Origin of the sequence: Nocardia uniformis NBRC 13702 (genome assembly GCF_001613345.1) — a bacterium.
GTDB lineage: Bacteria > Actinomycetota > Actinomycetes > Mycobacteriales > Mycobacteriaceae > Nocardia > Nocardia uniformis.
In genome coordinates, this window is sequence record NZ_BDCE01000102.1 from 1 (window position 1) to 57,671 (window position 57,671).

General features: G+C 66.8%; 42 protein-coding genes and 2 pseudogenes (1 of these 44 running past the window's edge). 22 read left to right on the plus strand and 22 right to left on the minus strand.

Going from position 1 to position 57,671, the window contains the following annotated elements; all coding sequences use genetic code 11:
• Window positions 1-508: 508 nt before the first annotated feature.
• The 3 genes and pseudogenes from NU1_RS35575 to NU1_RS35585 all read right to left on the minus strand — a co-directional run.
• Window positions 509-1,762 (minus strand): annotated as a pseudogene (locus NU1_RS35575) (YibE/F family protein); the annotation flags it as partial.
• 822 nt (window positions 1,763-2,584) lie between these two features.
• The gene (locus tag NU1_RS35580) at window positions 2,585-3,835 is read right to left on the minus strand and encodes a pyridoxal phosphate-dependent aminotransferase (protein ID WP_067528611.1); all 1,251 of its coding nucleotides are present in this window, start codon (window positions 3,833-3,835) and stop codon (window positions 2,585-2,587) included.
• A gap of 50 nt (window positions 3,836-3,885) precedes the next feature.
• Window positions 3,886-5,286, minus strand: a complete 1,401-nt coding sequence (locus tag NU1_RS35585; protein WP_503826557.1) for a helix-turn-helix domain-containing protein — start codon at window positions 5,284-5,286, stop codon at window positions 3,886-3,888.
• 191 nt (window positions 5,287-5,477) lie between these two features.
• On the opposite strand from NU1_RS35585, the gene NU1_RS35590 reads away from it, so the two are divergent.
• Entirely contained in the window at window positions 5,478-5,924 is a 447-nt protein-coding gene (locus NU1_RS35590; protein WP_067528515.1) for a hypothetical protein, read from the plus strand.
• 112 nt (window positions 5,925-6,036) lie between these two features.
• Here the strand turns inward: NU1_RS35590 and NU1_RS35595 are convergent, their stop codons facing one another.
• From NU1_RS35595 to NU1_RS35605, 3 genes are all read right to left on the minus strand, one after another.
• Window positions 6,037-6,801 (minus strand): copper homeostasis protein CutC, encoded by a 765-nt coding sequence (locus NU1_RS35595; RefSeq protein WP_067528518.1) that lies wholly within the window; start codon window positions 6,799-6,801, stop codon window positions 6,037-6,039.
• Between the two features lie 167 nt (window positions 6,802-6,968).
• Window positions 6,969-7,772, minus strand: a complete 804-nt coding sequence (locus tag NU1_RS35600; RefSeq protein WP_245720464.1) for a lytic polysaccharide monooxygenase — start codon at window positions 7,770-7,772, stop codon at window positions 6,969-6,971.
• Between the two features lie 387 nt (window positions 7,773-8,159).
• Window positions 8,160-11,276, minus strand: coding sequence for a (Fe-S)-binding protein (locus NU1_RS35605; RefSeq protein ID WP_067528521.1), 3,117 nt, complete (start codon window positions 11,274-11,276; stop codon window positions 8,160-8,162).
• 384 nt (window positions 11,277-11,660) lie between these two features.
• Between NU1_RS35605 and NU1_RS35610 the strand changes: the two genes are divergently transcribed.
• Window positions 11,661-12,398 carry a DUF8020 domain-containing protein gene (locus NU1_RS35610; protein ID WP_067528522.1) on the plus strand — a complete coding sequence of 246 codons (738 nt, stop codon included), beginning with the start codon at window positions 11,661-11,663 and terminating at the stop codon, window positions 12,396-12,398.
• A gap of 63 nt (window positions 12,399-12,461) precedes the next feature.
• Here NU1_RS35610 and NU1_RS35615 read toward each other — a convergent pair whose 3' ends face one another.
• The 6 genes from NU1_RS35615 to NU1_RS35640 all read right to left on the minus strand — a co-directional run bounded on the left by NU1_RS35615 (window position 12,462) and on the right by NU1_RS35640 (window position 22,515).
• Complete coding sequence (locus NU1_RS35615) at window positions 12,462-13,301, minus strand: NRDE family protein (protein WP_067528526.1); 840 nt, start codon at window positions 13,299-13,301, stop codon at window positions 12,462-12,464.
• 195 nt (window positions 13,302-13,496) lie between these two features.
• Window positions 13,497-14,822, minus strand: a complete 1,326-nt coding sequence (locus tag NU1_RS35620) for a S1 family peptidase (protein WP_245720465.1) — start codon at window positions 14,820-14,822, stop codon at window positions 13,497-13,499.
• 111 nt (window positions 14,823-14,933) lie between these two features.
• On the minus strand, window positions 14,934-16,298 hold the full coding sequence (locus NU1_RS35625) for a S1 family peptidase (RefSeq protein ID WP_067528532.1): 1,365 nt from the start codon (window positions 16,296-16,298) through the stop codon (window positions 14,934-14,936).
• A 119-nt stretch (window positions 16,299-16,417) separates the two neighbouring features.
• Window positions 16,418-17,545 (minus strand): hypothetical protein, encoded by a 1,128-nt coding sequence (locus NU1_RS35630; RefSeq protein WP_067528533.1) that lies wholly within the window; start codon window positions 17,543-17,545, stop codon window positions 16,418-16,420.
• Between the two features lie 50 nt (window positions 17,546-17,595).
• Window positions 17,596-20,712, minus strand: coding sequence for a LuxR C-terminal-related transcriptional regulator (locus tag NU1_RS35635; RefSeq protein WP_245720466.1), 3,117 nt, complete (start codon window positions 20,710-20,712; stop codon window positions 17,596-17,598).
• A gap of 12 nt (window positions 20,713-20,724) precedes the next feature.
• Window positions 20,725-22,515, minus strand: coding sequence for an Hsp70 family protein (locus NU1_RS35640; RefSeq protein WP_067528537.1), 1,791 nt, complete (start codon window positions 22,513-22,515; stop codon window positions 20,725-20,727).
• Window positions 22,516-22,823: 308 nt separating this feature from the next.
• Between NU1_RS35640 and NU1_RS43900 the strand changes: the two genes are divergently transcribed.
• From NU1_RS43900 to NU1_RS35655, 3 genes are all read left to right on the plus strand, one after another.
• Window positions 22,824-24,785: an IniB N-terminal domain-containing protein gene (locus NU1_RS43900; RefSeq protein ID WP_067528539.1), complete on the plus strand. Its 1,962-nt coding sequence runs from the start codon at window positions 22,824-22,826 to the stop codon at window positions 24,783-24,785.
• A 51-nt stretch (window positions 24,786-24,836) separates the two neighbouring features.
• Complete coding sequence (locus NU1_RS35650; protein ID WP_067528615.1) at window positions 24,837-26,693, plus strand: dynamin family protein; 1,857 nt, start codon at window positions 24,837-24,839, stop codon at window positions 26,691-26,693.
• A 603-nt stretch (window positions 26,694-27,296) separates the two neighbouring features.
• A complete protein-coding gene (locus NU1_RS35655) occupies window positions 27,297-28,892 on the plus strand; it encodes a dynamin family protein (protein WP_067528542.1) in 1,596 nt (531 codons plus the stop codon).
• On the opposite strand, the gene NU1_RS35660 is transcribed toward NU1_RS35655, so the two are convergent.
• A complete protein-coding gene (locus NU1_RS35660; protein ID WP_067528544.1) occupies window positions 28,889-30,049 on the minus strand; it encodes a zinc-binding dehydrogenase in 1,161 nt (386 codons plus the stop codon). The two genes, NU1_RS35655 and NU1_RS35660, sit on opposite strands and share 4 nt — an antisense overlap.
• A gap of 147 nt (window positions 30,050-30,196) precedes the next feature.
• Here NU1_RS35660 and NU1_RS35665 point away from each other — a divergent pair, with 147 nt between their 5' ends.
• The 9 genes and pseudogenes from NU1_RS35665 (at window position 30,197) to NU1_RS35700 (ending at window position 39,129) form a co-directional block, all read left to right on the plus strand.
• The gene (locus NU1_RS35665) at window positions 30,197-30,838 is read left to right on the plus strand and encodes an HhH-GDP family DNA glycosylase (RefSeq protein ID WP_067528546.1); all 642 of its coding nucleotides are present in this window, start codon (window positions 30,197-30,199) and stop codon (window positions 30,836-30,838) included.
• Between the two features lie 142 nt (window positions 30,839-30,980).
• Window positions 30,981-31,178 (plus strand): annotated as a pseudogene (locus NU1_RS43905) (DUF1707 SHOCT-like domain-containing protein); the annotation flags it as partial.
• A 94-nt stretch (window positions 31,179-31,272) separates the two neighbouring features.
• Window positions 31,273-32,073: a DUF1707 domain-containing protein gene (locus NU1_RS35670; RefSeq protein WP_157553463.1), complete on the plus strand. Its 801-nt coding sequence runs from the start codon at window positions 31,273-31,275 to the stop codon at window positions 32,071-32,073.
• A 12-nt stretch (window positions 32,074-32,085) separates the two neighbouring features.
• Window positions 32,086-32,850 carry a DUF1707 SHOCT-like domain-containing protein gene (locus tag NU1_RS35675; protein ID WP_067528548.1) on the plus strand — a complete coding sequence of 255 codons (765 nt, stop codon included), beginning with the start codon at window positions 32,086-32,088 and terminating at the stop codon, window positions 32,848-32,850.
• A 319-nt stretch (window positions 32,851-33,169) separates the two neighbouring features.
• The gene (gene dnaK, locus NU1_RS35680) at window positions 33,170-35,008 is read left to right on the plus strand and encodes a molecular chaperone DnaK (RefSeq protein ID WP_067528549.1); all 1,839 of its coding nucleotides are present in this window, start codon (window positions 33,170-33,172) and stop codon (window positions 35,006-35,008) included.
• Window positions 35,005-35,655 (plus strand): nucleotide exchange factor GrpE, encoded by a 651-nt coding sequence (grpE, locus tag NU1_RS35685; RefSeq protein ID WP_067528551.1) that lies wholly within the window; start codon window positions 35,005-35,007, stop codon window positions 35,653-35,655. The genes dnaK and grpE overlap by 4 nt, the downstream gene beginning before the upstream one ends.
• A gap of 51 nt (window positions 35,656-35,706) precedes the next feature.
• Window positions 35,707-36,891 carry a molecular chaperone DnaJ gene (gene dnaJ, locus NU1_RS35690; protein ID WP_067528553.1) on the plus strand — a complete coding sequence of 395 codons (1,185 nt, stop codon included), beginning with the start codon at window positions 35,707-35,709 and terminating at the stop codon, window positions 36,889-36,891.
• The gene (locus tag NU1_RS35695) at window positions 36,891-37,289 is read left to right on the plus strand and encodes a heat shock protein transcriptional repressor HspR (protein WP_067528554.1); all 399 of its coding nucleotides are present in this window, start codon (window positions 36,891-36,893) and stop codon (window positions 37,287-37,289) included. Before dnaJ ends, NU1_RS35695 begins: the two co-directional genes overlap by 1 nt.
• A 667-nt stretch (window positions 37,290-37,956) precedes the next feature.
• Window positions 37,957-39,129 carry a globin domain-containing protein gene (locus NU1_RS35700; protein WP_067528556.1) on the plus strand — a complete coding sequence of 391 codons (1,173 nt, stop codon included), beginning with the start codon at window positions 37,957-37,959 and terminating at the stop codon, window positions 39,127-39,129.
• A gap of 215 nt (window positions 39,130-39,344) precedes the next feature.
• Here NU1_RS35700 and NU1_RS35705 read toward each other — a convergent pair whose 3' ends face one another.
• The 3 genes from NU1_RS35705 to NU1_RS35715 form a co-directional block, all read right to left on the minus strand.
• Complete coding sequence (locus NU1_RS35705) at window positions 39,345-40,127, minus strand: FAD-binding oxidoreductase (RefSeq protein WP_170264362.1); 783 nt, start codon at window positions 40,125-40,127, stop codon at window positions 39,345-39,347.
• Between the two features lie 236 nt (window positions 40,128-40,363).
• Window positions 40,364-41,524, minus strand: coding sequence for a globin domain-containing protein (locus tag NU1_RS35710; protein WP_067528558.1), 1,161 nt, complete (start codon window positions 41,522-41,524; stop codon window positions 40,364-40,366).
• 145 nt (window positions 41,525-41,669) lie between these two features.
• The gene (locus tag NU1_RS35715) at window positions 41,670-42,647 is read right to left on the minus strand and encodes an NADP-dependent oxidoreductase (protein WP_067528560.1); all 978 of its coding nucleotides are present in this window, start codon (window positions 42,645-42,647) and stop codon (window positions 41,670-41,672) included.
• Window positions 42,648-42,903: 256 nt separating this feature from the next.
• Here NU1_RS35715 and clpB point away from each other — a divergent pair, with 256 nt between their 5' ends.
• The 7 genes from clpB (at window position 42,904) to NU1_RS35750 (ending at window position 51,280) form a co-directional block, all read left to right on the plus strand.
• Window positions 42,904-45,459 (plus strand): ATP-dependent chaperone ClpB, encoded by a 2,556-nt coding sequence (clpB, locus tag NU1_RS35720; protein WP_067528562.1) that lies wholly within the window; start codon window positions 42,904-42,906, stop codon window positions 45,457-45,459.
• Between the two features lie 158 nt (window positions 45,460-45,617).
• Window positions 45,618-46,541 (plus strand): DUF5666 domain-containing protein, encoded by a 924-nt coding sequence (locus NU1_RS35725; RefSeq protein WP_067528563.1) that lies wholly within the window; start codon window positions 45,618-45,620, stop codon window positions 46,539-46,541.
• 95 nt (window positions 46,542-46,636) lie between these two features.
• The gene (locus tag NU1_RS35730; RefSeq protein WP_084522121.1) at window positions 46,637-47,836 is read left to right on the plus strand and encodes a TtfA family protein; all 1,200 of its coding nucleotides are present in this window, start codon (window positions 46,637-46,639) and stop codon (window positions 47,834-47,836) included.
• Window positions 47,837-48,086: 250 nt separating this feature from the next.
• Complete coding sequence (locus tag NU1_RS35735; protein ID WP_067528567.1) at window positions 48,087-48,899, plus strand: SDR family NAD(P)-dependent oxidoreductase; 813 nt, start codon at window positions 48,087-48,089, stop codon at window positions 48,897-48,899.
• An 8-nt stretch (window positions 48,900-48,907) separates the two neighbouring features.
• On the plus strand, window positions 48,908-49,453 hold the full coding sequence (pyrE, locus tag NU1_RS35740; protein ID WP_067528569.1) for an orotate phosphoribosyltransferase: 546 nt from the start codon (window positions 48,908-48,910) through the stop codon (window positions 49,451-49,453).
• A gap of 68 nt (window positions 49,454-49,521) precedes the next feature.
• Entirely contained in the window at window positions 49,522-50,580 is a 1,059-nt protein-coding gene (locus NU1_RS35745; protein ID WP_067528571.1) for a beta-ketoacyl-ACP synthase 3, read from the plus strand.
• Window positions 50,581-50,593: 13 nt separating this feature from the next.
• The gene (locus tag NU1_RS35750) at window positions 50,594-51,280 is read left to right on the plus strand and encodes a lysoplasmalogenase family protein (protein WP_067528573.1); all 687 of its coding nucleotides are present in this window, start codon (window positions 50,594-50,596) and stop codon (window positions 51,278-51,280) included.
• A 134-nt stretch (window positions 51,281-51,414) separates the two neighbouring features.
• Here the strand turns inward: NU1_RS35750 and NU1_RS35755 are convergent, their stop codons facing one another.
• The 4 genes from NU1_RS35755 to NU1_RS35775 form a co-directional block, all read right to left on the minus strand.
• On the minus strand, window positions 51,415-52,512 hold the full coding sequence (locus NU1_RS35755; protein ID WP_067528575.1) for a phosphotransferase enzyme family protein: 1,098 nt from the start codon (window positions 52,510-52,512) through the stop codon (window positions 51,415-51,417).
• Window positions 52,509-53,885, minus strand: a complete 1,377-nt coding sequence (locus tag NU1_RS35760) for a purine-cytosine permease family protein (RefSeq protein ID WP_245720467.1) — start codon at window positions 53,883-53,885, stop codon at window positions 52,509-52,511. Before NU1_RS35760 ends, NU1_RS35755 begins: the two co-directional genes overlap by 4 nt.
• Window positions 53,886-54,165: 280 nt before the next feature.
• Window positions 54,166-54,612, minus strand: a complete 447-nt coding sequence (locus NU1_RS35765; RefSeq protein ID WP_067528623.1) for a hypothetical protein — start codon at window positions 54,610-54,612, stop codon at window positions 54,166-54,168.
• A gap of 335 nt (window positions 54,613-54,947) precedes the next feature.
• The gene (locus NU1_RS35775; protein WP_169815189.1) at window positions 54,948-55,478 is read right to left on the minus strand and encodes a Uma2 family endonuclease; all 531 of its coding nucleotides are present in this window, start codon (window positions 55,476-55,478) and stop codon (window positions 54,948-54,950) included.
• Between the two features lie 132 nt (window positions 55,479-55,610).
• On the opposite strand from NU1_RS35775, the gene NU1_RS35780 reads away from it, so the two are divergent.
• Window positions 55,611-55,952 (plus strand): class I SAM-dependent methyltransferase, encoded by a 342-nt coding sequence (locus NU1_RS35780; RefSeq protein ID WP_067528582.1) that lies wholly within the window; start codon window positions 55,611-55,613, stop codon window positions 55,950-55,952.
• Between the two features lie 107 nt (window positions 55,953-56,059).
• Here NU1_RS35780 and NU1_RS35785 read toward each other — a convergent pair whose 3' ends face one another.
• Together NU1_RS35785 and NU1_RS35790 are read right to left on the minus strand one after the other, a co-directional pair.
• Window positions 56,060-56,713 carry a response regulator gene (locus NU1_RS35785; protein ID WP_170264363.1) on the minus strand — a complete coding sequence of 218 codons (654 nt, stop codon included), beginning with the start codon at window positions 56,711-56,713 and terminating at the stop codon, window positions 56,060-56,062.
• Window positions 56,710-57,671, minus strand: partial view of a sensor histidine kinase gene (locus NU1_RS35790; RefSeq protein ID WP_067528587.1) — the 3' portion only. The gene runs 418 nt beyond the window's last position; the window shows 962 of its 1,380 coding nt (coding positions 419-1,380); the start codon falls outside the window, past its right edge — the gene reads right to left on this strand; its stop codon occupies window positions 56,710-56,712. The genes NU1_RS35785 and NU1_RS35790 overlap by 4 nt, the downstream gene beginning before the upstream one ends.

Here is a 57,671-nt window from a genome sequence, read left to right on the forward strand (position 1 = left end):
AGGGCCGAGCATGCCGCCGATGACTAGAGCCGAGCGCGCCGGAATGACGACGGGCTGAGCGTGCCGCGATGACGAGAGCCGAAGCACCCCGGAATGACGGGAGCCGCCGCGTTCCTCAGTCCTTGGAGTGACGTGAACGCCGCGGCGGTTCTTCGCCGTGTTGTTCGCCGCTGTCCGGATGGCTGGGCCACTGCACCGCCGATTGCTCCCCGGTCTGCGGCCACAACTTCAACTGTGGGTCCGTGGGGTAGTCGTCACCGGGAACCGAATCATCTCGTGGCGCAACAGCGGATTGTTCGCCGCTCGGCGTATCGAAGGCTCTCCATGGGGTGACGGTTTGTGTACCGGTCGGTGTCGCGGCGGTCGGTCGCGGGGATTGCTCCGTCGCGGTCTGCGCTGCGGCTTTCTCCGCGGCGGCCCGGCGAGCGATGGCGGCCTGTTCATTGATTCCAGGCTTACGCGTCCGCGTGGCTGCGGCAATTTGCTTGTCGGTGCGCACCGGACGCTTCCGCCCGGGCTGCGGTGCCGTCCGGGCCGCACCGAACGGCCGCGCCAGCATGACCGCGATGGCCGTGGTCAATGGCACCGATAGCGCCAGGCAGATACCGCCCACGGCCGACCGGGTGATTTCGATGGCCACGGCGTCGCCGGTCAGCACATCGCGAATCGACCGCCCCGCCACACTGAACAGCAGCAGCAGCGGCAGCGCCCCACCCGCGTAGGCGAGCACCAGGGTGTAGACGGTACTGGCGATATGGTCGCGTCCCACCCGCATGGTGGCCGCGAAAATATCGCGCCGAGAGGCCTTTTCATCCAGCGCGGCCAATTCGAACGCCGCCGACGCCTGGGTGATGGTCACATCGTTGAGCACACCGAGCGAGCCGATAATGAACCCGGCCAACAGCAGTCCGGTAATGCTGACGTGCTGCAGGTAGACCGCGACATTGGTGTTCTGCTCCTCCGATAGTCCGGTCAGATGCGTGGCCTCGATGACCAGCCAGGACAATCCCGCCGCCACCAGCATGGAGGTCAGTGTTCCCAGCAGCGCCGAACTGGTCCGCAGATTCACCCCGTGCGCCAGATACAGCACCGCGTAGAGAATCAGCGAGCCCGCCACCAGCGCCACCGGAATGGCGGGTTTACCGTCCAGCAGTGCGGGCAGCAGGAATATCACCAGCACCCCGAACGCGAAGCCGAGCCCGATGATCGCCCGCAATCCGCGCCAGTGCGCCACCACCACGATCACAATGACGAAGGCCGCGAAGATGAGCGCGAGCGGCAATCCACGCGAGTAGTCCTCGAACGAATACATCGGTGCGCCACTGGGGTCGGCCTGCCGCACCAGCCGAATCTCATCCCCCGCCCGCAAATCGGGCTGCCCCGGTCCGGGCGCGATCTCGAACAGTGTCTTGTTCCCCGCATGCGGCCCGGAGTCGATAGTGATGATGCTGCGCTGGCAGTCGTAGGCATTGGTCCGCGGCGGCGCGGGCGCATCCTGGAACACCCGCCCCAGCGAGGGACTCCCACACGGCCCCACATCCTGCGCCACCACAGTCCCGGCCTCGGTCGTCACCGACCCACCCGCCGCGTTCTGCATGGGCAGCGGAATCTCGACACTCTCCCGGCTGGGCCACAGCCACACCAACCCGACCAGAACGGCGACGCCGATAACAGTCAACAGCCCGACAACCACCCGCGCAGCCGCAGCGCCAATGGCGATAGGCCCGGAGTGATCGTGGTGATGATGATGGTGGTCGCTCACCCGAGCGACTCTAAACGAAAAGCTCCAACGCTCCCCCGCCTCTCCGCGTCTTCAGCGCCCGGCAGAGAGCCGTCGACACTCGTGCACGCGTGCCGACGGTCGGTAGCCGAGCCGATTCTGGGGCGTACCCGGGGAGTTACCCCGACCGTTGCGAAACCAGTAGTCACTGTGACAATCGATCGATCAGGGCAACTCACTCCGGTACCTCCAAAATAGATTCGGCTCCCGACCGCCGAGACGACACCCGATTACCGAGCCTCTCCGCCGAATCGCTCCTGCCGCCCAGCCACTCCGGTGCGCACCGCCCAGTCACTCCGGTGTGCTTCGCCCCCGTCATCCCGGCGTGGTTTTGGCCGGGATCCACTACCGCCCACAGGTGGATTCCGGCCAAAACCACGCCGGAATGACGAGAGGGTGGCGAATGACGAGAGGGTGGGCGACGCTTGTTCGTTCGATTACCAAGCTAGACAACTGATTTCGCAACGTTCGGGGTAACTCATCGGGTACGCCCAAAATGAATTTGGCCCCCAACCGCCGGCACGCGTGCACAACAGTCAACGGCTCTGAGCTGCGCGCTGAAGACGCGGAGAGGCGGGGGAGCGGGGGAGGGCGGCGGAGAGCAGGGGGATGTCTCCGCCGCCCGGGACTCGGCGGCCCAGGGGGGTAGGCCTGCCGAATCAGGGCCGGACGACCCAGGGGGGGTAGGTGGTCCGGCCGGGCACCTGAGTGCCAAGAACTACTGTACACAAAAGGGGGATCTTTGCGCTAGCTAAGTCTCTAAAAACCCAACTTTTTCGTACTCACAGTCTGTTTTATCTGGAACTACTGACGGTAGCCAGCGAGGAAATTACCGAATCTTTCGATGGCCACGGCCAGGTCCCGAGCCCATGGCAGCGTCACGATCCGCAGATGATCGTGGTGCGGCCAGTTGAAGCCGGTGCCCTGCACCATCAGGATCTTCTCCTGCAGCAGCAGATCCAGCACCAACTTCGAATCATCGTGTATCTCATGGACTTCCGGGTCCAGTCTCGGGAACGCGTACAGCGCGCCCTTCGGCTTCACGCACGACACACCGGGGATCTCATTGAGCTTCTCCCACGCCACATCGCGCTGCTCCAGCAGTCGCCCACCCGGCAGAATCAGATCCTCGATGCTCTGATGTCCGCCCAGCGCCACCTGAATGGCATGCTGCGCGGGCACATTCGGGCACAGTCGGGTCGACGCCAGCAGATCGATACCCTCCAGGAATCCGCCCGCATGCTCCTTCGGCCCGGTGATCACCAGCCACCCTGCCCGGTATCCGGCCACCCGGTAGGTCTTGGACAGGCCATTGAAGGTCAGACACAGCAGATCCGGCGCGAGCGAGGCGAGCGAAATGTGCTTGGCGTCGTCATAGAGGATCCGGTCGTAGATCTCATCGGCCAGCAGTAGCAGTTGATGCTTGCGAGCCAGATCCACGATCTGCTGCAACACCTCCGTCGAGTACACCGCACCCGTCGGATTGTTCGGGTTGATGACCACCAGCGCCTTGGTCTTATCGGTGATCTTCGATTCGATATCGGCGATATCGGGCTGCCAGCCGTTGGCTTCGTCACACAGGTAGTGCACCGGGGTGCCGCCCGCGAGCGAGGTCATGGCGGTCCACAGCGGATAGTCCGGCGCGGGGATGAGCACCTCGTCGCCATTGTTGAGCAACGCCTGCATGGTCATGGTGATCAGCTCGGACACACCATTGCCCAGGTAAACGTCGTCGACATCGAATTCCGGGAAGCCCGGCACCAACTCGTAGCGGGTCGCGATGGCGCGGCGCGCGGGCATGATGCCCTTGGACTCCGAATAGCCCTGCGCGTACGGCAGCGCCGCGATCATGTCGCGCATGATCACGTCCGGCGCGTCGAAGCCGAACGGCGCGGGGTTGCCGATATTGAGCTTGAGGATGCGATGACCCTCGGCTTCCAGCCGTGCCGCATGCTCGTGTACAGGTCCCCGGATCTCATAGAGGACGTTCTGGAGCTTGGTGGACTGCTCCAGCGTGCGCGGCGGGCGATACGGTAGATGGCTCACCTGTCCAATGGTGCCATTTGCCCGCAACGGGGTTTTCTTGCTGTGCCGGATTGTGCCCCTTACCGGGCCTGGTCACCCGGTGGGACGTTCTTGGCGGCCGTCGCGCCGCAGAATTCCTCGATTCGTTCGTCCAGCATCCGGGCCTCGGCGGCGTCCCGGAACGGCGGGCCCGCGAGGCGTTGCCGTAGGGCGGTCAACCGTTCCTCCAACTGGGCGATGCGTTTGTCCTCGTCCAGTTGCAGCACCGGTCGCAGCGCTTCGGCGGCGCCGTCGAGGCTGCCATTGATCAGATGTGCGGCGGCGCTGTCCACCCTGGCCAGGGCCTCCGCCCCGTAAGAGCGTTGTTCGTTCGGGCCGTTGGCGTACAGCTCGATGGCGCGGCGTGTCGCCTCCAGGGCGGCTTCGGCCTGACCGAGATGGATGTAGGTCGCACCCGCGTAGTACTGGCTCTTGGGCTCGTTGAAGCCGAAGACGCCGCCCACCTCGTCGTGCAGAGTGTCGCTGGACGTGCCGTCGCGGGCGGCGTCGGCCGAGCGGATACAGCGTTCGGTATCGGCGGTGCTGCCCAGCCGGGACCAGATGCGTGCCTCGATATTGTGCAGCCGCACCTTGGAGGTGGCCGATTCCGCGTACTCCTGCCCGCTCTGGGCCAGCAGTACCGCGCGCCGCGGCCGCTCCGATTTGTATTCGATGAGCGCCTGCATTCCTCGGGTCCAGGCGCGTAATCCGTTGTGCGCGCAGAGTTCCGAATAGGCCCAGCCGGCTCTGGCCTGTTCGGCGGCGGAATCGTAGTAGCCGAGATCGGTGCTGGCATTGGCCAGCAACCCGGACAGCGTGCCCGCCAGCAGATACAGGTGCGAGGTGTCGGCCGGTCTCTGATGTCCCTCGAGCAGCCGGTATACCCGGCGGCGCACCCGCAGCATCTCCACCATCATGGGAACGGGGGGTACGTGTACGTAATCGTTCGCGATGCGCGTGACATCGGCGTCGAGCTGTTCCAGGGTGGTCGCACCCACATTGGTGCTCTCGGCCCGCCCGGCGTGCTCACTTGCTTCATGGGCAGCCGCCATGATCAGATCCCTCTCCGAAATCGCCGCTAACGCATCGCCCCTCAATGCACCCGTATCCACGAGTGACAGTAGTTCCGCGTTGCTGGAATAAAAGGACTGCGCCGAATTGCCTTGGCGCGCATCGAAACCGGGTACGGGACGATCGATCAGAGGTTGATCGATCATTACCGCGAACCGTGCCCGCACAACGTCGTCGGACCTGGCCAGGGAGGTATCGAGGGCGGCCTGATTCACGGGGCGGGGATGAACCCGATTCCCCCCGGCCTCCCACTTCGAAACCAAGCGTTCATGGACACCGAGATGCGCCGCGAACTCTCGGATACTCATCCGCTTGGCATCACGAAGGGCGCGGCACTCTTTTCCTGACCACTGCCGGACCACGTTGTCCATCCCTTCCGAACGAACTCCATTGTCCAGGGTACGAGTACGGGCAGGCCACGGCCACAAGCGAAACCGAGCTGGTACCGGACTTATTACGCATCGGTAGCAGTGGCGGCGGAAGGGCAGCGTAAGGAGGGCGTGCGGGCATATTCACACTGCCTTCGCAGGGGCGACCCTGGACGGGGAGGCAAGGAGTTCGGGTGAACGCGGACAAGCTGACGACCGTCGAGGACTGGGTGGCCTTCTACCGCCACGAGTTCGGGCTCCCGGTGAGCGAACGCGGCGGCTTCGTCATGCTTCCCATTACCGGCAGGGTCGCCATCATTCATCTACCCGTCGCGCGAGCCGAAAGGGTGCGGGCGGCGCTGGAACCGCAGCAGCAGGGACCAATGCTGGCCCGGCAGATTCGCTGGAGCTTTCTCGCCGAACACGATTCACGACCGGGAGCGCAAATCCTCGAAGTACTCAATCGTCTCGATATCGGCATTCCGGCCATAGGTTCCGCCGTCATGCTGCCCACCGGTCTCGGGCAATGGACGCGCGAGGGTTGCCACTGGGTTGTGCCGCCCAGTCGCGATATCAAACTCCCACCCCTGTCGATGCTCATCACGACAGCTCTGGCGGTGGGATCCGGGAGCGAGGACTAGACGCAGCCGGTCTTCGCACCCCACTGGGTTCCGCCCCTATTTCTGGCAGTCGACGGGGCGGAACCTGGTGGGACCCATATGAATGCCGGGTACGGCCCAGCGGTGCGGGCTGTCAGCAACCCGGTGGGAAGACGGCGTCACACAGCGCGGCGACCGCGGCCGCGTCGGTTTCGAAGTGGTCGAAGCCCTGCGGGGCACCGGGTTCGGCGAAGGTGACCGCGGCGCCCTCCACCGTCGAGCCCGGAACCGGACTCCGGACGGCGGCGTGCAGGTCGCGGACGCCGGTGCGCTCCAGGATCTCGGCGGCATTGTCGGCGCGTAGGCCGCCGCACGCCATAACGTCGATTTCGCCGCCGGCGCGGGTCACCAGTTTTCCGATCAGGGACGCACCGTCGATGACCGAGGGCTGTCGGCCCGAGGTGAGTAGGCGCGTGCAGCCCAGTTCCAGGAGTTGTTCGAAATCGCGGTAGGGGTCGGCGCAAACGTCGAAGGCGCGGTGGAAGGTGATGTCCATATCGGCGGCGGCTTCGATGAGGGCGGTATTGGCGGGTACGTCCACGTGGTTGTTCTCGTCGAGTACGCCGAAGACCACACCTGCCGCACCCAGTCGGCGGGCCTGTTCGATATCGGCGCGCATGAGCGCGACTTCCGTGGCGGAGTAGCGGAAATCGCCGGGGCGGGGGCGGATGAGCACCTGGACCCGAGTGTGCGAGGTGCGTTCCAATGCCTGCTCGATGAGGGCGGCGCTCGGCGTCAGGCCGCCCGCGCACAGGGCGGTGCACAATTCGATGCGGTCGGCACCGGCTGCTTCCGCGATCTCGACGCCGCCGAGCGTCTCCACACCGATCTCGAGCCGTACCGATCGCACCTCCGCCATGTCTATCAGTATTGACCAGGGCGGACCGGTTCGCTTGCTGCCGATTAGCTCACCGCGTGTTAGCTGGTAGAACGGTTTTCGCCGCGGTGGTGCCGCTGCAGGTACGGCACCACCTCTCTCGGCGCTAGCTACGCCCACATGGGCGTCGGCACCGCCTCTCGCGGCGGTTACAGGCGCTGCCAGAGCGCCGGAGTATTGGGGGGAGCCCAGTTCGGGTCGTGCACGGTATGCCCTTGCAGGCAGCGGTATCGAACACCGTTGTGGGACACCACGTCACCGATCGCGTAGGTCGCGCCCTGTCGCCAGTTCCGATCGCCGGGCGGCTCGGTGGTGGTCGGCGGCGTGGTCGCGGGTGGACGGGTCGTGGTCGCCGGGGGATTCGTGGTCGACGGCCGAGTGGTGGTCGGCGGCTTCGTCGTTGTGGAAGGCTTTGTGGTGGTGGGAGCTCCGCCGCCGCTGATATCCAGATCGACGCAGGAGTAGAAGGCGGCCGCGGTATCGCCGATATTCCAGATGGCCAACAACTTCTGCCGGCCGGTGAAACCTCCCAGGTCTACCGAATGCGAGAACGACTGCGGCGGAATCGCATTGTTCCCCTCGACCACACCGACCCGGGTATTGCCGATGTAGTACTCCCAATTCGCGGTCCGATGCTGTGCGGTGAGCTGCCAGCTGAAACTCACTGTCCGCCCGACGGGGTGCACCTTCCAGCCCTTACCGTCGTCGTCCAACTCCGAGAATCGCCCGACGCCCCCGCTGCAACTACGTAGCCCCTTGGCCCCCTCCACACTCTGTGGCTCGTATTTGATTTCCCCACAGGCGACTACGGCCTGTGCGCACTGCGCCTGCCGACTGGCCGGGGATGAGACATATCCGTGCGCATTGGCTACTCCCGCGGGCATTGTCGCAACGAATATCGGTGAGATCCCGAGCGCGATCCCGACCGTGGACAGCATTCTTCTACCTACCACCTGAAACTCCTTGTGGGACAAGGGGGCAGCGGCAGCCGGCATGCTGTCCCAGGGATTGATCCGTTACGTAATCCAGATCGTTTTGAAGCAGAACTGTGATTTAAAAAGATATGACTCGGCAACCTCTCAGTCAAGTGTCTAGTCGCCAAAGGTATTGCGGCCGAACGGTCGGTTTCCTGTCACTACCAGCGGAGATGATTCGCCGGGCTGGTCGGGGTGGCACTCTCGCGTCCCAGCCATCGGTCTCGAAAAGTTTGCTGGCCAGCAAACATTATGCGGGCCACGGTATTGCTCCGAGATTTGGCTGAGATCTGCCTCGAAAAGCGAAGAGCCCGAATCCTCGCGGGATTCGGGCTCTTCGGCTGTGTTCGGTCGGTTCTCGCGAAACTAGTTCTTACGGCCCGGTGTCTTCGCGCCGGATTTGAAGCCGAGGCCGCCGGGCTTGGCGGGCGGCGGAGGCGGCGTATCGCCATTGGTCTCCGGCACCGAATCCGCCTGAGTCGCAGGCTCTTCAGCCGGGGCCGACTCGGGCGCGGCAGCCGGGACGGGAGCCGTCGGCGCTGCCGGAGCCGCGGCGCCGGGAGCCTTCGGGCCGGGGCGCTTGAGACCCGACTTCATGGCCAGACCCTTGGCGGCCTTGGTCGGCTTGGCCTCGGTGGTAGCCGCGGGGGCCGGAGCTTCCGGAGCCGAAGCGGGCGTTGCCGCGGCGGGTTCCGCGGCAGCGGCCGGAGCGGCGGACTTGGCGCCGGGAGCCTTGGCGGCACCCTTCATCGCCAGGCCCTTACCGGGAGCCTTCGCCGGACCCTTCATGGCCAAACCCTTGACGGGCGGGGCCGGGGTGGCGGGGGCGTCCGTCGCGGCCTCGGCGGAAGCCGCGGCCGGAGCGGATGATTCGGCAGCGGGAGCCGACTTCGCCCCCGGCGCCTTGAGGCCGCCCTTCATGGCGAGGCCCTTGCCGCCGGGTGCCTTGGCCGGACCCTTCATGGCGAGGCCCTTGGCGGGCGCGGCCGGAGTCGTGGAAGCCTCGGCCGGAGCGGCGGTTTCCGCGGCGGCCGGGGCCGCCTGCTTCGCGCCGGGAGCCTTGAGGCCGCCCTTCATGCCCAGGCCCTTGCCGCCGGGTGCCTTCGCGGGGCCCTTCATGCCCAGGCCCTTGCCCGCGGCCGGAGCGGCCTTGGGCTCGGCCGGAGCGGCGGTCTCGGCGACCGACGCGGTCACCGGCTCGGGTTCGGCCGGTTCCGGCGCGGCCTGCTTCGGCTCCTGGACGACCTTCAGGTTCTCGCTCAGCTTGGCGGAGTCGACGCGGTCGATGGACTGCAGCATGAGCTGTGCGACATCGACGACCTCGACGCCCTGGCCGACCTCGCCGCCGTCCTTGCGGGCGGTGACACCGTCGGTGAGCATGACGCGGCAGAACGGGCAGCCGGTCGCGATCATGGACGGCTCATTGCCGCCCTTCAGGGTGTCCAGGGCCTCGTCCACGCGGTCGACATTGATGCGCTTGCCGAGGTTCTCCTCCATCCACATGCGCGCGCCACCGGCGCCACAGCACATGGAACGTTCGCCGTGGCGCGGCATTTCGACCAGGGTCGAGCCCGAGGCCTCCATGAGTTCACGCGGGGCGTTGTAGATCTTGTTGTGGCGGCCCAGGTAGCAGGGGTCGTGGTAGGTGACGTTCTGCGCGACCGGGGACACCGGGATGAGCTGTTTGCCGCGCACCAGGCGGTTCAGCAGCTGAGTGTGGTGGACGACCTCGTAGGTGCCGCCGACCTGCGGGTACTCATTGTTCAGCGCGTTGAAGCAGTGCGCGCAGGTGACGACAATCTTCTTCTTCGCCTGTTCGACGCCGTCGAAGACCGAGTTCAGCACCTCGATGTTCTGCATGGCCAGCTGCTGGAACAGGAACTCGTTACCGGCGCGGCGCGCCGAGTCACCGGTGCAGGTTTCTTCCTGGCCGAGCACCATGAACTTCACGCCCGCGGTCGCCAGCAGTTCGGCCACGGCCTTGGTGGTCTTCTTGGCCCTGTCCTCATACGCTCCGGCGCAGCCGACCCAGAACAGGTACTCGTAGCCGTCGAAGCTCTCGGCATCCTGGCCGTAGACCGGAATGTCGAAGTCCACCTCGGAGATCCAGTTGAGGCGGTCCTTGGCGTTCTGGCCCCAGGGGTTGCCCTTGTTCTCCAGGTTCTTGAACAGCCCGGCCAGCTCGGAGGGGAACTCCGATTCGATCAGCACCTGGTAGCGGCGCATATCGATAATGTGGTCGACGTGCTCGATATCGACCGGGCACTGCTCGACGCACGCACCGCAGGTGGTGCAGGACCACAGCACCTCGGGGTCGATAATGCCGTGCACATCCTCGCCGCCGACCAGCGGACGCTCCGCCTCGGCGAGCGCGTCGGCCGAGATCTTCGCCAGCGCGGCCTCGTTCGGCTTGCCCTCGGCATCGACCAGACCGACCTCGTCGCCACCCATATCCTTGCGGCCGCCCGCGAGCAGGTACGGGGCCTTGGCGTAGCCATGGTCGCGCAGCGACATGATCAGCAGTTTGGGCGAGAGCGGCTTACCGGTATTCCATGCGGGGCACTGGGATTGGCAGCGACCGCATTCGGTGCAGGTGGTGACGTCGAGGATGTCCTTCCAGGAGAAGTCCTCGAACTTGCCGACACCGAAGGTGTCATTGTCGGGATCGGCGGTCTCCATATCGATGGGCTTGCCACCCGACAGCATGGGCTTGGCCGCACCGAGGGCGACGGCGCCGTCGTCTTCGCGCTTGAAGTAGATATTCGGGAAGGCCGCGAAGCGGTGCCACGCCACACCCCACGTCAGGTTGCGACCGACCAGCAGCAGGAAGAGGCTGCCGGACATCAGCTTGACGAACGCGAACAGGGAGATCATGACGGGGCTGGCGGGCAGCAGTTCGGCGACCCGCATGGTGAAGAAGTCGGTGGCCGGGTTCGCGTGCCCGTAGGTCGCGATCTTGCCCGCCTTGACGAGGATCATGCCCAGACCCTCGACGAGCACGATGGCCTCGATGGTGTACGCCGGACCGAACTTCGACCCGCTGAAGCGCGACAGCCGCTCGGGAAGCCGCGGGTGGTTCAGCTGGCGAATAATGATCAGCGTGACGATGCCGACCACGGTGCCGATCCCGAGAATCTCGTCCCACAGGTGGTAGATCGCCCAGTTTCCGAAGATGGGCCAGTGGAATTCGGGGTCGAACGTCTGCCCGTACGCCTCGAAGAAGAGAATGAAGCCGCCGAGGAAGCCGATCATCACCAACCAGTGCGCCCAGCCGACGGTGCGGAATTTGTTCATCCGCGTGTGGGCGAGGAACTCGACGAGCATCGTCTTGAAGCGCGGGAAGAACGGCCGCCACCGATCCGGTGCGGGCTGGCCCACCATGACGGTGCGCGAAATTCTCGCCACACCACCGACGAACGACGCCCAACACAAAAGGCTGAGCGTCGCTCCAATCGTGCCCAGTGTCACTGTCAGGGCATTCATGTCGCGACCTTTCTTCGGGCGAAACAGCGTTCGCGGAGCAGCCTGGTACTGCCCCGGGTTGCACGTATCCTAACGAACAGTAAGTTACCCGCCGGTAACTTAGCTGTCCAGTGCTTTCCCGCACTGTAAATCGCGACAAATCCGGAGCCCAAGCAAGGGTTGGCTAACTCCCAAAGGCCAAGTGCTGCTGAATGAAACGAATGTCGCATTACACCGGCCCTTGGACTAAGCTCACGCTGTCCTGCTTGCTGTGCGCATCTTCACACTGCTCGGGGAGGTTCTCGCTGACACCCGCCTTCGGGTCGGAGTGTCACGAGGGAAGCGTGGGTCTAGCTCGCGTGGAAGATGCGGCAGCGGATACCTGATGATGGATTGGATAACCGAATGAAGTTTCGCGGCACCATTGCTGCGGCTGCTCTTGCGATCGGCGCACTGACGATCGCATCGACCACGGCCCATGCCGAAGAGGCACCTGCCGCCCCCGCTGAGGGCATCAACTACTCCACCAAGCTCGTCGACAAGACGGTCGTCTCCACACTGCAGAACGGCACGTTCGAGCTGACCGAGCAAGAGGGCGCGGCCCCCGAGGACCCCAAGGTCACGGTGGTGAACGTCAAGGATGTCTCCGGAGCCCTCGTTACTCAGTTCCCGTTGCAGTACAGCGCGACCGGCGTCGACATTCCGGTCACGCCCGTCGTCAAGGAGGACGGCAAGGTCCTCGAGGTGACGCCGGAGAAGCCGGAAGGCCTTCAGGTGACCAGCGAGGAGCTGGCCGTTAAGCCGATCGCCGTCTCCGCGAAGGAAATCGCGTCCCCGCAGGAGAACCAGCGGGCGATGAGCGACTTCTCCACCCAGTTCGGCCTCGCGGTCGGCATCGGTACCTTCGTCGGTACCGCGCTGGGTGCCATCGTCGGTTGCGCGCTCGGACTGCTCGCCGTTCTCGCCGGTTGCATCGTCGGCCTGCCGACCGGTGCCGCTATCGGTGGCATCCTGGGCACCATTGCCCTGGGCAGCCCGGTGCTGCTCGCGGCGGGTATCGACCTGATCAACACCCTGCAGGCCGAGCCCGGTTCCACCAAGTGGACCGATGAGGCCATCAAGGCGCAGCAGCAAGGTCGGTAATCGACCGTAAGCAACATGCGACAGACCCGCCCCGGGTTGGGGCGGGTCGTTCGCATATATATCTCAGGCCGGCAGCTCGACGCGGCCGCTGAAGGTCTCGGTACCTTTGCGGTGGCCGAAGCGGCCGAAGGTGCGTTCGGCCATCTCGAACGAGCCGTCCTCATGTACCAGAAGTACCGTGCTGCATCGAGTTCCGTGCACGCCGTCGGAGATGAAACGGGCCGAGGCCGCGCGCTCATCGCGTCGGCTCAGGCCGGTGCTGGGCAGTTCGGCGTCCGCGGCGCGGGTTCGGTCGGCGAGCAGCGCGAAATACCGTTCCATATCAGCGGGATCGGATTCGGCCACCGCGCGCAAGGCCAGTACGCCGCCGCGAACCTTCGGCCAGGCCGGGTGTGCCGTGCCGGTGTGGATCTCCTGGCTGCGGGGTTCCGCCGAGCCGACCACCGCCCCATTGGAGATGCCGTGGAAGCCCGGTGCGAGTTCACGGGGGGCGACCTCACTGCGATTGCTGTGCCACCACAGCGTTTCCAGATCCGATACCGCCAGGTTGTAGCCGTTGTAGTTATCCGGCTCCGCGACCACCTCGCCAACGAACTTCTCCGGATTCGCCGCGCCGCGCAGGAAATCCATCATGAGCGCGCCGCGGGACCGCACATCGGTGCGGTCCTCACCCAGCTTGCGCACATTCGTGACCGTCGCGAAGCGGCGCGTATCCGGTGCCCAGCCCAGCCAGGTTCCGGGAACCGCGCCACCGGCTCCCAGATCACGCCCCGCCAGCAGTCCGGGCACCTCCGGCCACTCTCGCAGCGATTCGGTTGGCCGCGTGTACAACTCATCGCGGTTCGTTGCCACGATCAGCCGATACTCCGGATGGGCCCGCCACCCGACCAACGCCAAACACATACCACCAGAATGCCGTACCCGCGCACTCCTGGCATACCGCCCGATCATGCCGCTGCACCCCCACCCACTGCCGCACCGCTGCCACGCGGGAGACTCACGCCACCGATTTCCAGCCGGTGAGGTAGGGATACGGGTACCCGGGAATGTGAAAGGCCGGTAGCGGAAGCGCCACCGGCCTTTTCGAGTGATCTCGGATCAGTTGGTGCGGACGCGCAGACCCGGGTTGTCGGAGAGCACCACACTCACCGGCTGGGCGAACAGCTGCGGGGTGTTGCCCGTCAGCAGGCCGATCAGGTTGGGGATCTCGCAGATCGGGTAGTCGGCGACCGAGGAGGCGCTGGAAATGCCCAGGGCCATGGTGCCGGTCACGATCGGGCCGCCGGAGTCGCCGGGGAGGGCGCAGATATTGGCGGAGAAGCTCTGGGTGAGCTGGCGCTCGCCGACCTGGACGACCTGATCGACGGCATTGACCACACCGCAGCTGAAGCCGGTACGCGAACCCGACTTGCAGACCGGAGCGCCGACCACCGGGGTCGCCACGCCGGTGACGGCGATCGGGTTGGCACGGGGGACGCGAACCAGGTTGTTGGCGAAGCGATCCCGCACATCGTCATTGATCGACACGATCGAGTAGTCCTGGTTGCCCAGGACCGACTTCTGGAAGGAGCCCAGCTGTCCGGCCAGGTTCTCGCCGTTCAGCTCGTACACGCCCGGCGAATTCGCGCCGCCGGTGGCGGGGATGTTCGGGTTGCAGTGGCCCGCAGTGATATTCACGGTGTTACCCGCGCTATCGCTGCCGTTGAAGCCGAGCGAGCAGCGCAGCGACATGCGGCCGGCCACCGAGGCGTAGCCGTCGCCCGCGGCGAGCGGTCCGCCGGCGGTTCCGGCGATTTCACCGGCGCGCTGGATATCGGCCTCTTCGCCCGCCATCGGCGGTGCCATGACAATGACGCGCGCCGGATCGACGAAACCGGGCAGTGGCAGATCGGACTTGTCCGCGCGCACCGCGATGCTGTTGTTGACGGTGTCGATGACCACGCCCCGCACGAATTTCGACACCGACTCCGGCTGCTCGTCCAACCAGCGCTGGAAGGCGTTCTTCTCGCCGCGCAGTACGGCCTCGCTCTTGGCCACGTTCCTGACCTCGAAGCCCGCGTCCTGTGCGGCCTCGCGTGCGGAGTCCAGGCCGTTGCCCTGGGCCAGCGCGACAACGCCCTTGCCGACCTCGTTCAGCCAGGCTCCGGCGAAGACCTGCGGGAACTGCCGCTGCGCGGTGGTGGCGAAGGCCGCCACCTCCTGGGCGAGATCGGCACGGTCCAGGTAGTCCTGGGGAGAGATCTTCAGATCGCGCTGGATCGCGTTGATCAGTTCCTGCGGAAGAGCGGGTGCGGGCTCCGCGTGTGCACTCGTCGCCATCGGACCGGCTACCAGCAGCGCTGCGGCTGCGATCGCTGCGGTGCGGACAAGGGCGCGCGGTCGTCCGACCGCAGGCGACGAAAAACGCATACGTGGCAGGAGCATGTGCCGACTATATGGTGTCCGGCTCGTTATGCCTACTTATCTCCGAGTGACATTTCGGTATGCGGCGGGCTAACGGACGGCGTGTCGGCTACAAGATCAGCGTGTCGCGCTTCACCCGAGGTTCGGACGGCTCCGCACCTGAATTCCGCTGCCCAGGCCACCACCGGAGTGGGCGTCGATATCGGAGAGGATCGCCCGAATCGGAATTCCCAGCGTGGCGGTCCCACCGTACTGCGCGAGCGCGGAATTGGCCTCGTTGCAGTTCGGCGCGTCGGCCGCGTTCGAACCACTGGTGATGCCCAGCGCGAGCGTGCCGGTGACGATCGCGCCGCCGGAATCACCGCCCAGGGTGCAGGCACTGCTGGCGAAGCCGCGCACCGTCTTGGACTCACCCTCTGCGGTGTAGAGCTGCGTCTCCACCCGGTCGGCCACCACGAAACCACAAGTGAATGTGGACGATTGGCCCGACTTGCAGACCGGCGCACCGGTAATCGGGTCGGCCACTCCGGTAACGGTCAGCGTGGTCCCGTTGGAGCCGCGCACCGAAGGCTGGTCCATGCCCGACCGCACCGCGGTCTCGTTCAGCCTGATGACCGAGTAGTCGAGCGAGCTGCGCCCACCCAGCTGCGAGTTCACAAAGGTGCCGACCTGCGGGCTGGACGCCAGGTTGCGCACATCGGGCAGGTACACATCGGCCTGCTCATTGCCCTTGCCGAGGTTCGGATTGCAGTGTCCGGCACTGATATTCAGCGCGTTATCGCCCGCGTCGACGGCATTGAAGCCGAAGGAGCACACATCCACGCTCTGCAGCGAGGAGTCCGCCAGCGAGGTCGGGGCGCTGATGTAGGTGTCGCCACCCATCGGCCGCCGCTCGACCGGGCCGCCGCTGCCGGGGGACAGCATGACCTTGATATTGGCGATCAGGGTGGGCAGGTTCAGCAGATGTCCGGCCGGGGTATTGGCGACCGACAGCACCAGTTGGCTGTTGAGGAAGTCGATGGCCACCGAGTTGATCGCCTGCGACAGGTCCATCGGCAGCTCGGCGACCCACGAATTCACCTGGCCCAGCGCGATTTCCAGATTCTGCGCGCTCACCGGAGCCAATCGCGTCTGGTAGCCGTCCGCGATCACCTCGCGCTCCGCGTCGAGCGAGGTGACCGCGACAATCGGCTTACCGTCCTGGCCCAGCCACGCGCCGGCGAATTCCTCGGGCCGCTCGGTGCGAAGACCGTGGGCGTAGTCGCGCAACTGCTGGGCGCGAGCCGAGCGGTCCAGGTACTCGGCGGCGGTCATGTTCAGATCGCGCGCGATCGCCTGCACCAGTTCCGGTGGCAGTTGGTCGGCCGCGAGCTGCGCGGGCGGCACCTCATCCGCGAACGCGGGAGCCGCTGCGAACAAGGGACCAACTAAAACGGTTGAGGCGAAAGCGATCGTGGCTGCCTTAACCGTGGCGCGACGCGCCGAGAACTTGCGCATGGAGTCCCTTCGTAGTGCACCAGCAGACCGAATACCTCGCGCACCGCGTCGGCACTACGTGGGTTACACCGGTCAGCGCATCACTTTAAGGCAAGAATCACAGAAGGTCTCTACTTGAATCAATTCGGTTCGCGCAGCCAGGGATCCTCGAATATCGGCGGTGTCGGCAGTTGCAGGGTCGGCAGCGGCGGTGGGCGATAGATATACGGCGGAGTACGCGTGGTCGTCGAGGGGCTCGGGTGTGTCGACGAGGTGGTGGGCGGCGGTTCCGGCGTGGTGGTCGGGGGTGGCTCCACCGGGGCGGGCGGCGCCGGTTCGATTGGCTCCGTGGGTACTTCGACGATGGGCGGCGGGACCGGCGATTCCTCCGACGGCATCGGCAGGACGGGCGGCAGTTCGCCACCCGTCGCGACCGGTTCGGAGCGGACCTCACCGCGCGGCGGACCCGGCGGGGAATCGTCGGGCTGCAACAGGGCCGCGACACCCAGGCCACCGAGTAGCAACCCCACCACTGCCGCGGCCGCGGCGATCAGGAGCGGGCCGCGGTTGCGAGCGGGCGGGGCGGGCGCGGGTTCGGCCATCTCCGCCTCGGCCACCGCCGGTTCCGCGGTGGTCGCCGTCGGGATGGCTACCGAGTACGCCTGCTGCGGCGGTGGCGGGAATTTGATCGCGGGCAGAATGACGGTGGCATCGGCCGCGTTCTCGATAACCGTGGAGTCGGGTGGGGTGAGACCGGCCGGGGTGGCGAGGACGGCGGCCAGGGCCGCGCGCGCCGCCTGGTAGGCGAATGCCTTACCGGTCTCGGAGTCCGGACTGGGCAGGTCACGCTCGCTGACCAGCACCACCGACTTGAGCCCGAGGTAGTCGAGCGCGTCGCGGACGGACCGGATGTGGGGTTCCGGCCAGCCCGTCGGATGGGTGGCATAGAACTCGGCCGGGCCGTTCAGGAATTCGGTGGCCAGGTCGATCAGGCAGAACGCGGCGGTGGCCCACAGGTCCTCGGCGCGGTACGCCTCGCCGTCGTCGACGGGGATACCGTCCGGATTGCCCACCGCCGCGACGAATCCACCGATGGAATGCGCATGCTCGGTCGGCTGCTCGCCGCCCAGCACGGCATCGCCGTCGTCGGACATGTGCAGCGTCGACTCGCGGACGATGTAGTGCACCGGGAGGGTGGCATCGTCCCCGGTCACGATCGCGACGACGCATTCGTCGTCGGCGATGTGTAGGCCGACCCCAGTGGCCATCCTTGTTACCTCATTCGGTGCGTCCAGGTCGGGCGTCCGCGCCCCGGGTCTTACACCAGGAGTGACCCGTGGCCCATAGCGCGGAGCATTGACAATAACTCCGAACGAGACCCGGCACCGATTCGACGTCTGATCCGCGCCACATGATGCTCCACGGTCTTGGCCGAGATATACAGCCGGGCACCTATCTCCCGATAGGTGAGGCCGAGCAGAACCAGCTCCGCGACCTCGCGTTCACGCTCGCTGAGCACGGCGTCGGGCAGCGGTTCCGGACGTGGGGCAGGGGTCGCCGGGAGTGGGCGCACCGGATGGTCGGAGGGGCGCGATTGGACTCGGACGGTGCGCGCCAGTTTCAACAGCGCCGTCGCCGTCGCCGAATCGTCGGCAGCGAGCGCGGCCTCACTGGCGAGGCGGGCGGCATCCCAGCTCAGGCCCAGCCCGGCGAGTCGGCGCACCGCCGCCTCGACCGGGGCGCGTTCGACTTGGCCGCGCAGCACCAGCACCCAGGTGCGGCCCGCGTCGGCCAGTGCGGCGGCCTGGGGATCACCGGCCTGCGCCGCCGTTTTCAGCCGATGCGCGTGCGGGAGCAGTTCCTCCGGACTCTCATGGGCGATGGCGGCCTGGATCGCGTACCAGTGGAAGGAATTCGCCCAGGCGGGCGGATCGCCGAGCCTGCGCAGTAGCTGCCGGGCCGCGTCGACCAGTGCGGTCACCCGGGCCTCGTCCCGCAAACGGATGCCGGCGAGCCACAATTCGCCGATCGGAAGCAGCGTCAGCAAATCCGCGCCGACCTCGTCGAAGAGCGGGATGGCGGCCTGCCAGGCCAGGGTGAGCGCGGTGTGGTCGCCACCGCGCCGGGCCAGTCCGACAATGACGGCGTGCGCGAGGAGGCGGTCGCGCGGATCGAGGGCGGTGGGATCGAGTTGAGCGACCACGGCGGCGGCCGCACGTTCGTCACCACCCAGCATGGCGACCCACGCCGCCAGTACTCGCAGTTGCGGATCGGCGGCGGCGCCGCCGCGCAGGGCGTCCGCCGCGCGCCGGGGCTCGCCCATACTCAGGGACAGCAGCGCGGCGATGGACACTGCCGAACAGGGCAGGAAGCGGTCCCCGCCCGCGTCGGACTGCGTGAGACTCGAATGCGCGGCGTGGATCAGCTCGGAGGCGGCGATGAGCGCCGCGCCACGACGCTCATCGGTGGGGCATTTGGGGAAACCCATTGCCGCTGTCGCTATGCCGGCTGCCCCGGAGGCGGCGGGCGTGCCGTAGGCCGTAGAGTTCGGCGACCCGTCCGCAGAGCGTTCTGTCGTGGAGTCGAAGCCCGAGCGCGGCCGGGTCGTGCGCCCGCCGGTCTCACCGGTGAGCGCTGCTGCCGCGCTGTGCGCGGTATCGGTTCGAATCCGGGGGAAGCCGATTGCGGCTACAGCTGTTTCGGGTGTACCCGACGGAATGGGTTCGGATGGTGGATCCAGCTTCGACATAGCGGGACTATTCGCCGTGGAGAAGCCGATACCGATGCTCGGCCGGGACACTCGCTGGTCCGGTGCGGCGGAGTCTGGACCGAGTGCCTCGGAAACCGCCGCCGCGTCGGTCCAATCGGATCGTTTGCCGGTCGTGGTCGGTGAATTCGGTGCGCTCCCCCGAGTATCCACACCTGTGAACGCTGGGGATGAATCGGGACGCGGTGCTGGCGAACCCGGCCCGACCGACTTCGCCAGCGCCGTGGCAATGAGACCGGCGCGGGCGGTCGCCTCGGTGGGTGGCCACCGATCGGCGGAGGCGGAGAGCGCGTGCGCGGCGGTGGCATCGCCGGCGAGATAGAGGACCGCTGCGCCGACTGCCCAGTCCGGGCCGACGCGGTGCGCGCCGAGCCAGGTGTAGAGCTGGGCGGCGCGGGAGATGAGCCCGCGACGGGTCCAGACGCCCGCGCAGATGCGAACCGCGGCAGCGAGTTCCGCCGGCGCGATATCGTCGCGGGCGAGGGCGGGCTCGGCCTGGCGCAGGGCCGTGTCGCAGTCACCGGTGCGGGCGGCCGCATCGGCCCAGCGGACGGCGATGGTGGTGGGGTCGGCCCCGGCCGTGGCGGCGGCGGCGTAGTAGCGGACCGCTTCATCGCCCGCCTTTTCGGCTGCGGTGCAGAGGAATTCGGCCAGCCGTGGATCGCGTACGCCGGATTCGGCCAGCAGGAGGGCGGTGTGGTCGCGGAGCAGCCCGGCATCCAGGCGGGCTCGCAGCAGGCGGCGTTGCACGGCCAGGAAGCGGCGGTCGCCGACCAGGGTGCGCAGCGGGGCGACGGCGGGTGCCACCAGTAGATCCGCATCGGTAATGAGGGCGCTGGCCCGGGCGCGATCCACCAGATCCTGTGCGGTCGGGGCGGTTACGTCCAGGACCTCGATGAGCTCAGCGGCGTCCAGGCCCGCGCCGATGGCGGCCACGACCAGGGTGTCGAGCAGGTCCGGGTCGGCATCGTCGAGGCGGGCGCGGGCCCACGTGGTGACGGCGGTGTCGACCGCTCCCACCCCCGCATCCAGCCGGGTCGCGCAGGCGGCGGTCAGGGCCGCCACCACGCCGCCGTGGATACCGTCGGTCTGGCGGTGGATGTGCTGGGTCAGGCCACGCGGCACCATCATGCCGAGTTCCCGTGCGAACGGCGCGATTTCGGCCAGTGCCAGGGCGCGCAGGTCGACCACGCGACCACGCCGCGCCACCAGGTCGGTGAGGGTGCGCAGTCGTTGATCGTGCGGGCGGGGACAACTGGCGATGACAACGGTATGGGTACCGGATTCAGCTGCCGCACAGAGGTTTTTGAGAGCGATGTCGGACAGGGTGTGGGCGTCGTCTACCACCAGAGCCACGCGGGGCCCACCGGGGCGGCCCGGTTGTCTACCGGCTTGATACCCCTGGACCGCCGGGAATCCGCCCACCGTTTGGCCCGCGACGGCCGGGAAACCGTTTGTGGCACCGGCGGAATCGGCCGGATTGTCCGACAGTGCGATGCCGCGTGCCCGCAACCGGCTGCGAATCGCCGACAGCAGGGTGGATTTACCGGTGCCGGAACGGCCTCGGATCAGGTACAGCAGGGGAGTGGGATCCTCGGAATCCAACTCCCGGAAGATTTCTCGCGCGCCCGGCAAAGAGTCGAGCGCGACGGGGGTATTGCCGACCACGAGAACCAACCCCTAGCCGCCCGTATTGGGAACGAGTTGTTTCGGCGCGTCGAGCGCCGTGCTGACAGTGCTACCGGCCCGATCGACGATGTCGGGTAGGGCGGTGGGTAGGCCGGGCATCGTGGGCATCGAGGGCTGCTGCGGGGCGGGGAGTTGAACCGCCGGAGGTTGTGGCGCGGCAGCGGGATCTGATGGGGGCTGATTGGGCGGCGCGGCCGGTTCCGCCGGTGGCTGGGCAGCCTCGGTGGGAGCGCCGGTCGTGCCGCCCGGGCCGGGGGTGTTGGCCGGACCGGTCGTGTTTGCCGGGCTGGGGGTGTTGCCCGGGCCGGGGGTCGGGGCCGGGCTACCGGGGGATCCGGTCGGGTGCACGGCGATTGGGGCGACCGGAGCGCCGGTGATGTGCTCCGATCCGGTGGTGTTCGACGCGGCGACCGTGGTCGACGGCGGCGCAGGTGTGAGCGAATCCGATGGTGCCGATTGCATGCTGGTGCCGAGCGCCAGGGTGCCGGTGGTCAACGCCGCGACCGCGATGGCGGCGGCACTGATTACGACCAACCGCCGCCGGTTGCGTTTGCCCGCGGGTGGGGGCTCGACCGGTAAGGAGGGCAGCGAGAGGGAAATCCGCTCGGTGCCGTCGGTTGCGTCGGGAACGTTCGCGATCGCCTTGCCACGTCCCTTGCCAGCGGGATGTGCGCTGCTGATTCCGCGTGGATTCGCACCCCGCGGCTGGTCGGCATCTGCGGCTTTATCCGTCGCACCGTCGATATCGACGTGGATGGGCGCGGTCGGTGCCGCCGCCAGCGCCGGGTGCGGTTCGGTGGCGGTGGTGGCGAGAAGATCCGCCGCCAGCAGGGCCGCGCCGTGTGCGCTGATATGTGCGGGATCGGCGGCCGCGGCCACCGGAATGCCGAATTCCGTCGACAGCAGTTCCGTCACCAGCGGAATCGTCGCGCCGCCGCCGGTGAGCAGGATGCCTTCGAGTTCCTTGACCTGGAGTCCGGCGCGACGCACCGCCTCCCGCAGCAGATCCATGGAAGTGAGCAGCGGGCCGCGCAGCAGTTCCTCGAGTTCGTCGCGCACCAGTCGGACATCCATCCCGAAGGCGGGCAGTCGGACCGGCACCACGGCCGCGGTCTTTTTGGAAAGTGATTCCTTCGCAATTCTGCAGCGAACGCGCAGCGCCGCTAATTCCTGTTCCACCATCGGGTCGAAGGGATCGAAATCGTTTCCCCCCACCGCATTAGCCAGCACGTAGCGCATCGCCAGTAGGTCGAATTCCGTACCCGATACCACCGCCGAGTGCACTGGTTCGCCGAGTAGACCCGACAGTGGACCGGTACGTACCACTGAAACCGTCAAACCGGTCGCGCCGAGGTCATATACCGCCATCGCACCGTCATGTACGGACTCGTGTACTTCCTGCAACCAGCGCATGGCCGCGGCAGGTTCCGGTACCAGCGCAACACCTTCCAGCCCGGCGGCGGTGAGCGCGGTGCGCTGCACCTCCACCGTGTGCTGCGACCACCAGGCCGGGTAGCAGGCGGCGGTAGCCGCGGCGGGGCCGGTGTCGTCCAACGCCCGACCGATCGCCGCGGCCACGAGATCTGCTGCGCGAACAGCGGATCCGTCACCCGTCCGGATATCGACCGGATCCCCTACCCGGGAGAGAATGCTCTCCGGAACCTCGGCCGCCGAGCCCAGGAGGCTCGGGAGGATATGTAGTCTGCGGTTTCCCCCCGAAGTCGTCACGGCGACCGTATTCAGCGACCCGACAGTTATGCCGAGCGCCTGACCCTGACCCATTCGAGAACCCCTGTCATTCGAAACGCCCTGCCCGGCGTGATGTTCGAAAGTCGATCAGTCCGATTTGTTCTAAACCATTTGCGTTCGGTCCGTGTGGACTCATGGGACCTGTCGGTTGCTGGGGGATCGTCGTTACCGGATTGGGGGTAGGTACGGGGAAATCCCCCTAATGCCCACCCCGCCCCCAATGAGAACGGGTCCGGCAACAGGGGAGTTCACCCCGTTCCGGCGTAACGCGTGAGGTTCCTAACGTGAAAGGCAATTCAACTGAGTGGACCGAGGGGGTCCGCCGAAGGAGACGATTTGCCATGAGTCCCAATGCGATCCTCGAGTTCATCCTCAACCTGCTGCGCGATCCGGCGGCCGCCGCCAGCTACTGCACCAATCCCGGACTGGCACTGACCGATGCCGGGCTGGTGTCGGTGACACCGGAGGACATTGCCGCCGTAGCGCCCATGGTGGCCGAATCCGCGCTGGTAGCGGGTGGTTCCCAACTGTCGGCGATCGTTGCCGCCGGTGGGGTGTGCGGTGCGGTGGATACCGGAGTGAACGGTTCGGCGTCGGTAGGTGCGGTCGCGGCGGGGACGGCCGGACTCGCCGTAACCGCAGCCACCGCCGCCGCGGCCGAGGTGGCCCTCGGCGGCGAGCTCGGAGCTGGCCTGGACCTGGGCCTTTCCGCCGGAGCGGGTGGGGCCGCCGACCTCGGGGCGCAGCTGGCCGCCGGGATCGAGGGGGCCGTCGCGGCTGGCGTAGGTGCCGCCGTGGACCTGGAAACCGGTCTGTCCGGAGCGGTCGGTACGCAGGTCGGCGCGGATCTGAGCGCCGGATTGCAGGGCGCGATCGGTGCGGTAGCCCAGGCTGGCGCGGATCTGACCGCGGGCATCGGGGGCGCTGTCACGACGGCCACCGGCCTCGGGGCCGGACTGGGCGCGTCGCTGGGCGGCGTGGTCGACGCTGCCACCGGTGTGGGCGCGGGCCTCGGAGCCGGGCTCGGTGCGGCCGTGAACGGTGCGGTCGGCGCGGGTGCGGGACTCGGTGCTGGCGTGAGTGCCGGGGTCGAGGGCCTGGTGAACGCGGGTGTGGAACTCGGTGGTGGTTTGTCGGGTGGGCTGGAGTCGGCGCTGGGCGCGGGTGGTCAGGCGGCCGTGGATCTTGGTGCGGCTGTGAATGGTGCGGTGGGCGCGGGTGTCGGGCTCGGTGCGGGAGTGGGCGCGGGAGTCGATGGTCTGGTCGATGCCGGTGTGCAGCTCGGTAGTGGTCTGGAGGCTGGGCTTTCGACCGGTATCGGTGGTGTGGTGAATGCGGGCACCCAGGTCGGTGCGGAACTCGGTGGTGGTTTGTCGGGTGGGCTGGAGTCGGCGCTGGGCGCGGGTGGTCAGGCGGCCGTGGATCTTGGTGCGGCTGTGAACGGTGCGGTGGACGCGGGTGCCGGGCTCGGTGCAGGTGTCGGTGGTGTGGTGAATGCGGGCACCCAGGTCGGTGTGGAACTCGGTGGTGGTTTGTCGGGTGGGCTGGAGTCGGCGCTCGGGGCCGGTGGTCAGGCGGCGGCGGATCTTGGTGCGGGAGCGAGCGCGGGAGCCGATGGTCTGGTCGATGCCGGTGTGCAGCTCGGTAGTGGTCTGGAGGCTGGGGTTTCCACCGGTATCGGGGGCGTGGTGAACGCGGGTACTCAGGCGGGTGCGGAGCTTGGTGGTGGCTTGTCCGGTGGGGTGGATGCGGCGCTCGGCGGCGGTGTGCAGGCCGCGACCGATCTCGGCGCGCAGGTCGGAACTGGGCTCGATGCGGGGCTTTCCGGCGGTTTCGACGGCGCGGTGAATGCTGGCGGACAGTTCGGCGGTGGGCTGGAGACCGGGATCGGGTCGGTGGTCGACGGTCAGCTGGGAACCGGTGTGGGGACGGATCTTTCGGGAGCGGTCGATGGCGGGTTGTCGACCGGGGTGGACTCGGCGCTCGGCGCTGCGGGTCAGGTTGGCGGTGGGTTGTCGACCGGTCTGGATTCCGCGATCGGGGCTACGGGACAGATCGGCGGTGGTTTCGACGGCGCGCTGGGGGCGGAGTCGGGATTGCACGGAGGTGGCGCTGTGGATTCCGGAGTTGCCGCGAATCCCTGGGCGGGGCTGGACGTTTCGCAGACCTTCGGGGCCGGGGTGGACGGCGGGCTGGCCGGTGGCACCGATGGCGGGCTGTACGGGGAGGGCGGCTTCGGCGGTGGCGCAGAGGCCGGGAGTTATGCGGATGGCGACATCATCGGCGACATTCTGCATTCCTGAGTACCGCACTCCTGAGCGAGGATTGGTGAGACTGCTGTGACCGGCACCGTGATGGCGAATCCACTGCTGTCGATACTGGGGGAGACCATCGCGGTCGCGCGCGCGGCCGAGCGGGGGGACCTGGTGGGGCGGCTGGAGACCGTCGCGCAGCGGGTCCGCGATCCGCGACGACGGATCGTGGTGGCGGGGTTGGGCAATCAGGGCAAGAGTCAGTTCGTGAACGCGCTGCTCAACCTGGATGTATGTGCGGTGGGCGATGATACGACCACCACCGTCACGGTCACCCTGTCGCACGGTCAGCAGCCGCGGGCGGCGGCGGTACTCGCCGGACCGGGTGGCGGTGATACCGAATCCACCCGGGTGCCGGTACCTTTCGAGGAGCTCGGGGTCACCGACCACGCGATGAGGGCGCGGCCGGTGCTGCGGGTGGAGGTGGAAACCCCCAACCAGCTGCTCGCCGACGGGATCGTACTGGTCGACACCCCCGGTCTGGGCGCGCACGGAAATTCAGGCGCGGCAGGTGTTTTCGGTGCGATCCCGGCGGCGGACGCGGTACTGGTACTCACCGACGCCTCCACCGAACTCACCGCGCCGGAGGTAGAATTCCTGCGGCAGGCGCGGGAACTGTGTCCGGCGGTGGCGGTCCTGCTCAGCAAGGTCGACCTGTACCCGCACTGGCGGCAGGTGTCCGAAGCCAATCAGCGGCATCTGGCGCATGCCGGACTCGAACTGCCGATTATCCCGGTGTCCTCGCTCCTGCGCACACACGCCATGCGCCTGCGCGATGAACAGTTGGGCCGCGAATCCGGGTTCGGGCAGGTGTTCCAGTTCCTGCGTGACCAGGTGGTGGCTCGCGACGTGACGGCGGTGCGGCAGGCGGTGGGCCTCGATATCGGTTCGGCGGCCGAGCATTTGGCACTGGCGCTGGGTAGTGAGCTGGTGGCACTGCGGGATCCGGAGCGCGGAGCCGCCGCCATTCGTGAATTGCGCGCGGCCAAGGCAGCCGCCGAACAATTGCGGCGGCGCACCGCCACCTGGCAGCAGACCCTGGGCGACGGAATCACCGACCTGGCCGGTGATATCGACCATGACCTGCGCAATCGACTGCGCAATATCGCCCGCGAGGCCGAGGAGTGGATCGACGATCACGATCCCGGGCGACACTGGGACGCCATCGAGGAATGGCTCACCGGCATGGTCGGAACCGCCGTGGGCGATAACCTGCTGTGGACGCGGACCCGCACCATCAAGCTGGCCGAACAGGTCGCCGGACATTTCACCGAGCTGGGTGCGGTGGATCTACCGGAGGTGTCGAACACACTCGACCCCGGTGGTTCTCGCGTGGGCTCCTGCACACTCGCCGATCTCGAACCGGATCTCGGCTTCACACACAAGGTGCTGGTCGGCGTTCGGGGCTCCTACGGCGGCGTGGTCATGGTCGGATTGGCGGGGACGCTCGCGGGTATGGCGCTCATCAACCCGCTCTCGCTCGGCGCGGGAGTAATCCTGGGCAGCAAGGCTTTCCGCGACGATAAGCAGGCCCGCCTGGCCAAACGCCGTGCCGAGGCCAAACAAGCCGTCCGCCGCTACGTAGACGACATCGCCTTTCACTGTGGCAAGGAAACCAAGGACCGCCTACACCGCATCCACCGCCTCCTCCGCGACCACTTCACCGGCATAGCCGACCGCAGCCTCCGCTCCCTCGACGATTCCCTCCGCGCCGCCCAGGAGGCCGCCGGTGTCGAATCGACCCGCCGCACCGCCCGCTGCACCGAACTCGAACGCCAGCTCCGGGTTGTGGCCGAACTCCGCCGCCACGCGGAGGCACTGCTGCCCTCCGGTGCGCGTACGACCGAGCCCGCACTCCCACCGGGCCAACCGCCGCGCACCGCCCTGGGAGCCCCTTGATACGCGGCTCGCACCTCCCCGCGCAACCGGAACCTCACACAGCACCAGCCATCCCGGCACCCCGGCCCAGGCTCCGCACCCCGGCCCAGGCTCGGCACCCAGTCCGGCCCAGGCCCGGAGCCCCGGCCCGGAGCCCCGGCCCAGGCCCAGGCTCGGCACCCAGTCCAGCCCAGGCCCGGTACCCAGCCCCAGCCCCAGCCCCAGGCCCAGGCCCAGGCCCAGGCCCAGGCCCGGTACCCAACCCAGGCTCAGTACCCAGCCCGTCATTCCGGCGTGCTTTTGGCCGGAATCCACCGCAATGGTTGGGCCGCTACAGGTGTGGATCCCGGCCAAAAACACGCCGGAATGACTGGGGCGTGGAGTGTCGCGATGACTGAGGCGGTGCTGTGCCGGGATGGCTCAGGCGTGGCGTGCCGCGATGATCGAGGCGGTGCTGTGCCGGGATGGCTCAGGCGTGGCGTGCCGCGATGATCGAGGCGGTGCTGTGCCGGGATGACTCGGGTGTGGGCCGCCGGAATGGCTTTCCGGTCCGCGGTGCGCCGCACCTGGGCAAGCTCAGCGGGTAGTGGGCGGAGGTGAATTGTGCCCCGGTACCGTGACCAGATGGTTTTCGACACCCCGGGTGCTGTGGCCGGGATCGTGCCCGAGGCGCGACGGTTGATCGGTGTGGCCCGGCAGGCCTATGCCGGGCAGGCGCGGCCGGGCGCGTTGCTCGCCGATTGTGCGCGGCGACTGGATGAACCGCTGCGGGTGGCCTTGGCCGGGCAGTTGAAGGCCGGGAAGTCGACGCTGCTGAACGCACTGGTCGGGCAGGATATCGCGCCGACGGATGCGACCGAGTGCACCCGATTGGTGACCTGGTATCGGCATGGGGCCACGCCCCGGGTGACCGCGTACGCACGCGATGGGGCGCGGGCCGATGTGGTGGTGCGCCGCGATCGCGGGGCCGATGGGCTACCGGGCGCGCACGGGCTGCACTTCGATCTGTCGGCACTGCGCTGGAATGCCGCGGGTGCGCGATCGGTGGAGCATCTCGACGTGCAGTGGCCGTCGGAGGAGTTGGCCCGCACCACGATTATCGACACCCCGGGTATCTCGTCGCTGTCGCAGGAGGTGTCGGCGCGCACCTCCCGGTTGCTCACCCCTACCGCCGACCCGGCCGGTGTCGCCCTGCCGAGCGCCGATGCCGTTGTCTACCTCCTGCGCCGCCTGGATGCCGCCGATGTGGACTTCCTCGAAACCATCGGTGCGGGATCCGGTGCGGTGCATCGCGGTTCGGCGGTGTCGGGCCCGCTGGGCGCGGTCGGCGTGGTGTCGCGTGCGGATGAGATCGGTGCCGGACGTATCGACGCTCTGCATTCCGCTCGCGATGTGGCATCGAGGTTCGCGGACGAACTGGAGCGAACCGGCCTGTGCCAGTCCGTTATCCCGGTGGCCGGATTGCTCGCCTTCGCCGCCGCGACGCTGCGGCAGCGGGAGTACGCGGCCTTCGAAGCGCTGGCAGCGGTCCCCACCGAGGAGCTCACCGCCGCCCTGCTCTCCGCCGACCGCTTCGCCCGCCCCGACCTGCGATTACCTGTGCCTCCGGAGCTGCGCGCCCACCTCGCCGCGCGCTTCGGTCTGTTCGGAATCCGCCTGTCCGTCACCCTGATCCGGCTCGGCGTCCGCGACTCCGCGTCCCTCGCAGCCGAACTCACCGCTCGCAGCGGCCTCGATGAACTCCGCACCGTCCTGGACGTGCAATTCGCCCAGCGCGCGGAGGAACTCAAGGCGCATTCCGCGCTGACCGGTCTGGCCCGAGTCCTCACCGCCTTCCCGGGCACCGCCGCCGACTCCGTCCTGCCGCGAGTCCGCACGCTACTCGCCGATGTCCACGGCTTCGCGGAATTGCGACTCCTCGGTCGCCTCCGTTCCGACGACCTCCCCCTCCCGGCCGACGATCTGACCGAACTTCACCGCCTCATAGGAGGTTCCGGCGTCGCCCCGCACCTGCGTCTCGGCCTCCCCGCCGACGCCGACCTCGCGACCCAGCACGGTGGCGCGCTCGCCGCCGTCCGCAAATGGCGTTCCCGAGCCGGCCACCCACTGGCCGACCAATCGACGGCCGCCGCCTGCCTCATCGCGGCTCGCAGCGCGGAGGGTCTGCTGGACCTGCTGCAGGAACCGCCGACCACACCGTTCACCCGAATCCGCCGCTAGGGCGCGGTTTTCGGGCTGCGCGGATCGATGAGGATCTTGGCGTGATGGTCGGGGGAGGCGAGCGTGGCGAAGGCGGTGTCGATACCGTCCAGACCCACGGTGCCGGTGATCAGTGGGGACGGGTCCACCTTGCCGTCGGCGATCATATGCAGGGTGTCGCGGAATTCACCGGGGTCGTAGCCGAGGACGAAGCGGAGTTCGATTTCCTTATTGATGGCTGTGGCGGGGTGGATCTGGTCGGTCTGCATGCAGACGCCCACCACGACCACCCGGGACATGGGTGGAGCGGCAGTCAGGATCTGGTCGAGAATCCCTGGGACACCGACGCATTCGAAGATGACCGGCGTATTCGGGCCCTGGTTGAGGGCGTGAGCGGCACGGAAGAGGTACCACCACGGCAGATTCGGAATCCGGCGGAACTTGTCCATGGCGTCGAAGCCGAGGTTAAGGATATCGGTGGCGCCGGTAATGCGGGACTTGTGCGGAGCCGCGTCCCATGGAGATTCGGTACCGGGATCGACCACCACATCCGCTCCACAGCGGGCGGCGAGTTCGCGACGGCGCGGTGAGAAGTCGCTGGCCACCACCGTCCGCACCCCGGCGGCCTTCAGCATGCTGATGACCGCCAAACCAATGGGCCCGCAACCGATCACGAAAGCCGTTTGCTTCTTGCCGATCCGGCCTTTTCGCACGGCATGCCAGGCCACCGCCATGGGTTCGGTCAGGGCGGCGAGTTCCGCCGACAACCCATTGGGTACGGGGAAGGTCATGGATTCCTGCACCACGACCTGCTCGGCATAACCACCGGGCGCGGCGACCGACAGTCCGGTCAGATGCGGTTCGCGGCCGTGCCGCAGGATGGGCAGCGCGACCACCGGAGTGCCGATCCGCCAACGCTTTCGGCAGCCCGGCCCGTAATCGACTATCTCCCCGGAGAATTCGTGTCCGAGCACCACGCTCTGCTCCGAGCGCATGAAGTGGTTGTAGCCGGTGGCCGAGGCCAGGTCGGCGAGTTCATCGCAATGGACGCGCGCGTGTAGATCGGAGCCGCAGATCCCGCACCGGGTCACCTCGATCAGCACCTGTCCGCTGCCCGGAACGGGGGTCGGGAGATCCCGCACCTGGAATTCGCCCTTGGTGACGACGGTCGCTCGCATGACTGACTCCTGACGAAGACGGTGTCCGCCAGATTCTTCCCGACTCGGCTGCCGGAGGACTCCGCTTCGCCGAGGTCTGCTGAGCGCATGGCGTGTGGAATGCGCCGCACCGGGTACGCGCACCATGTCCGGAAGGGTAGGTGCCGCATGAGCCGACAAGGGGTCGTCCGCGCATTGCTGGATCGCGCGGGAACCAGTTACGCCGCAGAGGCCGGTATCCGGCTGGCCGATAAACCCGCACCCCTCTATCAATTGCTGGTGCTCGCCCACCTGCTCAGTACCCGAATCTCCGCGGATATCGCCGTGGCCGCCACCCGCGAGCTCGTGACCAGCGGATACCGCACGCCACACCGGGTCGCCGATGCCGACTGGCAGGAGCTTGTCGACGCCCTCGGCCGCGCCCGATACCGGCGCTACGACGAATCCACCGCGAGCCGCCTCGGCGCGAATGCCGCCCTGCTGCTCGACCGCTACGAAGGCGACCTGCGCAAAGTCGCGGCGGAAGCCGACCACGACCCCAGTCGTCTGGCCGATCTGCTGCAGCAGTTCCAAGGCATCGGCCCGGTCGGCGCGGATATCTTCCTCCGCGAGGTGCAGGACACCTGGACCTGGGCCCGCCCGCATTTCGACGAGCGAGCCCGCAGCGGCGCGCGACAACTCGATCTGCCCACCGACGCCGACAGCCTGGCCCGCCTCGCGCCCGGCCACGACGCCGACCTGGCCGCCGCCCTCGTTCGGATCACCCTCGATCGCGACCTCGCGCGCGAGGTACTCGCCGCAGCCGAATAGCGCGCGTAGGAACGGCCCGCAACCGTCAACCGGTGGAATGGCGGGGGCGGCACCACGCATTCGAGCTCGGTAACAGCGGGATGCCACGCCCATAGGTGGGTTAGGGCGTACGCGGCATACCACCAGCGCTTACGATCCCGATGTGGGATCGAGATCGTCCGGAGCGCCGGGGCAGTCGACGGGGTCCGGGCAAATCCGGGCACGGGATATCGACCGTGTGAATGCGCGGGCCCGCCTCGACGCCGCCTATGAGGAGGGGCAGCTCGCGGCGGGCGAGTATCACACGCGATCCGAGCGCGCGGGTAAGGCGGAGACGCTCGCGCAGCTGCACCGACTGGTAGCGGATTTGCAGGCCTCGCCGGGGACGGCGGATCTGAAGCTGCCTCAACCGGATTCGGTCCACCGCGGAACGCGACGGGCCGGTTACCCGCCCCATGTTCGAGCGCGCGACGACGACCGTGCCGCCACCTGCGTGCTGTTTGGACGCGGCACTCGGCGATGGCCAGCTCGCCGCGGACGATCATCGCACCCTGATCGAATTGGCCGGGACGGCAAAGACTCTGGGTGAGCTCACGGAGTTCACCGCGGACCTGCAGCGGACGTCCGACGCCCCCGCCGGGCCGCGGCCGCCGCGCTCACATCGACGGCAGTGGTTCGCCGCGATACTGGTGGCCGCGACCGTGGCGGCGGCGGCCACCGGCTTTGCCCTGGTATATCGACCGGCGGTGACCATCTCGATGCCGGGTGATCCCGAATTGGATGCGGCGGCACCACTGGTGATCGCGACTCCCAGTCTGGTGACTCGCGAGGGCATGGCGCTGTTTCGTGACCAATACCGTGCCAGGTTCGGTGACACCATCGCCGACCGATTCCTGCTCTATCCCGATATGGCCAGTGTCGATCGACCGTCGGCAATTCGCGACACGCTGTATGAGAGCTGGAACTACCGAGGCGGTTTCGCGAAGTCGGGTGACCCGAGGTCACGGACGTCCGGCACCGTCACGGTCGATCTCGGAACCCTGGATATCGATGCCATGGCGAGTCTGATCACCCTGGCCGTCACCGGACTGGGGGTCGAGCAGGGGCGCGTCACCCACATTGTTTTCGACGCCAGCCGTGCCGGCCGGGGCCAGCCATCGGTGGTGATCTACGTCAACAACGAGTTCAAGGAGAGCGCCCACCTGGAGGCGACTCCGAGCGGCGAAATCCTGCGACAGTCCCCGTTCCGGAAGTAGGTGGGAGAGCCCGTGCGAACATCCCGGCACAGCGGCCTGCGCGTGCGTGACACCGATCGCGTCGATGCCTGCGCCCTCCTCGACGCCGCGCGCGACAATGGCCAGCTCACTGCGAACGAGCACGATGACCGCACCGTGAAAGCCATGCGCGCCAAGACTTTCGGCGATCTGGACGGGCTGATCGGGGATTTGCAGGTACCCGCCAATCTGGTCGATACCCCGGTGGTGCGGACCGATCGTCGTCGCCGCTCGCGGCGCTGGGAGGTGGCGGCGGCCGTGGTCGGTGCGGCCGGGATCCTCGGCGCGCTCGTCGGTTGGGGCGCGCGCGAGACGGTTGGGCGGCCTATGCCCGACCTGAATACCGGCCGTGGACTGGACGCTCTCATTGCCGACTATCGCGAGCGATACGGCGACACCATGGTCGACGAGCTGACCCTCTACCCCGACTACGTGATCATCGAGCGGCAATCGGGCACACAGACCCAGCGCATTCGCTACGACGGCGGTTTCAACGCCTACACCGAGTCCTCGCGATCGGACAAGGCGGAGGCCTTCGACCTCGCGACCATCGACGTCCCCGTCATCGCCCGATTCATCGCCGGAGCCCCGAAAAGCGTCCGTGCGCCCGGCAGCCCGGTCGGCCACATCATGATCGAACGGCCCGAGAAGGGCGAGAACCCCTTCGTTCGGATCTATGTCGAAAGCCCGGGGAAGACCGGATACCTGGAGGTCACGACCGCCGGGGAGCCGCTGCGGGTCAACCGGGTGGACGAGTAGCCGCCATCGGCGGGGCCTGCCCCGCGATCGCGGGCCAGCACCGACCCTTGGTTTCAGACCGGTCGGCATGGTCCACAATGACTCCCGGGTCGACCTCGCTGGGGGCTCGTAGCGAACTCTCGCGAAAAATTTCTCCACACCCCGGGAATAGATCGACCTGGGCCCTCAGTTGGTCATTCACGTCAAGGTTGAGCGAGTACGACTCAAGTTCAAGTTGCATCCCGGACGAACCGAGTGCAGGATTGAGCCGACCACGCTCAGTGTTGCTGAGAGCTCTGCTCCAGTGCCAAGCAAGGTACGTCAACTAGGAGGAATCAAAATGGCTCGTGCGGTCGGTATCGACCTCGGGACCACGAACTCGGTCATCGCTGTTCTCGAAGGCGGTGAGCCGGTCGTCGTCGCCAACTCGGAGGGATCACGTACCACTCCCTCGATTGTCGCGTTCGCTAAGAACGGCGAGGTGCTTGTCGGTCAGCCCGCCAAGAACCAGGCCGTCACCAACGTCGATCGCACCATCCGCTCGGTCAAGCGCCATATGGGCGAAGACTGGTCGGTGGAAATCGACAACAAGAAGTACACCCCGCAGGAAATCTCCGCGCGCACGCTCATGAAGCTGAAGCGCGACGCCGAGGCGTACCTCGGTGAGGAGATCACCGACGCGGTCATCACCGTCCCCGCCTACTTCGAGGACGCGCAGCGCCAGGCGACCAAGGAAGCCGGCCAGATCGCGGGCCTCAATGTGCTTCGCATCGTCAACGAGCCCACCGCGGCCGCGCTGGCGTACGGCCTGGACAAGGGCGACAAGGAGCAGTCCATCCTGGTCTTCGACCTCGGTGGCGGCACCTTCGATGTCTCGCTGCTCGATATCGGCGAGGGCGTTGTCGAGGTCCGCGCGACCTCCGGCGACAACCACCTCGGTGGTGACGACTGGGACGAGCGCGTCGTGGGATGGCTGGTCGACAAGTTCAAGGGCAGCTCGGGCATCGACCTGACCAAGGACAAGATGGCCATGCAGCGCCTGCGTGAGGCTGCCGAGAAGGCCAAGATCGAACTGTCCTCGGGCCAGAGCACCTCGATCAACCTGCCCTACATCACCGTGGACGCGGATAAGAACCCGCTGTTCCTCGATGAGCAGCTGACCCGTTCGGAGTTCCAGAAGATCACCTCCGATCTGCTGGATCGCACCCGCAAGCCGTTCCAGTCCGTGATCAAGGACGCCGGTATTTCCGTCGGCGATATCGATCATGTCGTGCTGGTCGGTGGTTCGACCCGTATGCCCGCCGTCTCCGAGCTCGTCAAGGAGCTGACCGGTGGCAAGGAGCCGAACAAGGGCGTGAACCCGGACGAGGTCGTCGCCATCGGCGCGGCCCTGCAGGCCGGTGTGCTCAAGGGCGAGGTCAAGGACGTCCTGCTGCTCGATGTCACCCCGCTGTCGCTGGGTATCGAGACCAAGGGTGGCGTGATGACCAAGCTCATCGAGCGCAACACCACCATCCCGACCAAGCGGTCCGAGACCTTCACCACGGCCGACGACAACCAGCCGTCCGTGCAGATCCAGGTCTTCCAGGGTGAGCGCGAAATCGCTTCGCACAACAAGCTGCTCGGCTCCTTCGAGCTGACCGGTATCCCGCCGGCTCCGCGTGGAGTGCCGCAGATCGAGGTCATCTTCGACATCGACGCCAACGGCATCGTCCACGTCACCGCCAAGGACAAGGGCACCGGCAAGGAGAACACGATCAAGATCCAGGACGGCTCCGGCCTGTCCAAGGAGGAGATCGACCGGATGGTGAAGGACGCCGAGGCGCACGCCGCCGAGGACAAGGCCCGTCGTGACGAGGCCGAGACCCGGAACCAGGCCGAGTCGCTGGTGCACCAGACCGAGAAGTTCATCTCCGATAACGAGGACAAGGTCCCGGCCGACGTCAAGTCCAAGGTCGAGGCGGCTATCAGTGAGGCGAACGAGGCGCTGAAGGGTACCGATATCGCGGTCATCAAGGCCGCGGTGGAGAAGCTCGCGACCGAGTCGCAGGCGCTGGGCCAAGCCATCTACGAGGCCTCGGCCGCGGATGCCGCTCAGTCCGAAAACGGCCAGAGCGCAACCGATTCCGATGACACCGTGGTGGACGCCGAGGTCGTTGAGGAGCCTGAGAAGAAGTGACAAACCACCGCGGCGGGCCGCGCGATGAGCGCAGCCCGGAACAAGAGCCGATCGTCGAAGATCCGGCCGCGGGTGAGGTTTTCGAGGCCGCGGCCGACGATGCAGTCGTCGCCGCGGCCCTCGGGCCTGACGGCGCAGCCGGAGTGAGTGCCGACGCACTCGCCGACGCCATTACCGCCGAACTGGCCGAGCGCACCGCTGATCTACAGCGACTGACCGCCGAGTACGCGAACTACCGGCGTCGTGTCGAACGGGACCGCAAGGCCACCATCGACACCGCCAAGGCACAGGTGGTCAGTGAACTGCTCGGTGTGCTCGACGATCTCGATCGGGCCCGCGCCCATGGCGACCTGGAAGCCGGACCCCTCAAGGGGGTGGCGGACAAGCTGGTCACCGCTCTGCAGAAGCAGGGCCTAGAGGAATTCGGTACGGAGGGTGAGCCTTTCGACCCGACCCTGCACGAGGCCGTGCAGCACGAGGGATCCGGACACGATCCGGTACTCGGCATGGTTATGCGCAAGGGTTACCGGTTCGGCGATCGCGTGCTCCGGCACGCACTGGTCGGAGTTACCGACGGACCTGGCAATGGCGATGGCGAACAACAGGATTCAACGAACGCTGGCATTGATGCCAACGGCATCGGATAAGACACAGCTGCCAGCCGCGCGGCAGCGGACCAGGAAAGGAGGGGATGCCCGGTGAATCGGGAGTGGCTCGAAAAGGACTTCTACAAAGAGCTGGGTATTTCCTCCAGTGCCTCCCAGGACGAGGTCAAGAAGGCCTACCGCAAGCTCGCTCGTGACCTGCATCCGGATAAGAATCCGGGTGACACGGCGGCCGAGGAGAAGTTCAAGTCCGTCAGTGAGGCGCATTCGGTTCTGTCGGACCCGGCGAAGCGCAAGGAGTACGACGAGGCGCGGAAGCTGTTCGCCAGCGGTGGTTTCGGCCGCGGCGGCTTCTCCCCGGGCGGGAGCGGCGGCTACGCACCCGGTGGCTTCACCGGTGCGGAGTTCAATCTCGGCGATATCTTCGGCGGTGCCGCCGGTGGCGCGACCGCGGCCGATGGTGGTCTGGGCGACATCCTGGGCGGGTTGTTCAACCGGGGCGGTACCCGCACCACGTCGCGGCCGCGCCGCGGCAGTGATGTGGAGACCGAGACGACGCTGGGCTTCCGCGAGGCGGCTCAGGGCGTCACGGTTCCGCTGCGGATGACCAGTCCGTCGCCGTGCACCACCTGCCACGGCAGTGGTGCCAAGCCGGGCACGAGTCCGCGAGTCTGCCCGCACTGCAATGGATCCGGTGTCATCAGCCGGAACCAGGGTGCGTTCGGATTCAGTGAACCGTGCGACGAGTGCCGGGCCACCGGATCGATTATCGACAACCCGTGCGCCGACTGCCGCGGTACCGGCATCCAGAACCGGACTCGCACCATTACGGTGCGTATCCCTCCGGGGGTGCGCGACGGGCAGCGAATTCGGTTGGCGGGCCAGGGTGAGGCGGGTCTGCGGGGTGCGCCCCCGGGAGATCTGTTCGTCACCGTGCACGTCAGCGGTGACAAGGTCTTCGGCCGCAATGGTGACGACCTGACCCTGGTATTGCCGGTGACCTACAGCGAATTGGTACTCGGAACAACCGTTTCGGTGCCGACGCTGGAGGGCCGCGTCGGTGTGAAGGTGCCGCCGGGCACCGCCGACGGCCGCACGCTGCGCGTACGTGGCCGCGGTGTACCCAAGCGCGGCGGTGGCGCGGGTGATCTTCTCGTCACCGTGAAGGTCGCGGTGCCGCAGAAGCTGGACGACAATGCCACCGAGGCGCTGCGGCGCTATGCGGAGGCGGAGAGCGCCAGTGGATTCGACCCGCGTGCTGGATGGGCAGGTGCGTAATGAATTCCGATCCGAAGAAGAGCAACGAGACCCAGTACTTCCTGATCTCGGTGGCGGCACAGCTGGCGGGCATGCATGCCCAGACGCTACGAACCTATGACCGGCTCGGTCTGGTTTCGCCACAGCGCACTTCGGGCGGCGGGCGACGCTACTCCGATCGGGATGTGGAACTGCTCCGCGAGGTGCAGCGCCTATCCCAGGACGAGGGCGTCAATCTCGCCGGAATCAAACGGATCATCGAACTCACCAACCAGGTCGAGGGATTGCAGCAGCGGGTAGCCGAGCTGGCGGCGGAGGTGGAGCGACTGCGAGCGGGATACCGCCCGGAGCAACTCTCCCCGCCGCAGCGCAGCACGGCCCTGGTGGTGTGGCAGCCGCGCAACCGGCGACGGACGTAGTGCCCGCCAAGGCAGTTCGTAACGGCAGCGACAACTGATTTCGTTCCGACATGGGTAACTTGCCGGGGACGGGCTGACTGATGTGCCACATGGCCGCAGCCGCCAACGCGACCGGTGTGGCACCTGAGTCTGGCCTGAAGGCGCGGAGAGGCGGAGGAGCGTCCCGAATTCGGGGCGCTGCCTTCGTCGTTCGAGAGGTGCTGTTCGCCAGAAGGCGTTTGTTGCGGGCAATGTGCTGGATGATTTCTCGCGGCCGAATGAAATTGATCTAGATCGGGAGCGGATCGGTCCCGAGAAAAGTCCCGACCGGACGGTTGGATATATCTCCGAAATGTTCCATTCGCCGGTATGGCACAAGATAATTGCGAGCCTGTTGTGGTTGCGGAGCGATCGCTCATTTGTGGATCCTTGCAAAACGTATCCTGCAAAATCGACGAGCTGTGACCGGCGCCAATCGGCGTGTCGCAGGTAAATGGTCTGTTTCCAAACCTTTTTGGGTAGTTACTTCAGGTTTTAGAGGAATTTTGGGTGGCTAGTTGAAACGAGCCGTTCCGTTGCTGGCAACCCTCGCTTACACTCGGTAGGCATCGGCTGCTGTCGAGTGTCCCGCAGCACCTGCACTCGGCCGTGCGCCTGCGTTCGAGTGCGAAATGGGGTTGTGACACATATGGATTCGCGGACCGTCGCATTAATTAGAACGACGTTCAAGGCGGTTGCTGCAGAAGACGGTGGCCCCGAGAAGCTCGCCCGTTCTTTCTATGCCATTCTGTTTACCGAACATCCGCAAGTTCGCGACTTCTTCCCCGCGGCACTCGACGCCCAGCGTGATCGCCTCGTCAAGGCTATCGCCTATGCCGTCGACCGTCTGGAAGAACCGAACAAGCTGCTGCCCTTCCTAGCGCAACTCGGCCGCGACCATCGCAAGTACGGAGTTGTCGCCGAACACTATTCGGCCGTGGCGACCTCGTTGAAGGCCGCGATGAAGGCCTACGCCGGGACCGAGCTGTGGACCGACGAGGTGGAGCGCGCCTGGGACGCCGGACTCGGCGTTATCGCCGACACCATGATCAGTGCGGCGGAGCAGGAGAGCACCCCGCCGGTCTGGACCGGCGTCGTCGTCGAACACCGTGAGGTCCTGCGCAATCTCGCCGTGGTGCGGTTGAAGCTGGACCAGCCCATGCAGTACGCGCCAGGTCAGTACATGAGTGTGCAGATCCCGTCGCGGCCACGCATGTGGCGGTACCTGTCCCCGGCCATTCCCGCCAATCCCAGTGGCGAGATCGAATTCCACATTCGGGGCGTCACCGGCGGCTGGGTCAGTCCGGCCATGGTCGGGCACACCCGGGTCGGCGAACAGTGGCTCATCGGGTCGCCGCTCGGCGGACTCGGCGTACCCCGCAATACCCGGCGCAAAATGCTCATGGTCGGCTGCGGTACCGGCATCGCACCGCTGCGCGCACAGCTCATGGCCATGACCCAGCGGCGATCCAATCCGAAGGTGGATGTCTTCGTGGGCGGGCACTATCCGTGCGATCTCTACGACCTGGAGACCTTGAGTCAACTCGCCTGCGAGAACAAATGGCTCACGGTCACGCCCGTCACCGAGAGCGATGAGAATCCCTGGTGGGTATTCGGTGACAGCGAGGCACCGGAGAAAGAGCTCCCCGGATTGCAGCCGCGTCAAGTCGGCCAGATCGGCAAAATCGTCGCGGGCTACGGATCTTGGGCCGACCGTGATGTACAGATCGTCGGCTCACCGTCGATGGTGCAGACCACCAAGTTCCGGCTCATGGCCGCCGGAATGCCAACCGCGAACATCCGCCACGATCCCCTGTTCTGAGATCCGCGGCGAGGCATGACGCCCGCCGCAACTTGCTGCTGCGAGGCTCCGCGAGGCGTGACGCTGTCCGCATCTGCTGTTGCCAGGTTCCGCGAGGCGTGACGCCGTCCGCATCTGCTGTTCCGGGGTTCCAGCGAGGAGTTCGATGCCCTTATCTCACACCTGCGCCGCTCTCGCGCAGCGAGAGCGGCGCGAGATCACAGAGCCCGGTCGATTCAGAACCCTTCGTAGCGAATGGCTTCCGTCGGTGCGCCATTGGCAATGAGGCTGTCGACAGCCAGCTGGACGGGGGCGGCATTGCCGCACACCAGGATTTGATGGTGGTCGAGGGGACCGAAGCGGTTGATGGCGTCGGCCAGAGTGCCGGGCAGCATCTCCTGTGGCTGGAAGCCGATATCCACGCGGGACGCCTCGTACCACTGGTCGACCCAGTCCGGTTCGTCCTCCGAATGGACCACGGGAATTACTGTGAGCCAAGGCAATTCACCGGCCAGCAGGTAAAGCATATCGGAGGCGTACAGGTCACGGGGGTGGCGTGCGCCGACGAGGAGGTGGGTGCGCGGGGGTGCGGCGCGGCGAGCCAGATCCAGGATCAGCGAACGCATCGGCGCGAGTCCCGGCCCCTCGGCGAGCAGCACCACATCGGTGGCATCCGGTGCGACCGCCAGCCAACCCTCGGGGGCGCTGATCTGCCACTGATCGCCGGGGCGGGTGTCGGTCACAATGGCCGGACTGCACCAGCCACCCGGCACCGTTCGCACGTGGAACTCCAATTTGCCGTCCAGCGACGGTGGCAGCGCGGGATACAGGCGCCGCACCATGTTCGGGTGTTGCGGCACCCGTACCTGCACCGATTGCCCGGCCGCGAACGGCACGAATTCGCCGATCAGCCGGATAACGGTCCAGTCCGCGCGAATCCGATGCGCACCCACCACGGTCGCCGCGTACTCCGCATTCTCCAACGCGAGCGCGCCGGTCTCATCCGGGCCGATCGTCACCGCATACCTCCCACAATCGAAAACAACATGCGCCCATCCCGCAGCGTGGCTACGCCGTCATCCGGGTCGTCATCCGAGGGTTTCGCCACCTCGTCATCCCGGAATGCTCTTGTCCTGGATCCACACCCGTTGAGCCGCAACCAATGTGGTGGATTCCGGCCAAAAGCACGCCGGAATGACGGGCTCGGTCCCACATCGGGTGTCGGCTCGGTCCCAGACCGGGGGCGGGCTCTGCCTCACACCGGATCCGAGTTGATTACGTAGTCGGGCGTCCCCACCGACAGCAGCGCGCGCCGGGTGTCGGCGATCATGCGCGCCGATCCGGCGATCTGGATCTGGCGATCCGACCACGCGCCGAAGCTCGCCACCACCGCGCCCAGATTGCCGATCAGCCGTCGGTGCATGCCGTACGGCGTCTCGGCGGGCGGATACGGATGCCACCACGGATTGGATTCGTTCTCGCACACCGGCACCACGGTGAGCCACGGATTGGATTGCGACAGCTGCCACATGTTCTCCACGTCGTAGAGATCGCACGGGTAGCGGCCGCCCATGAACAGGTGTACGCGCGGGTTGATGCCGCGCCTGCCCATTTCGATCAGCTGTGCGCGCAGCGGCGCGATGCCGGTGCCGGAGCCGATCATCAGGACGTCCTTGCGGGCCTGTAGATCCACATGCAGTCCGCCGAGCGGCGCGGCGATCATCCAGCGGTCGCCGACCTGGGTTTCGTTCACAATGGCCGGACTCACCCACCCGGTGCGCACCTTGCGGACGTGGAACTCGATCTCGCCGTACGGGTTGGTGGGGATGGCTGGGGATAAGTAGCGCCACATCTTCGGCCGCTGTGGAATGGCGATCGGCACGTACTGTCCGGCCAGATACGGAATCGGCGTATCGGACTGCAGCCGCACAATGGCGAGGTCGTCCACCACTCGCCGGTGCCCGACCACCGTCGCCTCCCAATACGGCTGCGATTTATCGGAATTCGCGCCGATGGCCATGGAGGCCGAGATGAGGATGGTGATATCGCGCCAGCCCTCCTCGAGGCCCCGATTCCACTGCCCGGTCCCGTTGTAGCTACGGAACGCCGACAGCAGCGCGCGCCCCGCGATGTCGTAATGGGCCGCCTCGACCCCGTACTTGCGGTGATCGCGGGCGAGTTGCTCCAGGAAGCGCTGGGCGCGATCCCAGTCCTCCAGATTGTCGAGGACGAACTGAATAGCCGTCATCACCCGCTTGGCCTGCATATCCATCGCTGGCGGGAACAGCTCACGCAGAGCCGGAATCTCTGCGAAGAGGTGACCATAGAACGCGCTGATCAGTCGCTCCGGCCCATGCGGGGCTTCAACGACTGCCCGGAAGTTTGCGCGGACCAGCGCAGCCGAACGCGCATCCACGACGTCGAGCTCCCTTTCGTGTGTACTGCCTGGGACGCGCCGGGATTTTCAGCGGTCCTCCGCGACAAGTATCCCTGAAAAGAGCAAGGTCGCACGGATATGGCCAACGCCACTCGGACTCGACGGCCGCTGGCGCCCCCGAAGCTCAGATGACCAGGACCGTTTTACCCCGCGCACCGGAGGCTCCGACAACACCCGCGGCCTCCGCCAGCGGGACGGCATTGTCGATCGGAACCACCAGGTCGCCGTCGGAGGTGCGCTGGAGCAGCTGTGCCAATCCCGCCGCACTGCCGGTGGAGTTGATATTGCCGCATCTGATGCCACGCGTTTGCAGGGTCGCCTCGTCGACCGATCCGATGGTGCTGAAGACCGCGCCACCGGGGTGCACCAGCTCCGCGAGTTCGGCCAGCGCCGCGGGGGAGCTCACCAGATCGAGTACCGCGTCGATACCGCCGGGATGGGTGGTGCGCACCGAATCGGCGACGGACGGCTGGTAGAGCGCGGGCTCGGGGGAGTCGGAGACGGGCACCTTGCGGCTGTAGTCGATTACCTCGGCGGCACCCAGTCGGATCATGCGGTCGGCGTCGTCGGGGCGGGCGGTGGCGATGACATGCGCACCCGCGGCCGCTGCGAGCTGGACGAGGAAGGAACCGACCCCACCGGCCGCGCCCATGATCAGTACGGTTTGCCCGCTGCGGACCCCGGCGGCCTCGATCAGGTCGGCGGCGGTGAGTCCGGCGGTGGGTAGCGCGGCGGCCGCGAGGGCGGTGACATTGTCTGGAATCTTGGCTATCACGCTATTGCGTGGAACCACGATGTACTCGGCGAAGGTGCCGTGCCCGACCGGTGGGATCAGCCATTTGCCCGCGACCCGGTCGCCGACCTCGAAGCCGGTCACCCCCTCGCCGATATCCGCGATCTCGCCCGCGCCGTCGAGGCCGGGGATGAGCGGGAATTCGTGCGGTAGCTGACCTTTCAGCGCCCCCTCGATGATCTTGTGATCGAAGGGATTCACTCCGGCCGCATCGAGGCGGATCCGGATCTGGCCCGGTCCGGCCAAGGGGTTGGGCAGATCGGCGGGTTCGGGCTTGCCGAAGAACTCTCGGACGACGATCGCGCGCATGGGACTCCATTCGTTTGGACGAGCCGGTACCGCGTCAACGAACGATCAAGGTCATCGTAGGCACGGCGGGGCCGAGACTTGGGAGATTCGGGGCAGTCGGTTTCCACTGTGGCGCGTAGCGTTATCTGTGACCTACACCGCGTTATCCGGGACCTTCGCCGCTGGCGCGAATGCCCCGAAATTCGTCAGACTTGAGCGGAACAGACTCAACTCCTGTCGCGTTGGATAAGGCAGCGACTAGTAGGAAAGGGGACCCGTGGACTCGTTCAATCCCACCACCAAGACTCAGGCGGCCCTGACCGCCGCACTCCAGGCAGCCTCGGCCGCCGGAAATCCGGAGATCCGTCCGGCACACTTGCTGGTGGCGTTGCTGGATCAGACCGACGGCATCGCCGCCCCGCTGCTCAAGGCTGTCGCCGCCGATTCGGCCACGATTCGACGCGAGGCCCAGGATATTGTCGACCGGCTGCCTCGGGCATCCGGCGCGACCGCCACCCCGCAGCTCGGGCGGGAAGCCCTCGCCGCCATTACCGATGCCCAGCGGCTGGCCACCGAGATGGGGGACGAATACGTCTCCACCGAACATCTCATGGTCGGGCTGGCCACCGGTGACTCCGACGTATCGCAGCTGCTGCTGAAGTACGGCGCCACCGCCGACGCACTGCGCGAGGCGTTCACCCAGGTGCGCGGCACTACCCGCGTCACCACACCCGATCCGGAAGGCAGCTACCAGGCACTGGAGAAGTACTCCACCGATCTGACCGCCGCCGCCCGCGAGGGCAAACTCGATCCGGTTATCGGGCGCGACACCGAGATTCGGCGCGTGGTGCAGGTGCTCAGCCGCCGCACCAAGAACAATCCGGTGCTCATCGGTGAACCCGGTGTCGGCAAGACCGCCATTGTCGAAGGTCTGGCTCAGCGCATCATCGCCGGAGACGTGCCGGAATCCTTGCGCGGCAAGCGACTCGTCTCCCTCGATCTCGGTGCGATGGTCGCGGGCGCGAAGTACCGCGGTGAATTCGAGGAGCGGCTCAAGGCCGTTCTCGAGGAGATCAAATCCAGTGCGGGACAGATCATCACCTTCATCGACGAATTGCACACCATTGTGGGTGCGGGTGCGACCGGTGAATCCGCCATGGACGCGGGCAACATGATCAAGCCCATGCTGGCGCGCGGTGAACTGCGAATGGTCGGCGCGACCACGCTCGACGAATACCGGCAGCACATCGAGAAGGATCCGGCATTGGAGCGGCGGTTCCAGCAGGTGATGGTCGGCGAACCGTCCGTGGAGGACACCGTCGGCATTCTGCGCGGGCTCAAGGAGCGGTACGAGGTGCACCACGGTGTGCGCATTACCGACTCCGCGCTCGTCGCGGCCGCGGCACTGTCGGATCGGTACATCACCTCGCGGTTCCTGCCCGATAAGGCCATCGACCTGGTGGACGAGTCGGCCTCGCGGCTGCGCATGGAAATCGATTCCCGCCCGGTCGAAATCGACGAGGTGGAGCGGCAGGTACGCCGTCTCGATATCGAGGAGGTCGCGCTCGCCAAGGAGACCGACGAGGCGTCCAAGCAGCGGCTGGAGAAATTGCGCGCGGAGCTGGCGGATCTGCGCGAGAAGCTCAATCAGCTGACGACCCGCTGGCAGAACGAGAAGCAGGCCATCGACTCGGTGCGGGCCGTCAAGGAGGAGCTGGAGACACTGCGCGGCGAATCCGAACGCGCCGAACGCGACAGCGACTACGCCAAGGCGGCCGAACTGCGCTACGGGCGCATTCCGCAGCTGGAGAAGGAACTCGCGGAGGCCGAACAGAAGGCCACCGGCGCGGCCGACGGCGAGGTCATGCTCAAGGAGGAGGTCGGACCGGACGATATCGCCGAGGTGGTATCGGCCTGGACCGGAATTCCGGTGGGCCGCATGCTCGAAGGCGAAACCCACAAACTGCTCCGCATGGAGGACGAACTGGGCAAGCGCGTCATCGGGCAGCGCGAAGCCGTGCAGGCGGTGTCGGACGCGGTGCGCCGGGCGCGCGCCGGAGTGGCCGACCCCAACCGGCCCACGGGCTCGTTCATGTTCGTCGGTCCGACCGGTGTCGGTAAGACCGAGCTCGCGAAGGCCCTGGCGGACTTCCTGTTCGACGAGGAACGCGCCATGGTGCGGATCGATATGAGCGAGTACAGCGAGAAGCACTCGGTGGCTCGACTCGTCGGCGCCCCGCCGGGCTACGTCGGTTACGACCAGGGCGGTCAGCTCACTGAGGCGGTGCGGCGGCGGCCGTACACGGTGGTGCTCTTCGACGAGATCGAGAAGGCGCACCCGGATGTGTTCGACATCCTGCTGCAGGTGCTCGACGAAGGTCGGCTCACCGACAGCCAGGGCCGCGCGGTCGATTTCCGCAACACCATCCTCATCCTGACCTCGAATCTCGGTGCGGGCGGTGAACGCGACTTCGTCCTGGCAGCGGTGCGCTCGGCATTCAAACCGGAGTTCCTCAACCGCCTCGACGATGTGGTCATGTTCCACCCGCTCGACGAGGAACAGCTGGAGAGCATTGTGGATATCCAGCTCGACCAGCTGGGCAAGCGGTTGGCGCATCGGCGGCTGGAGCTCGAGGTCAGCGATTCGGCCCGCTTCTGGCTGGCCGTGCGCGGCTACGACCCGGCCTACGGCGCCCGCCCGCTGCGCCGGCTCATCCAGCAGGCCATCGGCGACACCCTCGCCAAGGAATTGCTGGCCGGTGAGATCAAGGATGGCGACACCGTGAAGGTCAGCGTCAGCCCGGGCGGGGACACGCTGGTCGTCGGGCGATGATCCGGTAAGTGGTGAGATTCACGGCCCCGGAGGATTGGTTCCTCCGGGGCCGTTCTCGTACTCGACGCCCCCATTCGTGCCGGTTTTGCGAAGAGTGGTCCACCGATCGGCGGCGCAGTTCGCCGCTCTCGCGGCACTCTCGGCATACCCTGGAGGCCATGACGAATCCGAACGATCCGTGGTCGCGCCGACCCGAGTCGGGATCGGTCGACGGGCCGACCGAGCGGGTCTCGCCGTCCTCCGGGTCCTCCGAGCACACCTCGGAGTTCGGTGACGCGTACGGGCCGACCGAGACATTCGGGCAGGCGGGCGGGCCGCACGAGCAGACCACCGCCTACGACTACTTCGGGCAGCCGCCGGGTCCCGATGCCACCCGGGTGATGCCGCCGCATGACGCGCACTGGGGCGGATACGAGTCCGGCGCGCCCACCGGGTACCCCCCGACCGCCGCCTACGGCACGTCCGGATATCCGGGACCTCCCCCCGGCGGGCCGGGATATCAGACCGCCGGGTCGGGATATCAGACCTCGCCGGGCGGGCCGGGCGGACCGGTGCCGCCGGGTGGTTATCCGCCGGGATATCCGGAGCAGCCCGGCCCACCGGGGCCACAGCGCAAGACCGGGATGTGGATCGCGATCGGCCTCGGCGCGCTGGCTCTCGTCGCGATCGCCGGTGTGCTCGTGGGAACACTGCTGGCGGACAGGGATTCGTCGAACAGCGCCGCCGCCACCTCGACTCAGAGCACCCAGGCGCAGCTGCCGACCGGCACCAGCCGTACCTCCGCACAACCACTGCCCAGCGGTGTTCCACAGATCCCGGGCCTCGGCGATATCGATGAGCTGGGTGCGACCATGGGCACCGTCGCCAGCAATGACGGCGCCACCCTCACCGTGGAAACCCTGTCGGGCACCACGGTCACCGTGCACACCAATGAGCAGACGCAGGTGATTTCGCTCGGCAGTACAACGGTCGAGGACCTACCGGTGGGTGAGATGGTCATGATTCAGGGAGACAAGGCGTCCGACGGATCGGTTACCGCGAAGATCATCATCAGCACCATGCTGCCCGGCGGAACCCGATGAACGGCAGACACTTTCGAACCCGCCGGATCGAAGCGGAGGCCAAAAGACACAGCACACCGGGCGTTCTCATGCCCGGCTGGATAGGGTAGGCGGCGATGACGGCTATATGGTTCGGGTTGGCGGCGATCGCGCTGGTTGGTGCGATCGTGCTGCTCTATTTCGATCGGCAGCAGCGACAGCGCACCGGTCACATCCGGCAGGTCTGGGCGAAATCCCAGGGCTACACCTATGTTTCGGTGGAGCCCGCGCTCGCCAATACCTGGCGACGCGGCGCCCTGGCGAAGCTCGGGTACCTGTCGGCCGTGGATGTGGTGTCCGGTAACCGCAAGGGCGAGAAGTTCGTGCTGTTCGATCTGGAGGACGCCGCCACCCTGGTCGCGGTGCGTCGTCAGATCGGCTCCGATATCGATATCGACCTGCGACTCAAGACCGCCGCGCCGCCCAAGGACCACGACCTCGAATTGCTCGGGGCCATCGGCGGCCGCGTCGTCTTCGCCACGAATCCCGATATCGCCCGGCACGCCGTCGATCAGCGCATGGTGGCGTTCATCGAATCGCTGCCCGATACGGTGCACATGCTGTGGAGCGAAGGTAATTGGACCCTCGGCATGCTGCACGTCAATTCCACCTCCCGCGACTGGGAAATGGCCATTGACGCGGTACTGCGCCTGTCCGGATTGCTGCACGTCCTGCCCCCGGTGGTCGGTGGACCCGAAGTGCGTGGCGGCGGGCGCGGTCCGGCTCCGGAACAGCATGATGGCGCCCGGCCGCAGCGCGGCTCCACCATCGTGGTCGACGACGAGGACGACGAGGACGACGACTACGACGGGCACGACCAGTACGGCGACTACGGCGATCAGGAACCGGCCCGAGTCGCCGAGCCGCCCCGTCAGCTGCCGCCGCGTGCCGGTGACCCCCTGCCGTTCCCCGAGGACGACGCGGCCGACGATTACGCGCCCCTGGTGAAAGATATCGCCGGGGAAAGCGAACCGGACGCCGAGGCCGAAGGTTGGCGTCCGGCGCTCAAGGTGGTGCCGGATCCGCGCGGCCGCGTCCGCCGCAACTGGCCGCCCGCACCCGAGGACGAATGGGCCGAGGAGGACGAGGACACCGAGCGTCCCGAACCCGCCGAGGACTCCGATGAGGAGTGGGACGAGGACTGGCGTGACGGCGACGATGACGAGCGTGACGGTCGCGAGGAGCACGGTGAATTCCGCGACGATGAGCGCGACGACCCGCCGGGTGGACCGTTCCATCCGGGGTTCCGGCCGTATCAGGGGCCCGCGCCGCGCTGACGCGGCGGGCCTTCGGCGGCCCTGACCGCACCCGCCGTCGAGTCGGGTACGCGACAATGCGATACAGCCGCATCCTTTTTCGCTAAGGTGCGACAGCATTCACATCCCATCCGGGGCAGCAGGACCCTGCCGCGATTCCGCGGCACGGTCGGCCCCCTTCCCGGGACGTGATGCCCTATCCGCAATGACGCGGAGATTCATCCCTTGGACCGTCGTACCTTTCCGGCCGAGTGTGAGGTAGTCGATTCCTATGACCGAGTTCTCTCCCGTTTCGCGCCTGCCCGGCGCGGTTCGTCCTGTGGCCCTCGTCACGGGGCCGACCTCCGGTATCGGTCGGGCGTACGCGACCCGGCTGGCGGCACTCGGTTACGACCTGGTGCTGGTGGCCCGTGACGAGCGGCGACTCGGTGCGTTGGCCGCGGATCTCGAGCTGCGGTTCGGGGCTCGAGCCGAGGTACTGGCCGCCGATCTGGCACAGGAGCACGACCGGGATCGGGTGGCGCGGCGACTCGGCGAAGGCGTCGAATTCCTGGTCAACAATGCGGGTTTCGGCCTTTCTCGGGAGTTCTGGACCGTGGACCCGGAGCGTCTGCAGGCGCAGCTCGATGTCAATGTCACCGCGGTGATGCGATTGACGCGGGCCGCGCTGCCGCCGATGCTCGCCGCGGCCAAGGGGTCGGTGGTGAATGTGGCCAGCCTGGCGGGGCTCATCCCGGGTAGGGGTTCGACGTACTCGGCCTCCAAGGCCTACGTCGTATCCTTCTCGGAAGGGCTGGCAGGTGGGCTGGCCGGAACCGGCGTTCGGGTGCAGGCTCTATGCCCCGGATTCGTCCGCACCGAATTTCACGAACGAGCCGGTATCGAGATGGGTTCGCTGCCGCGGCCACTGTGGCTGACCGTGGACGAGGTGGTGGCCGGTTCGCTGCAGGATCTGGAAAAAGACCGGGTGATCAGCGTGCCCGGTATGCAGTACAAAGCCGTTACCGCGGTCGCCGGACTGATACCGCGGTCCCTCGCGGCCCGCCTGAATCGGGGCCTGTTCAACGCACGTGGAAGGACGTAGACACAGATATGCAGGTAACGACGACAGACCGGGACAGACTCGCGAACCTGGTGCGCGATCTCGCCGTCGTACACGGCCGCGTCACCTTGTCCTCGGGCAAGGAAGCCGACTACTACGTGGACCTGCGCCGGGCCACTCTGCACCACGAAGCGGCCCCGCTGATCGGGAAGCTGCTGCGCGAGCTCGTCGCGGACTGGGATTTCGATTCCGTCGGCGGACTCACCATGGGCGCGGACCCGGTGGCTGCCGCCGTCATGCACGCCCCGGGCCGCCCCATCGACGCGTTCGTGGTGCGCAAGGCCGCCAAGGCGCACGGTATGCAGCGGCAGATCGAGGGCCCGAATGTGGTCGGCAAACGGGTGCTGGTGGTCGAGGACACCACCACGACCGGTAACTCGCCGATTACCGCGGTGCGCGCGCTGCGTGAGGCCGGGGCGATTGTGGTGGGTGTGGCGACGGTGGTGGATCGGGAGACCGGCGCAGCTGAGGTGATCGCGGCGGAGGGGCTGGAGTATCGGTCCATTCTCGGGCTCAAGGATCTGGCTCTGGGCTGATTCAGATTGCTGGGATAACCTGAACGCTGGTTCATTTCTTCGATGGTGAAGGGTCGTGTGAGTCCCCTGTGGTCAGCATTGCACTGAATAAGGGACACCAGAACGTTGCGATGCTCGGCATCGGGGCCTACCGGCCTCAGCGTGTGGTGACCAATGCCGAGGTGTGCGAGGTACTCGACTCCACTCCCGACTGGATCTTCGAGCGCACCGGTATCCACAACCGGCGCTGGATCAGCGGCGACGAGACCCTGCGCACCATGGCGGCGGCGGCGGGCGAACGCGCCATCGCCAATAGCGGTATCGACCGGTCGAAGATCGGCACCCTGATCCTGGCGACGTCCAGCTGGCTGACCCTCACCCCGCACGGCGCCCCACAGGTCGCCTACGACCTCGGTATGAACGGCATCGCGGCCTTCGACCTCACCTCCGGGTGCGGTGGTTTCGGCTACGGCCTCGGCGTCGCGGCGGATCTGATCCGCTCCGGCTCTTCCGAGTATGTGCTGCTGATCGGCGCGGAGACCATGACCGTCGGCCTGGACCCGACCGATCGCGGCACCGCCATGATCTTCGGCGACGGTGCGGGTGCGGTCGTGGTCGGGCCGGCCGAGGAGAACGGCATCTCGCCCACGGTGTGGGGCAGCGATGGCGAGAACGCGTCGGCCATCATGCAGGACGTCGATTTCCTCGAGTACATGCATCGGGCGCAGGCGCTACAGGGCACCGATCCGGAGGTCGAACCGGTCGGCCGGATGTCGCTGCGGATGCAGGGCCCCAAGGTGTTCCGCTGGGCCGCCGTCACCCTGCCGCGGGCGCTGGCCAGCGCCATCGAGGTCTCCGGGGTGGCCAAGGAGGACATCGAGGTCTTCATTCCGCATCAGGCCAATGCCCGGATCAATGAGCTCATGAAGAAGAATCTCGGTCTGGCCGACGAGATTCCGATGGCCAATGATGTCGAGAACACCGGCAATACCTCCGCGGCGTCGATTCCGCTCGCCATGGAGGAAATGCTGGTGACCGGTAAGGCCAAGGGCGGTCAGCTGGCGCTGCTGCTCGGCTTCGGCGCGGGTCTGTCCTACGCGGGCCAGGTCGTGACGCTGCCGCCCGCTCCGGCCGAGCCCAGCTTCTGAATCGATTCGACTGATGGCGAGTGTTTTTCGCGCCGGATTCCTAACGGCCGCGGCGGTGACGGTCTTCGGTGCCGTCACCGGCCGCGACCGGCTGCAATGGGTGGCCAAGCCGCTCATGATGCCACTGCTGGCGGCGGATGTGGCGCGCAGTGACGAGATGGCGGACGCCGATCGGCAGTTACTGCTGGGTGCCCTGGCGGCCGCCACGGTCGGCGACATACTGCTCATCGATCCCGATGACGATCGCCGATTGATCGCGGGCGCTTCCGCTTTCGCGGTCATGCAATCCGGATACGCCGTGCTGTGGCGACGCCGGGGTGCGCGACCCCGCGCCGCCATTGCCGTACCCCGGGTGGGTGCCTGGCTGGGCGCGGGTGCGCTCATGCGGGCCAAGGCTCCGACGGTCGCGTTGCCGCTCACCGCCTATGGCGCGTCGCTGGGTACGGCCGCGGTGCTGGCATCCGATCCCGCACTGGCCCCCGGGGCGAAAAACATTGTGGGCCTGAATATTCCGAACGCCGACCCGCGTAGCCGCCTCGGCCTGGGCGCACTGCTGTTCACCATGTCCGACGGCTTGATCGTGCTGCGCCGAATCTTCGCCCGCAGCAGTCGTTCCCGGAGGGTGACCGAGGGGGTCATTCTGGGGACCTATGCGGCGGCACAGTATCTGCTGACCGATCCGCGCGCGCACTCTTCCTGACACCATCATCCACGCATCTTCCCCGTCATCCCGGCGTGCTTTCGGCCGGGATCCACGTCCTCATCAGAAGTGTGGATTCCGGCCAAGAGCACGCCGGAATGACGAGGGACGGGGGCTGCCGGGAGTCGGCGGGTTCAGGGGCTCCGGAGTGCGAACAGTAACGCCTGCCCCTCCTCCGATTCCGTCCACCATTCCGTATGGCCGAGAAAGTAATCGCGGTAGGCGATTTCGGCATTGGCCTGATTGCCGCCCGGGATGACGCCGAGGAAGTAGTCGATCTCGGAGAGTTCATATTCGCAATGCACCAGCGGTAGTAGTTCGGGTAGTGCGTGGCGCTCAGCGCTGGTGAGTGGGCGCACCGCCTCGTAGGCGTGCATCAGCGTGCGCACCTGCTCGAACCGCACGGCGGCCGAGCCGCCGTCGCGCAGCGAAATCCAGTCCACGGCACAGCGTTCGATCGCGGTGGCGATGTCGTGTACGGCGGTGCTGCGGTCGCAGAGGCCGAAGTCGATAACGGTGCAGACCTCGCCATCGCGCCACAGCAGATTGGTGCCGTGCCAATCATTGTGTGTCCACAGCGGTTGCAGGTCACGCAGCACGGGGCGCAGTCGGTGATAGGCGGGCAGGTGGACGCGTTCGATATCGGTGCGCCAGGGTCGATCGGACAGGAACATGCCGAGAGCGGGCCGGATGGCGGCCTGACGCTCCAACTCACCCACCGGATCGGCGGAGGAGAAGATGGTGAAACCGGCCTGGAGCGGGTGCGGCGGACGCGGTGGGGCGGTGTATCCGGCGGCGGCCAGATGCAGTCGCGCCAACATCCGACCGGCGGCCGCGGCATCATCGAGGGACAGGTAGGGCGACCACGAGAAGGTGCCCTGGTACCGGTCCGTACCGATACCGACTTCCTGTACCTCGTAGGTGAAGTCGCCGATTTCGCGGGTGTCGAGAACGGCGGGGACGGGGATGTCGTGCGCGCGCAGATGGTCCATGAAGGCATGCTCTTCGCCGAGCGCCGTCGCGGTCCGGAGGCTGTGCGGCAATCGTTTGACAATGACGGAACGTCCGGCACCGGTACGTACCCGCGCCGTCGCCGACAGCGGCCGGGGACTGCGCCATTCGATGGTCGCGTCCGCGCCCACCATGTCCGCGACCTCCGCGGAAGTCAGTGGTGGCCAATCGGGTTCGACCATCCGGTCGTGACCCATTCCGTAGACGCGACCGTCCGTCATGCGGTCGGCCTGTCCCCGTCATTCCGGCGTGCTTTCGGCCGGAATCCACCGCTCAATCCGACCAGGAGCGCCGTCGCCACGGCGGCGACCAGGAAAGAAAACAGCGACGCCGACGTCCACCAGGTGGCATGGATTCCGGTGGCGTCCTGGACCTTTCGCCAGAAATCGGCCCACCAGCTGATGGATCCCGGATTCAACAGCTGATAGGTCACGAAGCCGATGGCCCACGGCAGCAACATGAGTGGGCGGCCCGGGGAGTCCTGGTCCAGGTTCCAGGCCCGTCGGCCCCGGCCGAGGAAGAAGTCGACCATCAGGACGGCGGACATCGGCACGAAGACCGAGCCGATGAGGTAGAGGAAATTGGCGTAGCTGCTGAAGTCGCGCACCGGCAGCGCCAGCAGTGTCACGATCAGGCCGACACCGGCGGCGAGCACCCGGCGGTCCACGCGCGGCAGCAGATTCTGCAATGACATGGTGGTCGAATAGACGTTGGCGAAGGACTGGTCCGCCTCCCGCAGCACCAGGATCGCGAAGAAGGCCCAGCCCGCCGTGACACCGAGGAAGGTGTCGAAGATCTTGGTGGCATCACCACCGGCCTGCAGGATGGCGATGGTACCGAGGATGTAGCACCAGATCTGCGCGATCGAATAGCCGACCACGGTGGCCCCGGCGGAGGCGCGCACCGTACGGGAGTGGCGGGCGTAGTCCGCTGCTAGGGGTACGAAGGACACCGCGACCGCGAGTGTGGTGTCGACGGCGGGGAAGAATCCGCTCCAGCTGGTCTCGGTCGGCTCCGGCACCGGACTGCCCAGCAGTTGGACCGTGAAGTACACCATGGCGATTCCCACCGCCACGGTCACGTACTTGCGCAGCAGATGCACCACCCGCAGCGGCCAGATGGCCATCACAGTGGACAGCACGCCCGCCGCGATAATCACCAATCCGTGCGGCACCCCGTCATGGGTCATGGCCGAAACGCCGAGGGCGATAACGGTCAGTTCATAGACGCCCCAGCCGATGCACTGGACGATATTGGCGACGGTCGGCAGGAATGACAGTTTGGTGCCGAACAGTCCACGCAGCACCACCATGGCGGGCGCACCCGTCCGCGTGCCCACCGCCCCGGTTCCGGCGACCATGGCCGTGCCGACCACCGTGCCCAGTACGGTGGCGAGCAGCGCTCCGACCAGTGGCAATGGTGGATGCCCGGTCGGATAGAGCACATATGCGGCACCACTGAAGCCGATCAGGCTGACGCCGATATTGCCCCAGAAGGCGGCCTGATCGGTGAATCCGAGCGTGCGCGGAGGGGCGGTGTCGAGCAGTAGAGGCGCTTCCCGCTTCTCCTCTGGCGATAGTCCAGCAATCGTCACGCAGAGAGCCTACGGCTGCCCCGCCTCTCCCCAGCCGTCAGCGCGCGGCGGATAGCTCCCGCGTCTCCTCGGGTCGTCAGCGTGCGGCGGAGAGCCCCCTCGGCTCCCGAGTATTCAGCGCGGCGGCGAGCCGTCGACGTCCCCGCCTCGTCATTCCGGCGTGCTTTTGGCCGGAATCCACACCCCGGCAGTGATGGATCCCGGCCAAAACATGCCGGGATGACGGCGGCAAACACGGCGGGGTGACGGGACAGTGCCGACATCACGCCTGCACCCGATGTCACAGGCAGACAATGATCCGGTCGCGGTTATCCGGATCGACCCGAATCGAAAAGGTTTCGCCCACTTCGATTTTGGGTCGGTGGACCGGCTGCACGTCGAAGACGATGCTCCCGTGATAGGGCTCCGACCCCGGCACCACCAGCTCCAGGTCCAGCTCGGTGAGTTCGGTGCAGTGGTCGGTGGGCAGCAGCGGATGAACCCCTTCGATGGTGGCCCACCCTTCCAGGCCGTGCCGCAGGAGATGGCGGTCGGAGCGCGGTGGTCGCTGGGCCAGCAGCAGGCCGATGCCTAGGAAGCTTCCGAACAGACCGACCAACATGAAAACCTGCATGGGGAGTGTGCCCGGCGGCGTGCGGTGGCTGAGCCAGCCCAGCCAGATCACGAGGACAACCGAGTACGCGACGGTTATGCCGAGCACGGTGCGAAATACGCGCGCGTGGTTCATGGCAACCTCCACCAGCGCTTGGACTTCCAGGATAGGCGCTGATGGTGGCCTGTGTGGGTGAGTCCGGCGTGATCGTCGGGGGTCTCGGCTTTTGGCCGCAGCGGTGGATTCCGGCCACAAGCACGCCGGAATGACGAGCCACGCCGGGACGACGAGCCACCCCGGAATGATGAGCCACGCCAGAATGGTGAGCGAGGTCGCAATGACGGGCCGCGTCGCAATGACGAGTCACGTCGGGTTGGTGGGCCGCGTCGCAATGACGAGCCACGTCGCAATGACGGGCCACGTTGAATGACGCGCGGGGTGCGCTGGAACGGCGTGCCGGGTCGAGTGGGTCAGGCGGGGGAGCGGAGGGCGGTGAGTGCGTTGAGGTCGAGTGGCAGCGGGTGGCCGTCGAGTTCCAGGGTCACCCGGTCGCGGTACTCACCGACCGGTTCGTACTGCCCGGCGCGCCGCCGATACGCGGTGAGCCGCACCGGTCCGTCCACCTCCAGCAACCAGTAGTGCTCGATACCGACCGCCGCGTATTCGGCGGGCTTCATGATCCGATCCATCCGCCGCGATCCCGGCGCGACAATCTCGATGGCGGCCAGCACATCCGAGGGCGCGACCCGCGCGGCATGCCCCACCGATCCGCCGACCACCAGCACATCCGGCGCTCGCACGGTGGGCGGGAACTCCTCTTCGATCACCAGCTCGGTGCGCGCCAGCACCGCCAGTGGCGCGGGCAGCGCCGGTTCCAATTGCGCGGTCAAACGCCAGACCGCCAACTGATGGCGAGGGGGTTGCGGCGCGACGATCGCCACGCCGTCGACGAGTTCGCAGAGCAGATCGCCGCCCTCCCGCAGCGCCGACCATTCGTTCATGGTCAATAGGTGATCCGGCCACGCCCCAACCATTTTCACCGCTTCCGCGGATCTCGACCGCCGCATACATTCCAGTCTTCCACGGCCCGCTACCGCCCGGCATCGTTTCGTTTGCTGTGGAAGACTGCGGGGGTGGCCGAGACCGGTGGGCTGATTACCAACGTTTCCGACACCGCGCGCTGGGTGGCCGCCTACCGGGCCGCCGAATCCGAGCGCCCCGACGCGCTCTTCCACGATCGGCTCGCCGCCCGCGTGGCCGGTGACCGTGGCCGGGCCATCGCCGCCGCCGCACCGCGCTTCATGCGCAGTGGCTGGAGTCTGGTCGTCCGCACCAAACTCATCGATGATCTGATCGCCACCTCGCTCGCCGAGGGGTGTGATCGCGTACTCAAACCCAACTCGGCTGGACGCCGGTCGATATCGAGTCGCAGTTCGAGGCGGCGCACCGCTTCCATCGACTGCCGTGGTTCCTGAAGCCGTTCACGCTGTTCCCGCAACCGGATCCACACCAGCTGTCCGAGCAGCCCAAGACCCCGTGGAGCGCGGTCGTGCGCTTCAGCTGTGAGAGGTGAAAGTGCCGGTCAGCCTTTGAGTCTCAGTACCGCCAGCACCCGGCGGTGATGCGTATCCGAGGGCGGCAGGTCGAGCTTGAGGAAGATATTGCCGATGTGCTTCTCCACCGCGCGTTCGCTGACGGTGATCGAGGCGGCAATGGCGGCATTGGACAGGCCCTGCGCTATCAGCTCCAGCACCTCGCGTTCGCGCGGGGTGAGGCGGGCGAGCGAATCCTGTTGGCGGGTAGCTCCCATCAACTGACTCACCACTTCCGGGTCGAGAGCGGTGCCACCGGTGGCGACGCGCTGTAGTGCATCGACGAATTCCCGCACATCGGCGACGCGGTCCTTGAGCAGATAGCCGACGCCACCCGCGCCGGCGGCTAGAAGTTCGGTGGCATAGCGGGTTTCGATCCACTGTGAGAACACCAGGACACCGGTTTCCGGGGAACGGCGGCGCAGTTCGAGGGCGGCGAGCAGGCCCTCATCGGTGAAGGTGGGCGGCATGCGCACATCCACCACCGCGACGTCGGGGCGATGGGTGGCGACTACTTCGCCGAGGGTGGTGGCATCGCCGACCGTGGCCACCACGTGGTGGCCACGGTCGGCGAGCAGTCCGGTCAGGCCATCGCGCAGGATGGCATTGTCCTCGGCGATAACGATGCGCAGCGGGGTGGTCATCGCGGCACCGTGAGCGGTAGCACCATGGTCACCACGGTAGGGCCGTTGGGTGGACTCTCCACGGTCAGGTGGCCGTCCACGGTGCGGGCGCGGGCCGCCAAGCCGGAAAGACCGCCACCCACAAAGGAATCGCCATTCGGTGCGATGGGTTGCAGTGCGCCGCCCAGTCCGTTGTCGCGCACCGACAATGCGATCGCGTCGGTCCCGGCGGGCAGCACCGACAGCCAGACCTGCGTGGCAGCCGCGTGTTTGACCACATTCGTGAGCAGTTCCGCCGCCGAGAAATACGCGATCGCCTCGATGGCCGGCTCCGGGCGCTGCGGCAGCAGCACTCGCAGCTCCACCGGCAGCGCACAGCGGGCAGCGAGGGTCTCCAGGGCGGGTTCCAAGCCGAGATCCAGTGCGGGAGGGTGGATTCCACGCACCAGCTCGCGCAGTTCCGTCAGCGCCTCCTTGGATCCGGCGCGGGCCTCGTTGATGAGGTCGGTGGGATCACCGCCCGCGGCGACCCGATCTTCGGCGCGGGAGAGCGCCATGGCAATGCTGACCAGTCGCGCCTGGGTGCCGTCGTGCAGATCGCGTTCCAATCGGCGCAGGGTGGCCGCCGAGTTCTCCACCGCGGCACGGCGGCTGGCCTGTAACTCGACGAGCTGATGGTCCTTCTCGGTCGGAGTCAGCAGGGCGATCGCCAGCATGCGGTGCAGCCGGCACACCCCGCGCATTACCCAGATCATGAGGTAGCAGGCGATCAGACCGCATGCGGCGAAAGCGATCACCTTCGGCCAGGTGTCGACGAAGACGTTGCCGAACTGCGCCAGGGAAATGTGTTCCACGCCGTTCGAGTCGATATTCACGGGTTTCTCGATGACCCAGAAGATCGGTGATAGCACGATGAATACGCTGACGACCCCGATCATCAGCACCAGATATCCGACGACCACACCGAGCGCGGACTGCA

Excerpts from the sequence above, each read along its gene's own strand:
- NU1_RS35605 (WP_067528521.1), bottom strand. The coding sequence starts at position 11,276 with ATGAATGCCCTGACAGTGACACTGGGCACGATTGGAGCGACGCTCAGC.
- NU1_RS35630 (WP_067528533.1), bottom strand. The coding sequence starts at position 17,545 with ATGGCCACTGGGGTCGGCCTACACATCGCCGACGACGAATGCGTCGTC.
- NU1_RS35640 (WP_067528537.1), bottom strand. The coding sequence starts at position 22,515 with ATGGGTCAGGGTCAGGCGCTCGGCATAACTGTCGGGTCGCTGAATACG.
- NU1_RS35755 (WP_067528575.1), bottom strand. The coding sequence starts at position 52,512 with ATGACGGACGGTCGCGTCTACGGAATGGGTCACGACCGGATGGTCGAA.
- NU1_RS35625 (WP_067528532.1), bottom strand. The coding sequence starts at position 16,298 with ATGCGCAAGTTCTCGGCGCGTCGCGCCACGGTTAAGGCAGCCACGATC.
- NU1_RS35595 (WP_067528518.1), bottom strand. The coding sequence starts at position 6,801 with ATGGCGGAGGTGCGATCGGTACGGCTCGAGATCGGTGTGGAGACGCTC.
- NU1_RS35650 (WP_067528615.1), top strand. The coding sequence starts at position 24,837 with ATGGCGAATCCACTGCTGTCGATACTGGGGGAGACCATCGCGGTCGCG.
- NU1_RS35775 (WP_169815189.1), bottom strand. The coding sequence starts at position 55,478 with ATGAACGAATGGTCGGCGCTGCGGGAGGGCGGCGATCTGCTCTGCGAA.
- NU1_RS35660 (WP_067528544.1), bottom strand. The coding sequence starts at position 30,049 with ATGCGAGCGACCGTCGTCACCAAGGGCGAATTCCAGGTGCGGGATCTC.
- NU1_RS35750 (WP_067528573.1), top strand. The coding sequence starts at position 50,594 with ATGGCGAGTGTTTTTCGCGCCGGATTCCTAACGGCCGCGGCGGTGACG.
- NU1_RS35725 (WP_067528563.1), top strand. The coding sequence starts at position 45,618 with ATGACGAATCCGAACGATCCGTGGTCGCGCCGACCCGAGTCGGGATCG.
- NU1_RS35620 (WP_245720465.1), bottom strand. The coding sequence starts at position 14,822 with ATGCTCCTGCCACGTATGCGTTTTTCGTCGCCTGCGGTCGGACGACCG.
- NU1_RS35735 (WP_067528567.1), top strand. The coding sequence starts at position 48,087 with ATGACCGAGTTCTCTCCCGTTTCGCGCCTGCCCGGCGCGGTTCGTCCT.
- pyrE (WP_067528569.1), top strand. The coding sequence starts at position 48,908 with ATGCAGGTAACGACGACAGACCGGGACAGACTCGCGAACCTGGTGCGC.
- NU1_RS35670 (WP_157553463.1), top strand. The coding sequence starts at position 31,273 with ATGTTCGAGCGCGCGACGACGACCGTGCCGCCACCTGCGTGCTGTTTG.
- NU1_RS35610 (WP_067528522.1), top strand. The coding sequence starts at position 11,661 with ATGAAGTTTCGCGGCACCATTGCTGCGGCTGCTCTTGCGATCGGCGCA.
- dnaK (WP_067528549.1), top strand. The coding sequence starts at position 33,170 with ATGGCTCGTGCGGTCGGTATCGACCTCGGGACCACGAACTCGGTCATC.
- NU1_RS35715 (WP_067528560.1), bottom strand. The coding sequence starts at position 42,647 with ATGCGCGCGATCGTCGTCCGAGAGTTCTTCGGCAAGCCCGAACCCGCC.
- NU1_RS35765 (WP_067528623.1), bottom strand. The coding sequence starts at position 54,612 with ATGAACCACGCGCGCGTATTTCGCACCGTGCTCGGCATAACCGTCGCG.
- NU1_RS35585 (WP_503826557.1), bottom strand. The coding sequence starts at position 5,286 with ATGGACAACGTGGTCCGGCAGTGGTCAGGAAAAGAGTGCCGCGCCCTT.
- NU1_RS35700 (WP_067528556.1), top strand. The coding sequence starts at position 37,957 with ATGGATTCGCGGACCGTCGCATTAATTAGAACGACGTTCAAGGCGGTT.
- NU1_RS35785 (WP_170264363.1), bottom strand. The coding sequence starts at position 56,713 with ATGACCACCCCGCTGCGCATCGTTATCGCCGAGGACAATGCCATCCTG.
- NU1_RS35730 (WP_084522121.1), top strand. The coding sequence starts at position 46,637 with ATGACGGCTATATGGTTCGGGTTGGCGGCGATCGCGCTGGTTGGTGCG.
- NU1_RS43900 (WP_067528539.1), top strand. The coding sequence starts at position 22,824 with ATGAGTCCCAATGCGATCCTCGAGTTCATCCTCAACCTGCTGCGCGAT.
- NU1_RS35695 (WP_067528554.1), top strand. The coding sequence starts at position 36,891 with ATGAATTCCGATCCGAAGAAGAGCAACGAGACCCAGTACTTCCTGATC.
- NU1_RS35665 (WP_067528546.1), top strand. The coding sequence starts at position 30,197 with ATGAGCCGACAAGGGGTCGTCCGCGCATTGCTGGATCGCGCGGGAACC.
- NU1_RS35615 (WP_067528526.1), bottom strand. The coding sequence starts at position 13,301 with ATGTGTTTGGCGTTGGTCGGGTGGCGGGCCCATCCGGAGTATCGGCTG.
- NU1_RS35655 (WP_067528542.1), top strand. The coding sequence starts at position 27,297 with ATGGTTTTCGACACCCCGGGTGCTGTGGCCGGGATCGTGCCCGAGGCG.